The following is a 57671-nucleotide window of genomic DNA, read 5'->3' as shown; positions in this document are numbered from 1 at the left end:
GTGCCAGCGTATTCACCCTTGGCTCGATTGCCATGCCATTTTTGCTACGCAATGATGACAGCCCAAATTTGGCAACCATGTTGATGGTCGTGGGAGCGCTAATCAATATTGTACTCGACTACCTATTTATTGCTTGGCTAGGTTGGGAGCTGACTGGTGCGGCGATTGCGACTGGAATTGCTCAGATGGTTGTTACCTTATTGGGAGTAGGGTACTTCTTCTCACAAAGAGCCAAACTTCGCCTACGAATTCATGAGCTTAAACTTAAGTTAGCGCTAGTGCCTCAGATATTTTCCATCGGTACATCCAGCTTTTTTATGTACGCCTATGGTTCGGTGATGGTGGCGTTGCACAATAGCTTGTTTGCTCAATACGGTGATCAGCTCTTGATTGGTGCTTATGCTATTTTGGGCTATATCGTCACTGTGTATTACTTGACTGCTGAGGGTATCGCTAACGGTATGCAACCGCTGGTAAGTTATAATCATGGCGCACGTCATCAGGCTAATATTCGCAAATTACTCAAAGTGGCGATGGTCAGCTCGGTGGTCATCGGTATGGCGTTTGTTCTTTTGCTGAATATCTTCCCACGCGAATTTGTCTCTGTATTTAACTCAACGGATATTCAATTGGTCGATAATACGATTCTTGGTATTCGATTACACATGTTTGCACTTGCGTTGGATGGATTCCTTGTGGTTGCCGGAGCCTACTATCAGGCGATCAATAAAGGTAGCAAAGCCATGTTTGTTACCATAGGTAATATGCTGATTCAGCTACCTTTCTTGTTCATAATGCCTAAGCTGATGGGTGTGCCGGGCATTTGGATTGCTTACCCGCTGTCAAACATCGCGTTGAGTATTGTTGTGGCGATGATGCTATTAAAAGACATTCGACGTTATAACGTACAGCCACCAGAGCAAGCTTTGGCATAACATGTAAACATTACTTTAAATGGAATCCGGTATAGGTAAGGCTTGTACCGGATTTTTCTTATCTGGCATAGGTGCAATGTCTGAAATTGTTGCAGTAGAGCTTTAGCACTATGTCTCGTTTTGTGTCGAGAGATGCATACTCGTGCCGAATGTTGATCGCATTGTTGTTTGGTATTTATATAATTCACTGGCTAGTCTTAGTAATGAGACAGATTATCTTGCCGAGTCTCTATAATGTAACGGCTAAGTTTTGGTGCCTCTGGAGGCACAGCATTAAAATTTGAATCAATAGGGATACATTTCATGGCTAGTCAGTTCCGAATGGACTCCATTCCTGGTTCACTTATCGTTGTCGGTGGTACGTATGAGCCCTGGCTGTCGGTGTTAGAGCAAGTAGGATGGCGTTGTACTCAGTGTGCAGATTTACGCAAAGCGGACGCTTTGTTCAGCGAAACAGGGCCTTGCATTGGCATCGTCGACCTTAGTCATGACGAGTTCAGCCTCAATGGCATTGCGAATTTGGTGAGTAACCATAAGCAAGTTCGTTGGCTCGCATTTATCCGTGAATCGCAATTAAGCTCAGATACCATTTGCCAGTTTATCGTTAACTTTTGTATCGACTTTTTCACTGCGCCAATCCCGGATGCTCAGCTTCTCAGCACTATTGGCCACCAACTTGGTATGCTCAAGTTAGAGAAAAAAGTCTGGCCACACTATGGCAGTAATAATGACATGGGGCTGATCGGAGAGTCGATCCCAATGAAGCGTCTGCGCGATCAGATCAAACGTATCGGTCCAACTGACGTCAGCATTCTGATTTATGGTGAGAGTGGTACCGGTAAAGAAACCGTGGCTCGCGCTGTGCATAAAACCTCTTCTCGAGCGCAGAAAGAGTTCATTTCTGTCAATTGTCGCGCTATGTCGGAAAGGCGTCTTGAGAGCGATTTATTTGGTATTAACCGCGATGATGCCTCTGAGCCTTCGATTCTTGAAAAGGCGGATGGTGGCACCATACTGCTTAACGATATTCTTACTCTGCCTAAGTCTCAGCAGTTGAATTTGCTGCGATTCCTTCAGGAAGGCACTATCGAGACAGTGAATGGTCGGCAGGAAATCGACGTGCGTATTCTGGCAGCCAACTCTGCGGATATCGAAAAAGCGTTGATTGATGGTGATTTCAATGAAGAGCTTTACCACTACATCAATGTCTTGCGCATCAATGTGCCAAGCTTGAAAGAGCGTGCGGGGGATATCGCGATACTCGCGCGTCATTTCCTTCAGGAATATTCTAAGGAGTACAACGCTCAGGCTCGCAGTTACACGGAAGAGGCAACACGTGCTCTGACTCGTTATCACTGGCCGGGTAATGTCCGTGAGTTGATGAATCAGATCAAGCGTATTGTTCTGATGTCTGAGACAGTGATGTTGGATGAGGAACACCTCGATTTACCTAAGCGTAGCGATGGCAAACGCAGCTTGAAGAGTATCCGTGAGCGTAGTGAACGTGACGCGCTTCTATTGGTGCTTGAATCTCATTCTGGTCAGGTTTCGATGGCAGCGAAAGAGTTGGGTGTATCGCGTGCCACTATGTACCGATTACTTAACAAACATAACTTAATCAGTGATGCGACAGTGTAATTAGCTGTTTTATTTACATAAAGCCACACTCTCAGCAGTGTGGTTTTTTATTTTCATAGAGCATAAATCGTTGAAGCTTATATCACCTAGTGGAATATCTTATATTCCTGAGTTTGGTATGGTTATTTTTAGGTTAAAAAATTGTATTTTAATTTTATGCAACAAAGTGGTTGAAATATCATCGCCCATGCATAGAATTTAACCATGAGTACAAGCTCATACATCGAAACACTTTTCTATTTGGATTAATACATTGCTAGGAGGCGCACAATGAAAAATTTCAACGTCAATTCATTGATTACTGCGTCTTGCGATCAAGTATCGATCATGGCGGCTAAACAACATAGGCCCGCTTCATTTGATCGCCGATCTACCCAAGTAATGTAATTAGTCCGTATCCATTTATTTTTAATTGGCTGCGGGAAAGCAGCGAATTAAAAATGTCCTCATTTTATAAGTCTATTCGTTGATCTTTTCCCAGCTGTCTATCATCCAACTGGAGAATTATCATGAGTCATTCTGTATATCTAAAACTTGCTACGCTACTAGTAAAAGCTGATTTACGTCGTGAAGAGCGTGAATGGAAACGTCGGGTTCGCCGCAGCGCGTTTCAGATTCCTTGGGAAAATACCCACCTGCTACGCGATATTGGTTTAGAGCAAGATGGTCGCCCTGTCGGTCAAACTGAGCCAGATAGCGTCAAAGCCGAACGTCGTATTCGTCATCTTCGTCGAGTACTCAGTGCGCGAATACCTACGTAATAAAAAGGGCCAGTTTGCTTCACTGGCCCGAACCTTATCAACCAGCTACTGATGCAGTAGCTGGTTTTTCACTAAGGACAAGGATTGGAATAAGTCGTGCCAATTGCCTGAAGTCCCTGAAGCAATTCTTCACTTAATACGACATCAAGACTGTCAATGTTCGATTTAAGCTGCTCTAGATTCGTTGCTCCTATGATGTTGGAGCCAACGAAAGGGCGCTGATTGACAAACGCCAATGCCATTTGTGCCGGATCAAGCCCGTGCTCTCGAGCTAAGTTGACGTAGGCTTCAGTCGCTTGAATGCCTTGCGGCGTAAAGTAACGGACAAAGCGTTCGAATAGGGAACAGCGAGCGCCTTCTGGTCGAGCATTATTAAGGTATTTACCACTCAGGCAACCAAATGCCAACGGTGAATAGGCAAGCAACTGAACACCTTCATAGTGACTGATTTCAGACAAACCGATTTCAAAGCTGCGATTGAGCAGGTTATACGGATTCTGAATTGAAACAATACGCGGCAGTTCATGTTTTTCTGCTAGGCGCAGTAGCGTCATTACACCCCAAGGTGTTTCGTTAGAGACACCGATGTAGCGCACTTTGCCCGCTTTTATCAGGTCTGCCAGACTTTCGAGGGTTTCAATCAGCGTGACTTCTTCATTTTCGTCAGGGTAGGGATAGTTGAGTTGACCAAAGCAATTGGTCCGGCGCTGTGGCCAATGTAGTTGGTAAAGGTCGACATAGTCGGTTTGCAGGCGCTGTAAACTATCGTCAATCGCCTGATGAACATTGCGTCTATCCAGGCTCATGTTATCGCGAATGTAAGGGACATTTCTTGGGCCGGCAATTTTAGTCGCCAGTACGACTTTTTCTCTCTTACCTGATTTTTTCAGCCAGTTACCGATGTATTGCTCGGTGGAACCTTGGGTATCCGCTTTAGGGGGAACGGGGTACATTTCGGCAGTATCGATGAAGTTCACACCACGTTCGAGTGCATAATCCAGCTGACTGAAAGCGTCTTGTTCTGTGTTTTGTTCACCAAAGGTCATGGTGCCCAGACAGATTTTACTAATTTCAAGAGTGGAATGAGGTAACTTGTTGTATTGCATTGAACTTCCTTACTCAATTTCTCTTTGTTACCCCAATATAGGGCATCGTCACATTAGAAGAAATGGGATTCGATAACAATTTCGCAAAATTTGTATAGTTAACTAGAATTTAAAATTGGAGGTGAGCTATGCAAAAAAGCCAATTAGATAAATGGATTCATGGGCATCACAAAGACAGCTATCAGCCACCTAAGGTGTTTGTCATTGGTTGTTCGGATCTCTCACATTACCTTCTTGCAGTGGAGTACAAGCACAAACTGGAACCGATTAAACAAGATGATGAGCCGATTCATTTTGAGTCGCTTGACTCAGTCAAAGAAGAACTATTGCGTCTGGGAGTTGAACGGGCTTATCTAAGATTACACAACGCTTATGATGAATGTGGCGCTGGAGATGGCCCGCTTTATCATGATGTTGAACTGTCATTGACCACACATTAGATCAAACAAAATTGTGCTCAAGGATCTGAGCAGTAAACTGAGTTCGAAGGTAGAACCCTCGCGGCAACGTCATTATAGGCTTGCCGCTCGCTCCATACGCTTCCGTCAATACTCGGCTGTTTGCGGCTTTTGGTCGCAGTTGAAGCACTTCACCATGGCGAGCGGTAATTTGTTCCACTTGTCCCAGCACGATCAGTTCCATTAATTCTTCCCAATCCGTTTTGAGCTGTAACTCTTCGCTTGCACTTGGTGACCATATTAAAGGTGACCCTACTCGGCGCTCAGCTAGTGGGATCTCACGTTCCCCTTCGACAGGAACCCAAAGCACTCGTGATAGCTTGTTACGTACGTGACTGGTTTCCCAAGTCAGTCCTTGTACTCCCATCAATGGTGCGACACAGACAAAGGTGGTTTCCAAAGGTTTGCCCGTATAGCTGATCGGGATCGTTTTCAGCTCGATTCCGAGCTGCTCAAAATCTTGTTGGGGTTTGCTTCCCGCAATTGCGCCCAGATGCCACTCCAATAGTTGACCCACCCAGCCTTTATCTCTTCTGAGATCTGGTGGAACTGTTAGGTTCGCCTCATCCGCCAGTTCCTTAAAACTCACGCCAGCAATATCTCTCGCTCGATCGAGCAGTTCGGTTTCTGATTTAGGTTCGGGCTTCATGTGGATCATCGGGGTGGTCAAACGTGGCGGTTATTGTAACGGAAATCGATCCAAATGTGGCTGATTGAAAGTTGATCTTAGTGTCTAAAAGATCATCAGTTAAGGGGTTATCCACAGGTGTCGTCGAGATTAGGCAGCTTTTTATCAGGAGTGTATGAATAAACAGTGTTTTAGGGGTGATAATTTGCTTGAGTTTTTGGTCATAAGTTGCCTTGCTGAGCTGGTGGTGTGGATAAAAGTCTCGGTGGTGGATCTTTGACCGATCTGAGTGAGTGTCGTTTTATCGATCGGTATCTTGGCGATTACTTTGAGTGTTTTTGTTTATCTTTATGATTTTTATGTGTTTTGTTTCTGGTAGTTTAAAGCTTATATTAAGCCTGATGTGATCATGGATAAAGAATGATCACTTTCTCTAAGATTCTTCACATGGTTATACACAGAAAAGGTGAATAAATGTGGACTATGTCTCACCTTTGTGTGAATAACCGCGTTTCGGGTTAAAAGTTATCCATAAAGACTAAGTTACGCCATATTTTACGTATCAGTCACACTAGTAAGTTTGCTACATCTGGGGATATGTGGAAAAATCACTGTAATTAAGAATTTATTAGAGGTTGGCCAGTGATAGATGGCGATGGTTACCGCTTAAATGTGGGAATTGTAATCTGTAACAACCATGGTCAGGTCTTCTGGGCTAAACGATACGGGCAACATTCTTGGCAATTTCCTCAAGGGGGAATTGATGACGGCGAAACGCCTGAGCAGGCAATGTTTCGCGAGCTATATGAAGAGGTTGGTCTTACTAAAAAAGACGTAAAAATTGTGGCGACTAGCCGCCATTGGTTAAGGTACAAACTACCAAAGCGATTAGTGCGCTGGGATTCAAAACCTGTCTGTATCGGACAAAAACAGAAATGGTTCCTTCTTCGTCTGGATTGTGATGAATCACGAATTAATATGCAGCGAGGAAATTCCCCTGAATTTGATGGTTGGCGTTGGGTAAGTTATTGGTATCCAGTCAGGCAAGTGGTGTCTTTTAAGCGCGATGTATACCGTCGAGCGATGAAAGAATTCGCCTCTGTAGCGATGCCGTTTAAAGAGCGCAGAGCTAAGGGTAAGCGTAAACACAGAAGAGGATAGACATGCTTTCTCAACTAAGGGACATAGTTGAACAGGTATCTAAAGTCGAAGATGTGCATCAGGCATTGAAGGTTTTAGTTAAGCAAACATGCAGCGCGATGAGTACGGAGTGTTGCACCGTCTATCTTGCTAACGAAGAGATGCAGCGCCTTGAGTTGATGGCGACTCAAGGCTTGCGTTTCAAAGGCAACAAAATCCACATCAACTTTAGCGAAGGTTTGGTCGGTCTGGTCAAACGCAGCGCTGAGCCGCTCAATCTTGCCGAAGCCTCTCGGCATCCGAATTTCAAATACTTCTCCCAACTTGGCGAAGAGGTCTATCAGAGCTTTTTGGGCACCCCGATCATCTATCGTAAGCAGGTGCTCGGTGTACTGGTGGTCCAGCAAAAGCAACCGCGTCAGTTTGATGAGATGGAAGAGTCTTTTCTGGTCACATTAGCTGCTCAGCTAGCGGTGATCATTGCTCATGCTCAAACTCAGGGACATTGGCGCCTAGAGAAGAAACTGCATACCATCAAAGGTATCCCAGCATCTTCTGGTGTGGCTATCGGTGAGTTCTGGTGGGATGACACTCAACCAGATTTAGCGGATGTCTATCCGGCATCGACCTTGGACATTGACCGTGAACAAGAATGGCTGCTGCTAGCAATTGAAGATGCATTGAGCGATTTTCGCCGTATGCGTAAAAAGCTCGATAGCGAAATCAACAAAGATACCTTAGCGATATTTGATCTGTTTACGCACCTGCTGAATGATCCGATGTTACGCAAGGACCTCAAAACGCAAATCCAAAAAGGGGATCGGGCTGATTGGGCATTGAGGCAAGTGGTTGAGAGCTACTCTAACCGTTTTGCTCGCATGTCAGATGTGTATCTCAGAGAGCGTGCTCAGGACATAAAAGAGCTCGGTCAACGTTTACTGTTCTTCCTCCACAATACCGAGAAAGATCAGCCTTCTATTGAAAAGCCGGTCATATTGGTTGTGCGCGAGTTAACGGCAACCTTGCTTGCCTCTATTCCTAAGGAAAAGCTTCTCGCGGTGGTGTCTTTAGAAGGGGCTGCAAACTCTCACGCGGCCATTTTGTCTCGTGCGCTGGGCATTCCCGCTGTGATGGGGGTGACACTCAACCCTAAGCCGGTTAATGGCAAACGTGGCATTGTCGACGGATACAGTGGTAAGATTTTTGTCTCACCGAGTAAGCAGCTACTCAAAGAGTATCGCGAACTGGCGCATGAAGAGAGCGAGCTGGCGACCATGGTCAACCAGCGAATTCTTGAACCTGCATGCACCAGCGATGATGTGCGTATTGAAGTCATGCTCAACGCCGGTTTGAGCGCAGATGCGAACATTGCCGTGAACCAAGGGGTCGATGGGGTCGGCCTATATCGAACCGAAATTTCTTTTTTGCTTCAACATCGTTTTCCTTCTGAAGACGAACAAACTCTTCAGTATCAGTCAGTCCTAAATACATACCCCGACAAGCGCGTAGTCATGCGTACGCTTGATGTTGGTGGAGATAAAGCGCTGCCATACCTGCCAATTGAAGAAGACAACCCTTTCCTTGGTTGGCGCGGTATTCGTTTCACGCTTGATCATCCTGATATCTTCCTGATGCAAATTCGCGCCATGATGCGAGCCAGTGCGGAACACGATAATCTGAGCATCTTGCTGCCAATGGTATCAGGGGCTCAAGAACTGGATGATGCGATTGATCTGATTGAACGTGCCCATCAAGAAGTCGCAGAATTGGATGAGCGAGTTAAAATGCCAGCCATTGGCGTGATGATCGAAGTGCCATCAATGATTTACCTGTTGCCGCTGATTGCGGAAAAGGTGGACTTTGTTTCTATTGGTACGAACGATCTGACGCAATACTTACTTGCCGTGGATCGCAACAATGCGCGAGTCTCGGATGTGTATGAGTCGATGCATCCTGCTGTGATCATGGCACTGGATCATATCCAGCATACTTGTCAGCAACTTCAACTGCCCGTGTGTATTTGTGGTGAATTAGCGGGTGACCCTATCGGCGCGCTTCTCATGGTGGGGCTGGGTTACCGTAGCTTGAGTATGAACACGTCGAATGTTGCTAAGGTGAAGTACTTACTGCGTCATATTGATAGTACGGAATTACGCGAACTTGCTGACAAAGCTCTGATGCAGCCTTATGGCAATGACATTTATACTATGATGCAAACTTTCTTTGAGGAGAAAGGCTTCGCAGGCTTTATCCGTGCTGGTAAACGATAAGGAAAAACGTGAATATTGAATTTTTAGTCTTGCTGCTCCTTCTTGGTGGTATTGTTGGAGTGATGGCAGGACTGCTTGGCATCGGTGGTGGTTTGATTGTGGTGCCAGCGTTGCTCTTCTTGCTTCCTATGGCTGGGATTGATCCCGCGATTAGTATGCAAATCGCTTTGGCGACCTCTCTGGCTTCCATTATTGTCACTTCAGGTTCTTCGGCATTTAATCACTTCAAACTCGGTAATGTGGATATGTATGTGGTGAAATGGCTGATGCCCGGCGTGGTCGTGGGCGGTTTTCTCGGCGCGAATGTTGCGGAGTGGATTCCTTCCCAGTACCTACCGAAAGTGTTTGGCGTGATAGTGCTGTGCTTAGCGGTGCAAATGCTGTTTTCGATAAAGCGCAAGAGCCAGAAAACCATGCCTGGCAACAGTGCCACTGTAGCGATTGGCACTGGGATTGGTATGGTGTCGAGCCTTGCAGGCATCGGGGGTGGGTCGTTGTCTGTGCCATTTCTTAATCGACACGGCATTGAAATGCGCAAAGCGGTCGGTTCTTCTTCTGTGTGCGGTTGCTTTATCGCCATCTCAGGTATGATTGGTTTCATCTTGCATGGTTATCAGGCACAATCATTGCCAGCTTACAGTTTGGGATATGTTTATGTGCCAGCACTGATTGCCATAGCTTCGACATCCATGTTGACGACTCGCATCGGCGCTAAATTGGCGACATCCTTACCGACGGCAACGTTGAAAAAAATCTTTGCAGTCTTTTTAGTCTTTGTTGCCGGAACTATGTTGCTGTAATGGACTCTCATCTAATTATCTGAATACCAAAAGAGTAATTATTCTATGTCTCAGGGATACCTTGAATTTCCTAATATCGATCCTGTCCTGGTTTCGATTGGTCCACTGTCAATTCGCTGGTATGGGTTGATGTACCTGGTTGGTTTTGCGTTTGCGTTGTGGCTAGCTAATCGACGAGCAGATAAGCCAGACAGTGGATGGACGCGAGATCAAGTCTCCGATCTGCTGTTTGCTGGTTTCCTTGGGGTAGTGATTGGCGGGCGAGTCGGTTACGTTATTTTCTATAACTTTGATTTGTTCCTCCAAGACCCTCTGTACCTGTTCAAAGTGTGGACCGGAGGCATGTCATTCCACGGTGGACTGCTCGGGGTCATCACGGCAATGTTCTGGTATGCCAAGAAGAATGGTCGTACTTTCTTCGGCGTCGCTGACTTTATCGCGCCATTAGTACCGTTTGGCCTCGGAATGGGGCGCTTAGGTAACTTCATGAACAGCGAATTGTGGGGCCGAGTGACGGATGTGCCATGGGCGATTGTCTTCCCTAATGGCGGCCCTTTACCTCGCCACCCATCTCAACTGTATGAAATGCTTCTTGAAGGCGTTGTGTTGTTCTTCATCCTTAATTGGTTCATCAAAAAGCCACGCCCTCTCGGTGCGGTCTCAGGGCTATTTTTAGCTGGATATGGTACATTCCGTTTCCTTGTCGAATACGTTCGTGAGCCTGATGCCCATCTTGGTCTGTTCGGTGGATTTATCTCTATGGGACAGATCCTATCCCTACCTATGGTTATCGTTGGTATCCTGATGATGGTATGGGCTTACAAGCGTGGTCATTATAAAGATGAAATTCCACAACAAACGAAGTAAGGAACGGGTGTGAAACAGTATTTAGATCTCTGTCAGCGAATTGTTGAGCAAGGTGAGTGGATTGAAAACGAACGTACAGGCAAACGCTGCCTGACGGTTATCAACGCTGATCTGACTTATGATGTTGGCCACAACCAGTTCCCATTAGTGACAACGCGTAAAAGCTTTTGGAAAGCCGCGGTGGCTGAGCTACTCGGTTATATTCGTGGTTACGACAGTGCGGAAGATTTTCGCAAGCTCGGTACCAAAACTTGGGACGCTAATGCAAACCTAAACCAAGCTTGGCTCAATAACCCTTATCGAAAAGGTGAGGATGACATGGGCCGCGTTTATGGTGTTCAGGGGCGTGCTTGGGCTAAGCCTGACGGTGGTCACATAGACCAACTTCGTAAGATTGTTGATGATTTAACGCGTGGGGTTGATGACCGCGGCGAAATCCTCAACTTCTACAACCCAGGTGAGTTCCATATGGGGTGTTTACGCCCTTGCATGTATAGCCATCACTTCTCGTTGTTAGGTGATACGCTTTACCTCAATAGTACTCAGCGCTCATGTGATGTGCCTCTTGGGCTGAATTTCAACATGGTTCAGGTGTACGTGTTCTTGGCTATTATGGCTCAGATTACAGGTAAAAAACCGGGGCTGGCTTACCACAAGATAGTGAACGCTCACATCTATGAAGATCAGCTTGAGTTGATGCGTGACGTTCAGTTGAAGCGAGAGCCTTTGGCATCACCTACGTTCCATATCAACCCGGATATCAAGTCTCTAGAAGATTTGGAAACTTGGGTCACGCTGGATGATTTCTGGGTTGAGGGCTACGAGTACCATGATCCGATCCAATACCCATTCTCAGTGTAATCAGCACGAGTTGTTAAAGAGCCGCCTATCGCAGGGCGGCTTTTTTATGCGAGAAAGAACGGGCGGCACCTTATGGAGCGTTTTGGTACTGGAAAGTGGGATCGAGCGTCGCCTCGTTGAAAACTAGTATTGTTCACTTAACCACAACTTAGCTCTTTAGCTCATCCGCAGGATGAAACCCCGTTCCCTTCTTCATCAGCTAAGCGTAGACAAACAAAAAAGCCCGCAACCTAGGTTGCGGGCTTTGAATAAGCGATGGTTCTTCGAATTAAGCAGTCAGCGCTAGGATGCTACCTGGCAGTACAAGGAATACCGCAATAAGGTAACCAGCCACTACAGCTTTGTTCTTCACAGCCATATCAGAGATGATGTCAGCGGCTTTAACTGGTAGTTCACGTAGGAACGGAATACCAAAGATAAAGACTGTGGCTAGGATGTTGAACGCTAGGTGTACCAAAGCAATTTGTAGAGCGAATACCGCGAACTCACCTGATGCTGCTGTTGCCGCCAATAGTGCGGTAATACATGTACCGATGTTGGCACCTAGAGTGAATGGGTATACATCACGAACTTTCAGTACACCTGAGCCAACCAGTGGAACCATTAGGCTGGTTGTTGTTGATGAAGACTGAACCAGTACAGTAACCACAGAGCCAGAGAAAATACCGTGAATCGGGCCACGACCAATAGCGCTCTTTAGAATTTCACGAGCACGGCCAACCATTAGGCTCTTCATCAGTTTACCCATCACAGTGATAGCAACGAAGATGGTTGCGATACCAATAACGATAAGTAGTACGCCACCGACAGTATCACCAAATGTAGCAAGAGGCTCTTTCACTGCGCTTACAACAGGCTTAGTGATTGGCTTGATGAAGTTTAGGCCTTTCATACTCATGTCGCCAGTCGCTAGGAATGGTGACACTAACCAGTGAGAAATTTTCTCCAGAATGCCAAACATCATTTCCAATGGTAGGAAAATAGCAACGGCCAGAAGGTTAAAGAAGTCGTGAATTGTTGCACTTGCAAAAGCACGTTTGAACTCTTCTTTATCACGAATGTGACCAAGGGAAACCAATGTGTTGGTTACTGTAGTACCAATGTTTGCACCCATAATCATTGGGATTGCGGTTTCTACTGGAAGGCCGCCAGCCACTAGACCAACGATAATCGATGTCACTGTGCTAGAAGATTGAATAAGAGCTGTTGCGACAAGACCGATCATCAGGCCTGCTACTGGGTGAGATGCGAATTCGAACAAGACTTTAGCTTGATCGCCTGTTGCCCATTTAAAGCCACTGCCTACCATAGATACTGCTAGAAGCAGTAGATATAACATGAATGCCAAGTTAGCCCAGCGTAACCAGCGAGTAGTGCTCGATATAGGCGCCGCTGTAGTAGTAGCTTGGTTCATAATTTTTCTCCGTGGACCGTATTAAGTTTGTATTGGTCGGTTGTTGAAACTGTGGGCGATACTAGATGGGAAATATTTCATTAATATTACAGTTGTGTGTAATAGAAAATTATTTATCTGGACACGGGTTTAGTGCATGTATTTTTAAATTTACATGCATTTTAATGCTTTGATAAATAATGAAATTTTTGTTTGTTTTTGAAGTCTTAAGATTTGTGTTGAAAGAGGGCTTATTTCACAAAATCGCAATTTTTAGCCAGCGATTCTGACACAAGGCTGTCATATAACTTTTTTGTGTTTTCGGTAAAACTATCTACTTTCAAATAAAAGAAAGGTTTTTTCGAGTTATTGTTGTCATCTGAAGGTTCTGCTATAACCATAGCCATATGTAATACAGAGAGATTTTTCATGTCGCACTTAAATTACAACCATCTCTATTACTTTTGGATGGTATGTAAACAGGGTTCAGTGACCAAGGCGGCCGATGCTTTGTTCCTTACTCCTCAAACGGTAACAGGGCAAATTAAAGCTCTAGAAGAGCGCATGGATGGCAAACTGACCAAAAGAAATGGCAGAAGTATTGAGCCCACGGAGCTGGGACAGCTAGTGTTTAAATACGCTGATCGTATGTTCGGTCTGAGTTACGAGATGCTGGATATCGTCAACTATAGCCAACGCTCTAATATCCTGTTTGATGTGGGGGTGGCGGATGCCTTATCTAAACGATTGGTCAGTAAGATTTTAATGACTACAGTGCCACCCGATAACAGCATTCATCTGCGTTGTTTTGAATCAACGCATGAAATGCTGCTTGAGCAGCTTGCTCAGCACAAATTAGATATGATTTTGTCTGATTGCCCGGTCGACTCTAGTCAAAGCCCTGGTTTGTACAGCAAAAAACTGGGGGAGTGCAATATGAGCTTTTTTTCTAGTAGCACTGTGGATCAGGCGCGTTTCCCGGCAGTATTGGAGCAAAGAAAGCTGTTGATACCGGGTAGCCGCACGGCAATGGGACGTAAGGTCTTACAATGGTTTGATCGACAAGGTCTTCAGCCGAATATTCTGGGAGAGTTTGATGACGTTGCATTAATGAAGTCATTCGCTCGTTACCATCATGATGTCATCTTTCTTGCACCTTCTTTATATGTATCAGAGGTAGAAAGTGATTTACCTTTGCAGTTGATTGGACACATCGATGAACTCAAAGAGGAATATTACGTTATTTTTGCTGAGCGAATGATTCAACACCCAGCGGTGAAGAATGTCTGTGATGCAGACTTCACGAATCTCTTCCAGTGAGGTTCTTTTTCATTTCTACAAATAGATTACTGGATGTAAATAGATTAGTATCAGCTATAAATGTATCAATTTATAAATTGCAGGCTGAGATTTGTTGATGTTTTGTTGTTTCAAGGGGTACTAGCCGATGAATTTACAAGAAATGGAAAAGAATTCTGCCAAAGCGGTGGTACTACTGAAAGCGATGGCGAATGAGAGGCGCTTGCAGATTTTATGCTTATTGCATAACCAAGAATTGTCAGTTGGGGAATTGTGTAGCAAGCTTGAGCTGAGTCAGTCTGCGTTGTCGCAACATTTAGCCTGGCTGCGCCGTGATGGCTTAGTGAATACACGTAAAGAAGCACAAACTGTGTTTTATACATTGAGTAGCGAAGAAGTGAAGTCGATGATCCATCTATTGCACAGTTTATACTGCAGCGAAGCTATGGATTAGGTGTGACATGAGAGCTGGGCGGCTCAGTACTGAATTTGAGATATAAAAAAACCGGCGTTAGCCGGTTTTTTCTTCACTGGGGAATCAGAGTTCTATTAAAGAGCTTTGATTGCAGCAGCGAAACGAGACTTATGACGAGCTGCTTTATTCTTGTGAATAAGGCCTTTAGTTGCCATACGGTCTAGGATAGGTGTAACTACAGCGAATGCAGCAGTTGCAGCTTCTTTGTCGCCTGCTTCAATAGCAGCAACAGTTTTCTTCATGTAAGTGCGCATCATAGAACGACGGCTAGCGTTGTGCTGGCGACGTTTCTCAGCTTGGATAGCGCGCTTCTTAGCAGATTTACTATTTGCCAAGGGTCTAACTCCCAAAAACTTAAGTTCGGTGACAATTTAAGGGCGAGGAATATCCCTCATTTGCGCTTAAATGTCAAATGATTTGTGTAAAAACCAATCGGAGCCAAACAAATTTTGGATTAGATAGGTCTTCACGGTTAAGATGGCGGGGATTCTATCAGTATTTTTTTTTCATTGCTAATACTAATCTGCTCTAGCCCTGACATTCCTGTCATAGAGTGGAGCCTTATTGAAAGTATTGCAGGATTCCCGAGGTAGCTGTGAGTAAACGTCTGCTCAAGTCAGGCATGATTGTTAGTGCTATGACTTTGATTTCTCGTGTGCTTGGTTTAGTGCGCGATGTAGTAGTGGCGAATTTGATGGGGGCGGGCGCCAGTGCTGACGTCTTCTTCTTTGCCAATAAAATTCCGAATTTCTTACGCCGTTTGTTTGCTGAAGGGGCGTTTTCTCAGGCGTTTGTACCAGTATTGACGGAGTACCATGCCGCAGGCGATATGGACAAAACCCGCCAGTTGATTGCCAGAGCAGCGGGTACTTTAGGCGTGCTGGTCTCTATTGTTACAGTGCTAGGAGTTTTAGGTTCTGGTGTGGTTACGGCACTGTTTGGCTTTGGCTGGTTCCTTGATTGGATGAACGGTGGTCCATCGGCTGAAAAATTTGAGTTGGCGAGCTTTATTCTCAAAATCACCTTTCCTTATTTATGGTTCATTACTTTTGTCGCGTTATCTGGTGCGATTCTCAATACCATGGGTAAGTTCGCGGTGTCGTCTTTTACGCCAGTGTTTCTCAACGTCATGATCATCCTCTCTGCGTGGTTTATTTCGCCGAATATGGCGCAGCCTGAAATCGGTCTTGCTATTGGGGTGTTTCTTGGCGGCTTGGTTCAGTTCTTGTTCCAGATCCCTTTCCTTATTAAAGCAGGAGTCATGGTGAAGCCTCAATGGGGATGGCGTGATCCTGGAGTAGTGAAAATCCGCACTCTAATGATCCCTGCTTTATTTGGTGTATCGGTCAGTCAGATCAATTTGCTGTTTGATACCTTTATTGCCAGTTTCCTTCAGACAGGCTCTATCAGCTGGCTCTACTATTCTGATCGCCTGTTAGAATTCCCGCTTGGATTGTTTGGCATTGCCATCGCAACGGTCATTTTGCCGGCACTATCACGCAAGCATGTCGATTCCCACAGTGACGGTTTCTCACATACGATGGATTGGGGAGTCCGCATGGTGACACTGCTTGGTATTCCAGCGATGCTAGGTTTGATGGTATTAGCGAAACCTATGCTGATGGTGCTGTTTATGCGTGGTGAGTTCAGCCCTCAGGATGTTCAGTTTGCTTCGATGTCTCTGGTGGCCTATGCCTCTGGCTTGCTCAACTTTATGCTGATCAAAGTGCTAGCGCCGGGGTATTACTCTCGCCAAGACACTAAAACACCGGTCAAATATGGCATCATTGCTATGGTGACCAATATGGTCTTTAACGCCATTTTTGCTTGGTTCTATGGCTATGTTGGTTTGGCAATCGCAACGGCGTTGTCTGCGTTTGTTAACATGTCTCTATTGTATAGAGGTTTACACGTAGCGGGTGTTTACAAGCTGACGAGCCGCACGGTCGTTTTTGTTGCTAAGCTGGCTTTGGCTGGAGGGCTGATGGTTGCAGCGATTCTCTGGCAATTAGAAGACATGTCAGTGTGGCTGACGTGGAGCCTGTTTGAGCGAGTGATGTCACTGACCATTTTGATTGGATTAGGTGCGGGTGTTTACCTGGTATCGCTCCTCATAATGGGTGTGCGTTTAAAAGATTTAAAAGCAGCGACAGAATAAGTAGGATTAGTATATAATCCGTCAGTTTCACGCTTTGCTAATAATAAAAGAGACAGGAATTAGAAGCTTCCAATGGAATTGATCCGAGGTATTCACAATATCAAAGCACACCATTCTGGGTGTGTCCTGACGATAGGAAACTTCGACGGTGTGCATTTGGGTCACCAAGCAGTACTGCGTCAAGTATCTGAACAGGCAGCCAAATTAGGTTTACCTGCTACGGTCATGACTTTTGAACCTCAACCTTTGGAATTGTTTGCAAAAGAGAAAGCACCAGCACGATTAACTCGGCTGAGAGACAAATTTGTTCAACTGAGCAAATTGAACATAGAACGCTTACTTTGTGTGAATTTCAACAAGCGCTTTGCTAATCAGACTCCGGACGAGTTTATTAGCGACTTGTTGGTGAAGCGATTGGGTGTTAAGTTTCTCGTCGTTGGTGATGATTTCTGCTTTGGCAAAGGCCGCAAAGGCAACTTCAAGATGCTTAAAGAAGCTGGTGAAAAACACGGCTTTGAGGTGGTGAGTACCCAAAGTTTCTGTCTTGAGCAATTGCGTGTCAGCAGTACTGCGATACGCGAAGCATTGGCAAGCGATGAGTTGAACTCAGCAGCAGAAATGCTGGGTCGAGATTACAGCATCAGTGGTCGAGTATCACATGGTCGTAAGCTAGGAAGAACCATTGGTTTTCCTACCGCGAATATCCCACTGAAGCGTTGCGTGTCACCTGTATCGGGCGTTTATGTCGTTGAGGCCTTAGGCCTTGGAGGCAAACCGATTGGGGGCGTAGCAAATATTGGCAACCGTCCAACCGTGAACGGGGTTCGCCAGCAACTAGAAGTACATTTGTTTGACTTTCAAGCCAATTTATATGGCAAGCAGCTAGAAATCGTACTTTTACATAAGCTTCGCGATGAGCATAAATTTGACTCATTTGAAGCATTGAAACAACAAATTGAATTGGATGCTGAAGCAGCAAGGGTGTGGCTGCGTCAGCGTAATCGCTAAACGGTCTAGTCCACCGCTTGGCATAATGTCTAACATTCGCCCAACACAACGGAATTAAGAATCGATGAGTGAGTATAAAGATACCCTGAACCTACCTGAAACAGGGTTTCCGATGCGCGGCAATCTGGCGAACCGCGAGCCAGAAATGCTTAAGCGTTGGTATAAAGAAGACCTTTACGGTGAAATCCGTAAAGCGAAGAAAGGCAAAAAATCTTTCGTTCTACACGATGGCCCTCCATACGCCAACGGTGACATTCATATTGGTCACGCACTAAACAAGATTCTTAAAGACATTATTATTAAATCCAAAACACTTTCAGGTTTTGACGCTCCTTACATTCCTGGCTGGGACTGCCACGGTCTACCTATTGAATTAATGGTAGAGAAAAAGGTTGGTAAGCCAGGTCAAAAAGTGACAGCCGCTGAGTTCCGTCAGAAATGTCGTGACTATGCTGCTGGCCAGGTTGAAGGTCAAAAAGAGAGCTTCAAGCGCCTAGGTATCATGGGTGAGTGGGACAAGCCTTACCGCACTATGGATTTTGCTACTGAAGCAAACATCATCCGTGCACTTGGTAAGATTGCTGATAACGGCCACCTACTAAAAGGTTTCAAACCTGTTCACTGGTGTACAGACTGTGGCTCTGCGCTTGCCGAAGCAGAAGTCGAGTACAAAGATAAAGTATCGCCATCGATCGACGTACGCTTTAAAGCGGCAGATGAAGCAGCGCTTCTCTCTAAGTTCTCATTGAACGAAGGTCATGAAGGTGAAGGCGAGATCTCTATCGTTATCTGGACAACTACACCATGGACACTGCCAGCAAACCGCGCAGTCTGTCTACGTGATGATCTAGAGTACGTATTGATTCAAGTCGAAGGCGATTCTAAAGAGCGAATCATCGTTGCTTCTGAGCTAGCGAAAGACGTGATGGATCGTGCGGGTATCGAGCACTTCCATAACCTTGGTTTTGCCAAAGGTAGCGATCTTGAACTATCTCAGTTTAACCACCCGTTCTACGATTTCACCGTTCCTGCGATCCTTGGCGATCACGTAACAACGGATTCTGGTACTGGTGTGGTTCATACTGCACCTGGCCACGGCCAAGAAGACTTTGCAGTCGGTAACAAGTACAACCTAGAAGTCGCTAACCCAGTAGGTTCAAACGGCGTTTACCTGCCGGATACTGAGCTATTTGCTGGTCAACACGTGTTCAAAGCGAACGACGCAGTTGTTGAGACGCTAAAAGAGAAAGGCGCGCTTCTACATCATCACGCTTATGAGCACAGCTACCCACATTGTTGGAGACACAAAACGCCAATCATCTTCCGTGCAACACCACAGTGGTTCGTCTCTATGGACCAAGCGGGTCTACGTGCAAAAGCACTAGAGTCAATCAAAGGTGTTGAGTGGATGCCTGAGTGGGGTCAAAGCCGTATCGAAGGTATGATTGAAGGTCGCCCTGAGTGGTGTATCTCTCGTCAACGTACCTGGGGTGTGCCAATCGCTTTATTCGTTCATAAAGAAACGGCAGAGCTTCATCCAAATACGATCGAATTAGTAGAGAAAGTGGCTCTGCTGGTTGAAGAAAAAGGCATCCAAGCTTGGTGGGATCTAGAAATCTCTGACTTACTAGGTGAAGAAGCGGATAAGTACGAGAAAGTACTGGATACGCTAGACGTATGGTTTGATTCAGGTGTGACTCACTACTCAGTGGTTGATGCTCGTGAAGAGTACAACGGCGCGTCGGCAGACCTATATTTAGAAGGCTCTGACCAACACCGTGGTTGGTTCCAGTCTTCGCTCATTTCATCTATCGCGATGAAAGACGAAGCGCCATACAAGCAAGTGCTTACTCATGGCTTCGTGGTTGACGGTCAAGGCCGTAAAATGTCGAAATCTATCGGTAACGTGGTTGCGCCAAAAGATGTGACTAACAAGCTAGGTGCTGACATTCTGCGTCTATGGGTTGCTTCAACGGACTACACGGGTGAAGTTGCGGTTTCTGATGAAATCCTAAAACGCTCTGCAGATGCATACCGTCGTATTCGTAACACTGCGCGTTTTTTCCTTGCGAACCTAAGCGGCTTTAACCCAGCAACGGACCTTGTTCCTGCTGAAGAAATGGTGGCGCTAGACCGTTGGGCTGTAGGTCGTGCACTGGCTGCTCAAGAAGAGATCGTGAAAGCGTACGGTGAGTACAACACTCACGCAGTAACACAGCGTTTAATGCAGTTCTGTTCTATCGAAATGGGCTCATTCTACCTAGACGTAATTAAAGATCGTCAGTACACAGCGAAACTTGGCGGCCACGCTCAACGTAGCTGCCAGACTGCGCTTTACTACATCGTAGAAGCGCTTGTTCGTTGGATGGCGCCAATCATGTCGTTCACTGCAGACGAGATCTGGAACGAGATGCCGGGCGAACGCGATAAGTTTGTATTCACAGGCGAGTGGTACGAAGGTCTGTTTGGTCTAGCTGAAGGCGAAGAGCTTAACAACGAATTTTGGGCTGAAATCCAAGCGGTTCGTGGTGGTGTGAACAAACTGCTAGAAGATGCTCGTAAAGAGAAGACCATTGGTGGTTCTCTGCAAGCAGAAGTGACCCTTTATGCTGATGACGCACTAGCGGCGAAACTAAGCAAACTTGAAGATGAGCTGCGTTTTGCACTACTGACGTCAGCAGCGGTTGTTAAGCCTCTAAGCGAGAAGTCAGAAGCGGCACAAGCAACTGATGTTGAAGGCCTGTTTGTTGAAGTGAAAGCAACGGAAAACGAGAAGTGTGACCGTTGCTGGCACCACACTCCAGACGTAGGCACAATCGAAGGTCACGAGAAGATCTGTGGTCGTTGTGTGTCTAACGTTGATGGAGAAGGTGAAACACGTCGCTTCGCGTAATTTATAGCAACTAGAAGTTGAACTTTATTGAGATAATATAGCCCCAGTACTGACTGGGGCTACTTTTAGGAATTGTATGAGCGAACAAGCACTCACTTTAAAGCAATCTGGCGTGCGCTGGTTGTGGCTAGCATTGGTTATCTTTCTAGCGGATATTGGTATTAAGCTGTTTGTGATGGATAACATGGGTTATGGCTGGGCGAATCGCATTGAGGTGTTGCCTTTCTTTAATCTGCTTTACGTACATAACTACGGTGCTGCATTTAGCTTTCTGAGCGATCAGGCTGGCTGGCAACGTTGGTTGTTTACGGGGATCGCTTTTGCGGTAACCGCTATGCTGACTTACTGGATGAGTAAACTGCCAGCAAAAGAGAAATGGAACAATGTGGCTTATGCCATGATCATCGGTGGTGCGGTGGGTAACGTGTTTGATCGTGTGGTACACGGTTATGTTGTCGATTACCTAGACTTTTTCTGGGGTGACTACCACTGGCCAGCGTTTAATTTGGCAGACAGTACAATTTGTATTGGTGCTGCAATGATTATCCTTGATGGATTTCGTAAAAAAGACGCTGAAAAAAAAGCGTAAGCTGATAATGTTTGAATAACCCTAAGCGCTGTCTGTTGATTCAGAGAGCGCTTTTTACTATAACGAAGCCTCTATTGAATAGAAGCCAATATCTCCAATAACAAGGAAACAGTATTGTGACCACTATTGTCCAGGAATCCGCAGTAACGCTGCATTTTACTATCAAACTTAAAGATGGCTCGGTTGCGGATAGCACGCACAACATGGGTAAGCCTGCCAAGCTCGTGATCGGTGATGGCAGCCTAAGTGAAAACTTTGAGCAATGCTTGCTAGGACTTGAAGTGGGTGAGCAAAAGGCGATTGAACTGAAAGCGGAAGATGCCTTTGGTGCGCCGAATCCAGACAATGTACATCATATGGATCGTGCAAGATTTGTTGGTGATGCAGAAGTTGAAGTGGGCACAATCATGGCTTTCTCTGGCCCTGATGGCATGGAAATCCCTGGAATCATTACCGAAATTGCGGGTGACTCAGTGACGGTTGATTTCAACCACCCGCTAGCAGGGCAAGATGTGACTTTTGAAGTTGAAATTTTGTCAGTAGAATAGCGGCCTGAAGCGATAAAATAATCACTATGAGCAATGAAATGAAAATTCTTTTAGCCAACCCACGTGGCTTTTGTGCAGGTGTTGATCGCGCGATCAGCATTGTTGAGCGTGCATTAGAAATGTATCAACCACCGATTTATGTTCGTCATGAAGTCGTGCACAACCGATTTGTGGTCGAGGGTCTTAAGCAAAGAGGCGCTATCTTTGTAGAGGAGCTTCATGAAGTGCCAGATGACAATATTGTGATTTTCTCTGCTCATGGTGTGTCTCAGGCTGTTCGTAAAGAAGCGAAAGAGCGTGATCTGACCGTCTTTGATGCGACTTGCCCACTGGTAACCAAAGTTCATATGGAAGTGGCTCGTGCAAGCCGTCGTCATATGGAAGTGGTCTTGATCGGTCATGCTGGACACCCTGAAGTCGAAGGTACAATGGGCCAGTATGCCAGTGAACAAGGTGGCATGTACCTAGTAGAGACGCCAGCGGATGTGGCCGCTCTCAAAGCAAAAGTCAAAGATCAGAGTAATCTGCATTACGTAAGTCAGACGACACTGTCTGTAGATGAAACCGCTGATGTAATTATTGAGCTACGTCGCGTCTTCCCAGAGATTCAGGGGCCACGCAAAGACGATATCTGTTACGCTACACAGAATCGTCAGGATGCAGTACGAGAAATGGCAACAGACGTTGATGTCGTGATTGTTGTCGGTTCTAAAAACTCATCTAACTCGACTCGTCTCAAAGAGCTGGCTGAAAAGCTGGGCACTCCAGGGTATCTGACAGATTGCCCGGAAGACATCGAGCCCGAATGGTTTAACGATAAGGTGAAAGTGGGTGTTACGGCGGGGGCGTCAGCGCCAGAAGAGCTGGTTAATCAGATTCTGGAACGCATCAAAGAGCTTGTCGGCACACGTTCGGTAGAAGAAGTACTCGGCCGTGAAGAAAACATGTTCTTTGAAGTACCAAAAGAGCTACAGATTAAACAGGTCGACTAGAGACTTGAAAGGACAACAAGGCGGCATTAAGTCGCCTTTTTTACATCTGCTTTAAATGCAGAAAACTGATTTTAATCTGATTTTTCGCTAGCGTGAGCATTTTGCTCATCGACGTTTGTAAAGCAGTTTTCAGACACAAGAAAAGGCTCCCTAAGGAGCCTTAATCAATATGCCAGTCTATAGGCTTAAGCGGTTTCAGTCGCTACTTTTGGCTTGTCTTCATCCGCTAGGTCAGTTTCCCCTTTGCCTTTAGACTTTTTGATGACGTAGGCCGTTGTCACGAGTGAGAACAAGATACCAGCGATGGTAGAAACGTTCATTGGCAGACCAAACCCTAGCGTGCTGTTGTTTAGGATAAAGGTCACCACGACAGTCGTCATAAAGATTGCTGGAATCGTAGTGATCCAGTGCCGCTTGTTGTGACGAAGTAGGTAAGCTGAAGCCGTCCACAGCATCATGACTGCTGTCGTCTGGTTAGCGAAGCCAAAGTAACGCCAGATAACACCGAAGTCTACCTGAGTTAGGATGCCACCAATCACGAAAAGAGGGACAGCCATCAGTAGGCGGTTACGCAGCGTTTTCTGTTCCATGTTGAAGTACTCAGCCAAGATCAAACGGCTAGAGCGGAACGCAGTATCACCGGATGTAATTGGTAGAATCACGACACCTAAGAAGGCAATCACACCACCAAATACACCAAGCAGGCCAAACGAAGAACTGTATACTACGTTACCTGGGCCGCCGTCTTTCACGGCTTCAGAAAGCGCATCAAGGTTACCGAAGAAAGATAGAGCAATCGCACACCAGATAAGCGCAATCACACCTTCACCAATCATGGCGCCGTAGAAAACGAATCGACCGTTTTTCTCATTCTCCATACAACGAGCCATCAAAGGTGACTGAGTAGCGTGGAAACCAGAGATAGCACCACATGCGATGGTGATAAATAGCGCTGGCCATAGTGGCATGTCGTTCGGGTTCAGGTTAGTGAACATATCCGTTACCTGAAAATCACCCATTACGGTGTGCTCGCTAGATAGCGCAACCGCTGTCATTAGGCCAACCGACATAAAGATCAGCAGAGCACCAAACAGTGGGTAAAAGCGACCAATGATTTTGTCGACAGGAACGATAGTGGCGATGATGTAGTAAGCAAAAATAGCAATGACCATAGTCGTCATGCTGACAGACAGGCTGGTCTGATCGTTGATCAGGTTAGTGATCATCCCTGCTGGTGCTGAAACGAATACCACACCGACCAGAAGCAATAGGACAATGGCAAAGATATTCATAAAGTGTTTTGCACCATTGCCTAGATAGCGGCCTGTGATTGTTGGCACAGAAGCGCCACCGTTACGTACCGACAGCATGCCGGAGAAGTAGTCGTGCACGGCACCAGCGAAAATACAGCCAATGACAATCCACAGCATAGCAGCTGGGCCGTAAAGCGCGCCCATGATAGGACCGAAGATAGGGCCAACACCAGCGATGTTCAGAAGCTGAACCAGATAGACTTTCTTGGTCGACATTGGAACATAGTCGACGCCATCAGCTTGTGTGTGGGCTGGAGTTTGGCGTTTTTCATTGATGCCGAAAACTTTCTCAACAAATGCCCCATAGATGAAGTATCCACCTATCAAGGCTGCAACACAGGTTAAAAACCACAACATAGCACTCGTTCCTTAGTGATAATTTAATAAGTTCAGTCTGGATATTACGCTGACTCGAAACAATCCACATTGGGATCTCAATTGAGTGGTCGTATACCCAATTGAGTGGTATTTGGCACCATTAAGCGGTTTTTCCTCTTTGTGAGTGGCAATGTTGAGGATTTAGTGGTTTCATTAATAGAGTTTCTATAAAAACAAGGAAAAACAATGAGAAAACTCATTTTTCTGATGTTGGTATCGACCTTGATGGCTTGCGCTGCCAGTACTGAACAACTTGCCAAGGAAGGAGATTGGTATGAGATTGGGTACCAAGACGGCGTACGCGGTCAAGCTCAGCGTCCGTTTAAAGAACTGGCCAGCTTAGGCAGTGTCAAACAGGGCGACTATGACCAGGGTTACCTGAGCGGAATTAAAGAATACTGTAACCCGAATGTGGCCTATCAGATTGGTTTAACGGGGCAATATTATGAGGGCGTGTGTGAAGGCACGGCAGATGCGCAGAAGTTTCGAATGGAATGGAAGCGTGGTTGGGATGAACACGCTAACGAGTATTACTAAATAAAAAGGCTTGGTGTTTACCAAGCCTTTTTACGTTAATGATTGTGATTTTCTACTGCTCGTCTCAGGAAGCCTTCCTGATGTTGGAGCTGGTTTCTGGCACTGTCGACGTCCATTCCGGTCAGGATCATTAAGATGGCAAGCTTTACGTCATATTCCGTTTGCTCTAACACCGTGACTGCCTGCTGCTTATCACACTCAGTCGCCTGCATGACAATACGAGCGGCACGTGCGACCAGCTTCTTGTTGGTCGCTTTCACGTCAACCATTAAGTTTTGATAGCTTTTGCCCAGTCGAATCATGCTGGCTGTAGTCAGCATGTTGAGAACCAGCTTCTGCGCCGTTCCCGACTTTAATCGTGTTGAACCTGTTAACGCTTCAGGGCCTACTACTGGGCTAATCGCGATTTGTGCGACTTCTGCAATGATGGAATCCGGGTTACATGATAGAGCCACTGTAGTCGCTCCAAGGTCGTTGGCGTATTCCAGCGCACCAATAACGTAAGGCGTTCGGCCGCTAGCTGCAATTCCTACCACGACGTCTTTATCGCTGAACTCAATCGACTTCAAATCAGCAACGCCAAGCTCCGGCGAATCTTCCGCGCCTTCTTTGGCTTTGAGGATAGCATCTGGGCCGCCTGCAATCAGGCCGATGACCATTTGATCGGAGACGCCAAAAGTCGGAGGGCACTCCGAGGCATCAAGGATCCCCAAACGTCCGCTAGTACCAGCGCCCATATACACTAAGCGGCCACCCGACTTGAATGCTTGAGTGATTTTGTCCACCGCCTGAGCAATTTCAGGCAGCACTTTTTCTACTGCGAGTGGAACGAGTTTATCTTGCTGGTTAATTCTTTTAACGATTTCCAGAGAAGGCAGCAGGTCAATATCCATCGTTTCTGGGTTACGACCTTCAGAAACCAAATGGGAAAGCGCTGCGATTAGTGCATCGTTGGTCATAATCGTCCTTATTTAATCGGCAAAGTACATCACACCAAGAGAAGCAGGATGGCTCGCTCCGGTGACTTCTGGCAAATTGCTTGGCAGGTTGTGAATGCGGCGATAGGCAAGCCAAGCAAATGCCATCGCTTCCATATTCTGACTGTCGACACCTTGTGAGTCTGTAGAATCGACAGACCAAGCAGGTAGTAGCTCTTTCAGGCGATTCATCAACAGTGGATTACAGGCGCCACCGCCACAAACCAATAGTTGTGGCTGCTCTCCCAGCGAGTACTTTTCGACCTCGGAGCTGATGGTTTGTGCGGTGTATTCGCACAGTGTTCGCTGAACATCTTCAGCGCAGCAGTTATGGTTGCTCAGAATAGCCTCTAACCAAGGTAAGTTAAACAGCTCTCGCCCTGTGCTCTTGGGTGCTTGTTGCGCAAGGTAAGGCTCTTGAAGTAGGGTGTTGAGCAGTGCTGTATCGACATGACCTTTCTGTGCGAACAAGGCGTCTTTGTCGTAAGGCTGGCCTTGGTGCTGGTGACACCAAGCGTCCATCAACATGTTGCCCGGCCCGGTATCATAACCAATGACAGGGTGATCAGGGCGAAGCACGGAGATGTTGGCAATTCCGCCAATATTGAGCACGACTGTGCTCGATGTATTTGATTGAAACAGCGACTGATGGAAGGCTGGAACCAGTGGTGCGCCTTGCCCACCCAGAGCTATGTCTTTACGCCTGAAATCGGCAATTGTTGTAATGCCGGTCCGTGTTGCAATGATATTGGCATCACCGATCTGAGTCGTGAACGGCGCGTCACCTGTTGGCTGGTGGAAAACCGTCTGACCGTGGTTACCGATCGCAGTAATTTGATCTTTACCGTGACCTGTTTTTTCAAGTAAGGCTAACACTGCTTCGGCATACAAATGGCCTAATTGGTGATCCAGCGTGCCTACCTGTTTTAAATTGGTTTGTTGGCCGAGACAGATATCGAGCACTTGTTCTTTAACCGCCAAAGGTATTGGGTAATCGGCATAATCGATTAACTGAATGTGTCCGTCACTTACTTCAACTAGTGCGACATCAATACCGTCCAAGCTGGTGCCAGACATGATGCCAATATAAAGCTCTTTATCCATTGCGAATTTCCACCTGTTGTCTGGCTAACAGAGTTGCACCGTCCAGTGCGTCTCCTTTCGGGGTGATGAGGCGTGAGCGCCATTTATCACTGATATGTTGCTGATAGTATGCGCCCAAACTTCCTAAAAAAGCGATATCTAACTCATTATTTTCACAGCACTTTGTCACAAGCTCATCAATATGAATCTGCCCACGTCTAACAATCTCATGGCTTACTGGGCAGCCTTGATACGCGTGGTCCAAAAGGGCGGGGACCAATTGCGCGAAGCGCGAAGCATTCGCTGTGGTCAACCATTGTAAAATATCGCCGCGCTGGTTTCCCAGATGCTGAGATAGATAGTCGGTCAACGGGCTAGTAGTTTGCTGTTCAACGGCTTCAATTAATGCCTGTACGGCCTGTTGCCCTAGCCAAGCGCCACCACCTTGATCGCCAATTGGAAAGCCCCAGCCGCCATACATTTGAGTTGAGCCGTCGGCCTCTAGTCGGGTAGCGACACTGCCTGTACCAATGGCGAGGCAGTTCACGGCCTGACCTTGATTGACGCCCAACAAAGAAATATGTGCATCGGTTGTGACTAAGTAGTTAGGGTAGCTGAGTAGCGACCGCTCAAGTGCTTGTCTTGCATTGACGTTGCCAGCGCCGGCAACGCCAATGACAATGAATACCTGCTGAGGCGTCAGTTTTACTTGTGCTAGGCAAGTTTCAATTGCCTCCCGTATTTGATGGTGGGCCTGCTCTTTTTGTTGCGTCAGAGAAGACGGGCCAACAGTCAAGATGAAAGCTGGGTTAGTCGCTAGCGAGTCTAAAGCTGTCAGACGTAAGGCGGTTTTGGTTCCGCCTCCGTCGATTGCAAGTAAATGCGTAATCATAGTCGAGCCGTTTGCAGTTGCTCTTGTGGCTGTGCTTTACCACACAAGCAGACACCAAATGACACTAAGGTACCGATACAAAGCTGATAAGGGAACGCTAAGCTCAGCCCTGCCCAATCTGGATTGATGAGCCCGAGCGTGTTGTCCCAAACATAAGCCTGCAGCAACAGTGTGGTCAGGAAGCCTGCGACCAGTGCCATCGCAACCGAACGCTCACTGCCTCGGTCCGTAAACAGAGCGGTAAAATAGACACCAAGGAGACCCGTGTAGGCAAAGACCATCACACTGAGTGCGAACGCGAGCAGTGGCATATCTGTATATTGCTGCCAGTAGAAACACAAGATTCCCATGCTACCAAGTGCAACCGCCGCAATTGCCATTCCAAATCGACCGACTTTGACATAGTGCACGTCATCTTGCTGGCCATCACGAGCTTCTTTCCATGGCTTGTACAAGTCTTGAGTAGCAACGGAAGACATTGAATTAAGACCTGAGTTCAGTGTCGACAGCGCCGCAGCGACAACCCCTACCGTCACGAGGCCACGTAAGCCTGCTGGCATTTCGTTCAGTACGTAGTACATAAAGATAGTGACATTTTCGCCATTGAAGCTCTGTACGACATCTTGTCCTTCAACTCCCATCAGGTCAGGACGCTGGTAGAACACATACAATAGTAAGCCAATGGTCATAAAAATCAGAACAATCGGCAGTGAAAAGACAATCGAGTTCACCATCGCTTGTGAGCCTTGTTTGGCGTTCTTACAGGTTAAAACACGCTGAGTCATATCTTGGTCGAGGCCAAACGCACCGATATTCAGTAGCACGAAGCCAGTGATACAAGCCCAGAAGCTAAAGGTTCCTGCTGGTGAGAAATCAAGGCTAAAGTCGAGTAAGGTAAGTTTAGAAGCCTGATCTGGCCCTGGGTTCTCTAGGACGTGCATGATTTGGCTAAAGTCTGCTGGAATCTGACCGAGCAAATAAATGATAACGGCCAGCGCCGCGCCGACATAAACAATTAACTGGATCAGGTCACTCCAGATTACCGAGCGAATCCCACCCATGTAAGTGTAGGCAAGGCCAACAACGACCAAAATAACAACCGAAGCGATAACGCTGGTTGGGTTGATGTTGGTAAACAGAATCATCGAGACCGCAATCGCTGCCATATACAGTCGTGAACCAGAAGCAAAAACGCGTCCAACCAGATACATCAGCCCGGCACGTTGCTTGGTTTTCTCGCCAAAACGTACTTTGAGTAATTCATATACGGTCGACACTTTATTCTGGTAGAAGCGTGGGATCAGAATCCAAGCAACGAACAGAGCGCCGAGAATACCGCCTATATTGGTGGCTAGGTAAGTTAAGTCACCACGGTAACTGGAATCTGGGCCACCTAGAAATGTCGCCGCTGACTGAGATGTTGCCAGAACGGAAACGGCCACTACCCACATTGGCATACTATTCCCACCAAGGAAGTAATCCTTAGTGGAAGTAATTTTGACTCGGCTGAAATGCCAGCCAGTATAGGCAATGATCGCAAAGTATAAGGCGAACACAGCCCAGTCGAGAGAGGTAAATAAAGAATTCATCGCAGCTCCATAGCCTGAATCATGTAGGGAATCTATTTATCGTTTTTTAGCAGTATGCTGATATGAATAGTTCATTCCTAAGTCTATTCTTTGATGGAATAATGACCGCTTTGATTCTATGATCCTGTTCTCAGTTCACGCGTTAGTCTATTCCAAATTTATGCTTGGATTGGAATAACTATTCCCCAGCTTCACGTGGCTGAGTACACTGCATATCAAACAGAGGAGGGGAAGATGAAAGGTTTAGCTCGAATTCGTGCACTGTTACCTCAGCTTTCACCAGCAGATAACAAGATAGCCCGATATTTACTCGAATACCCTCAACAGGTAAAACAGTTCTCCTCTCCCGAACTGGCAAAAGCCATCGGTGTCAGCCAGTCGACAATTGTGAAATTTAGTCAGAAGATTGGTTACAGCGGCTTCTCCGATTTGAAAATTCGCTTATATGAGAGTGAATTGGCGTATCAACCCAGTTCAAAGAAAGCGATTCACGGCACCATCTCACGCAGCGATAACATGGCTCTGGTGATGGCTAAGTTATTATCGAGTAAACAGCAGTCACTTGACCGAACTGTAGCACTCAATGATGCAGACACGATTCAGCAAGCGGCAGGCTACCTGCACTTAGCCGGAAAAATTCAGATTGCGGGCGTTGGCGCTTCTTCGCTGGTCGCCAAAGATTTGAGCTACAAGCTGACCAAAATTGGCCATGCGGTGCACTGCGAGTACGATGCACATATTCAGATAGCCAACGCCGCAGCGCTGAGTGAGAACGATGTGCTGGTTGCGTTGTCGTATTCCGGGCGAAGTCGAGAGGTGCTGAGCATTGCTCAACTGGCACGCAGTAAAGGCGCTAAGGTGATCATCATCAGTCAGCTGGCTCCGACACCATTGGATAGATACGCCGACATCAAACTGATGACGGCGGCAGATGAGGAGCAGATAAGAAGCTCTTCCATTACAGCACGAGACAGTCAGCTGCTGATGACAGACTTGCTCTTCATTGCGTTAACTCAGCAGGAAGAGAGCGCTGACCAATTAATTGAACAAAGTAAATCCGCTGTTGCGGTTTTAAAACAGTAAGGAATGATTATGGGACCTTTATGGGTTGATGTAGAAGGTTGCGAACTGACCGCAGAAGACAGAGAAATTCTTGAGCACCCAACCGTCGGTGGCGTCATTCTGTTTGCCCGCAACTATCACGATAATGAGCAGTTGCTGGCCCTGAACAAGTCGATTCGTCAGGCTGCGAAACGTCCGATTCTTATTGGCGTTGATCAGGAAGGCGGCCGAGTTCAACGTTTCAAGGAAGGCTTTTCCCTTATCCCTGCGGCGGAATCCTATGCCAAGCAAGCGAATGGCGAAAAGCTGGCTGAACAAGGCGGTTGGTTAATGGCGGCAGAACTGATTGCTCATGACATCGATCTAAGCTTTGCTCCGGTACTGGATAAAGGTCATGAGTGTAAGGCGATTGGTAGCCGCTCATTTGGTGAAGATGTCGATACCATCATCCGCCACAGCAATGCTTACATGCGCGGCATGAAAGCGGTGGGCATGGCAACGACAGGCAAACACTTTCCCGGCCACGGCGGTGTGATTGCGGACTCGCATCTGGAAACCCCTTATGATCAGCGAGATACCATTCTCGAACAGGATATGGCGATTTTTAAAGCTCAGATTGAGGCGGGGCTATTGGATGCGATGATGCCTGCGCATGTGGTGTTCCCTCATTATGACGACCAGCCTGCCAGTGGCTCTGAGTTCTGGCTCAAGAATGTGCTGAGAAAACAATTGGGCTTCAATGGCATTATTTTCTCTGATGATCTGACGATGGAAGGCGCATCTGTAATGGGTGGCCCAGCTGAGCGTGCTCATCAGTCTCTGGCATCGGGCTGCGACATGGTGTTGGTGTGCAATAAGCGTGATGCGCAGATTGAGGTGTTGGATAACCTGCCTGTAATGGAAACGCCACAAGCAACTGAGCTATTGAAGAAACAATCTTTCACTTTGTCTGAGCTGCGTAGCAGTGATGAGTGGAAGCTAGCATCCGAAGCCATGAAACGCGTTATTGGATAAGTTAAAAGTAACGAGCGAACAAGAGCCGCAATAGCGGCTCTTTTTAGTGGAAGCCGAGCATTTCTTTTAGCGTTTTCAGGTAGCGACGGCTGACGGGAATCGGGTGATCACTGACTGTGATGATCTCTGCCAATCCGTTTTCCAGCAATTTGATTTCTTTGATCGCTTTGATGTTAACCAGAAACTGGCGGTGGCAGCGCACCAGAGGTGTTTTCTCTTCGAGCACTTTGAGCGTCAGCTGTGAGGTGGCTTTTTGTTCTTCTGTCTGGACATGAACACCACTTATATCGCTGTAAGCAAACTCCACATCTTGCGTCGGAATGATGACAATCCGATTCAGGCCAATACAAGGCACCTGATCTAGGCTAGATGGGGTGATCGCTGAGACTTGTTCCTGAGTATTACTGCTGACTGACCTAAGAAGGCGTTTAATGGTTTTGTCCAACCGACAGGTATCTACCGGTTTCAATAAGTAATCGAACGCGTTGTCTTCAAACGCCTGAATAGCGAACTCATCGTAGGCGGTGACAAACACAACTTTTGGCATGGTTTCAGGATCAAGCATCCCAAGTAGCTCAATGCCCGTGATTTGCGGCATCTGAATATCGAGAAAGACCACATCGGGTTTAAGCTGGTTAATCTTTTTCAGACCTTCGATCGCATTGCTGGCCTGATCAATGACAGTGATTTGGCCCGATTCTTCAAGCAGCTCAGTCAGCTCTTCACGCGCAAACAGTTCATCATCTATGACTAAAGCAGAAAGCATATCCGTGTCCTAATCCATTTTCTTTTCGGGAATGAGGAAGCTCATTCTCGTCAGTTGGTGTGGCGTTACATCAATATTGAGTGATGCCGTCTGACCAAATTTGTTGGTCAAACGCTTATCGACGATTTGCATCCCGAGCCCCTGATGATTGTCGGCTGGTGGTGTGTAACTGCCTGCATTGTCTTCCACACACAGCTGATAACCCTGCGCAAGTTTCTGGCTGTAAATGCGGATCTTTCCTCCTTCCAGTAGATTCGATATGCCATGCTTAATGGCGTTCTCTACCAAAGGTTGCAGGGTAAAGGTCGGCAGTTTTCGCTCCAGCAATGCGGAATCAATATCAATATCCACTTCTAATCGGTCGGTAAAACGCGCTTTTTCGATGGTGAGATAAGCGTTAACGTGCGCCAATTCTTCTTTAAGAGTAACCGTTTCTACATCTTGTTTGAGGTTACTGCGGAAGAAATGTGACAAGTGCTGAATCAACTCACGAGCTTTAGGAGGGTCGCGACGAATGACGGCACTGATGGTGTTTAGCGCGTTAAACAAAAAGTGTGGGTTTACTTGCGCATGCAGCAATTTTATCTCTGCTTGAGAGAGTAAAGTGCGTTTCTGTTGGTAGTCACCAAATAGGATCTGACTGGAAAGCAACTGTGCTATCCCTTCGGCCATCGACATATTGATGGTCGAAAACAGCTTACGTTTCGGCTCGTACAGCTTAATGGTGCCAATTACTTTATCTCCTGAGTGCAGAGGAATAATCAGCGCAGAGCCCAGTTTGCAACTTTTAGAGATTGAACACTGATATGGCTTGTCTTTGCCATCGAGGTAGATGATGTCGTTACGTGAGATTGCATCGAGTGTACTTTGCGAAGAGATCGGCGTTTCTGGTTTATGGTGATCGTCACCAATGCCCACAAACGCGAGGATCTTCTCATTGTCAGTGATCGACACGGCGCCCACATTGGTTTCTTCGTAAACGATTCGAGCAATCTTTTCCGCATTTTTCGTGTTGAAACCAGAAGCGAGAATACCAACCGACCGTTCGGCGATATTCAATGCCCGGCGCGAGAAGGTGGCGGAGTACTCTTCAAAGATAGTTTTTCGATCCTGCAGTATGCTCATAAATAGCGCTGCGCCGACTGAGTTTGCGATGATCATTGGGGCGGCAATCGCAGAGACTAATGAATATGCCTGATCAAATGGTTTGGCGACGATCAAAATGATCGCCATTTGGGCGATCTCTGCCACTAAGGTGACCGCAAACACCACGCTTGGGTTAAACAGTTGGGCACCTTTGCCCCGCCTGAGCAGGTAGGTGTGTAACAAGCCACCAATCAAACCTTCCGCGGTGGTCGAGATAGCACAAGCAAGGTCGGTAAACCCGCCAAGCGAGTAACGATGCAAACCGCCAGTTAACCCGACAAAAAAACCAACCACTGGCCCACCAAACAAACCACCCATCACGGCTCCTATCGCTCGGGTATTGGCAATCGCATCATTGATCTGTAAGCCAAAGTACGTCCCCATGACACAAAACAGGGAGAACAGTACGTAGATGCTGAGTTTGTGCGTCAGGCGATTAGAGATACTCAGCAGTGGCAGGAAAATGGGGGTTTTACTTAGCATATAAGCAAGGACTAAGTAGACACACATTTGCTGAAGTAAGGAAAGAATGAGATCCATGAGTGAAATAATATGCTGGGCTATAGGCATATTTTAGAAAAGATAAGTTGAAGAAAACATGCATGAGTCGAAGTTTTTCAACTAACTAGCTCAAATTATAGATATGTAAATTAATATTTACATTGTGTTTTTTTATGTGTACACCTTGAAATTTGTTTTTAGGCTGTTATTTTATGCTTAATCCAGCCCAATAGAGATGCTTTAAATTGGGTGTAAAAAAATATATACAGGTTTGAGTTATGCAAAAAAGTGAATTGAGCAACATTAATATTAGTGAAGAACAAGTTCTGATTACACCTGAAGAGCTGAAAGCCAAGATACCACTGAGTGATAACGCTCGTCGCTTTATTCAGGAGTCTCGTCAGACTATCGCTAACATTATTCATAAGAAAGATCATCGACTACTGGTAGTATGTGGCCCTTGTTCAATTCACGATCTGGACGCTGCGAAAGAGTACGCTAAGCGTCTTAAAGCATTGTCTGAGCAGCTTAGCGACCAACTGTACATTGTTATGCGCGTTTACTTTGAAAAACCACGCACCACAGTGGGCTGGAAAGGTTTGATTAATGACCCGCATCTAGATGGTACTTTCGATATCGAGCACGGTCTGCACGTAGGTCGCAAACTGCTAGTTGAACTAGCAGAGATGGAGATTCCACTGGCGACCGAAGCGCTGGATCCGATCAGCCCTCAATACCTCGCGGACACATTCAGCTGGGCAGCAATTGGTGCACGTACGACTGAATCTCAGACTCACCGTGAGATGGCGAGTGGTCTATCTATGCCAATCGGCTTCAAGAACGGTACTGATGGCAGCTTGGCAACAGCTATCAATGCGATGCAGGCTGCGTCTTCAAGCCACCGCTTCATGGGTATCAGCCGTGAAGGTCAGGTTGCGTTACTGACAACTCAAGGTAACCCAAATGGTCATGTGATTCTGCGTGGTGGTAAACAAACCAACTACGATTCAGTGTCAGTCACTGAGTGTGAGCAGGATATGGCGAAAGCGGGCCTGGATGCCTCCCTGATGGTGGATTGTAGCCATGCTAACTCGCGTAAAGATTTCCGTCGCCAGCCTTTGGTTGCTGAAGATGTGATTCACCAAATTCGAGAAGGAAACAAATCGATTATTGGCCTGATGATTGAGAGTCATATTAATGAAGGTAATCAGTCATCTGATATTCCTCTCAACGAAATGCAATATGGCGTTTCAATTACCGATGCCTGTATCAATTGGGATACAACTGAGGCACTATTGCGTCATGCACACACAGAACTGGTCCCATTCTTGGAAGATCGTCTGAAAGGTTAAGAGAAGAATAACAAGGAACATCATGGCCGTTGAATTGAATGAATTGCGTGATCAAATTGACGCAGTAGACAAACAAATTCTGGATTTATTGGCACAGCGACTGTCTCTGGTAGAGAAGGTCGGTGAAGTGAAAAGCGAACACGGTCTGCCGATTTATGCGCCAGATCGTGAAGCGGCCATGTTAGCTTCACGTCGCGAAGAAGCGGAAAAGAAAGGCGTACCGCCTCAGCTGATTGAAGACATTCTTCGCCGCACCATGCGTGAGTCTTACGCGAGTGAGAAAGACTCTGGTTTTAAGTGTTTGAATCCAGAATTGCGCTCTGTGGTGATTGTCGGTGGTAACGGCCAACTGGGTGGTCTGTTTGGTCGCATGTTCAAGCTGTCTGGTTATGATGTCAAAGTACTTGGCAGCAAAGACTGGGATAAAGCGGATGAAATGCTGGTGGATGCTGGCCTAGTGGTAGTTACTGTACCGATTCATCTGACCCAAGGCGTGATTGAGAAGCTAGGCAAACTGCCAAAAGATTGCATCTTGTGTGACTTAACCTCGATAAAGTCTAAACCGCTGCAAGGTATGCTCAATGTTCATCAAGGTCCCGTTGTTGGATTGCACCCAATGTTTGGCCCTGATGTTCCGAGCTTAGCTAAGCAGGTGATCGTGTACTGTGATGGTCGTGGTGAAGAACACTACCAGTGGTTACTGAAACAGTTCTCTATCTGGGGCGCGAGTTTATGTCAGATTGATGCCTCAGAGCACGATCATGGTATGACTTTGATTCAGGCGTTGCGTCACTTTACGTCTTTTGCCTACGGCCTACACTTGAGCCGTGAAAACCCGAACATTGATAAGTTGTTGAAGTTAAGCTCACCAATCTACCGCTTGGAGCTAGCGATGGTTGGGCGCCTTTTCGGTCAGGATCCAAACCTATACGGCGATATTATCCTTTCTTCAGACGAAAACATCGAGATGATCAAACGCTTCCATCAATGCTTTGGTGAAGCACTGAAAGTGTTGGATGGCAAAGATAAGCAGGCGTTTGTGACAAGCTTCAATAAAGTAAGCGAGTGGTTTGGTGATTACTCTCAGCAGTTTATGCATGAGAGCCAGAATCTACTGAAGCAAGCGAATGATTCCATTCATCGTGGTTAACCTATAACTCCTAACCAGATACCGTAAGAGCTGCCCTAGGCAGCTCTTTTTTATTGTATGGTGAGAGTATTGGCTGGGTTTTCGTCACGTTTTACCGTATTTACCGGGGCATCCTGATAAGGATGGTTAGTGAGGTTGACCTGTAATCTGACCGTATTGTCTATCAACTCAACCAGCGGTGCCCATTTCACTTTCTTCTCCTTTTCAAACAGATAGTTAAAGTTTTCTGGCGTCCAATCCATGGTGTATTGAGGGTTCAGCGCTCGGCCAAGAAAACGGATCTCATAATGCAGGTGAGGGCCGGTCGAGTTTCCTGAATTACCACACGTCGCAATCAACTCTCCCTTGCTCACAAACTGACCACTGCGCACTTTAAATTTGGCGAGATGGGCGTAGGAGCTCATAAAGCCAAACGAATGCCTCAGTGTCAGGAAGTTTCCAAAGCCTTTTGAGCTTGGTCGAACCGTTTCCACCACACCATCGGCTGGAGCGTAGATCGCCTCGCCACGTTTACAGGTCAGATCGATCCCCGTATGAGTATGACGTTTGCCCGTGATTGGGTTAATGCGTCGGCCATAAGAAGAAGATATGCGCAGATAGTCCATCGGAGTATCGTTTGGGATCATGCGGAACATGGTGGCGCGTACGGCAGAATCGACTGCTGCAGCGTCAATACGATTCGCCAAGTTGTACTCTTCAGCCTGCGTATCGTCAGCAAGGCCAAGAACTGACTCCACATCATAAACTCGCTTGCCTAGGGTATGGATTTGATCGCGCTTTTCTTCCAGTTCTTGAGACAAAGTATGAGTTTCATTGACCTGCTGTTGGTATTGTTGCTCGGCTTGCTCAAGTTGGTTGCGCAGTTGAACGACTTGAGATTGAGAAGAATTCTGCTGCTGCCAGCTGTAATAGGCGACAGTCGCGCTGAAGGCAATCGCACTGATTGAACCAGCAATAGTCAGAAGAAGGGCTTTTCTTGAAACGTGAAAGTGTTGCTCCCCAGATGAAGAGGGGATAGAGATTATTATCTTTTTGGACATACTGCTTAGTTAGGTGTATTCACCTAAATCTGACAGGTGCTCAATGTCTCTGTGTAGGAGTTCATCGTCACCGACATTCAATTCAATTAACCGCTTCAGATGTCCGATACTTTCAATGTCAATATGATCAATACTCAGACGGATCACATTGTTATTGAGGCCCACAATTTTGCCGACCAGCTCAATCGTGATATCGCTGTCTTGAAGCGAAAACTCTACATCTACCATACTGTCGACATCAAGCGAGTCTGCGTCATCTGACGTCAGCAGCAGTCCATGCAGGGATAAATCACACAAAGAGGATTTCACCACTTTGTTTTCTTGAGATAGCAACGCTTGTGTCTGGTAAACAATGCGCGAAAAGCGACGGCGTTCGATCATAGTTGTCTCTCTTAATGGTATCCAGTAAGGCTATCAAATCAGAAGTGACTGCTATACGCGTCGGTTCGCATTATTGATTCAAAACACGGTAACAACCGTAAGTATTGTGAACCAATATACAATAAAGGCCGCTAATATTAGCGGCCTTTGCACAAATTTCAAGCAAGATTACTTAGTAATACGCTTGTATTTGATTCGGTGCGGTTCCGCTGCTTCTGGACCTAAGGTCTTCTTCAGCCACTCCATATACTCAGTATAGTTACCTTCGTAGAAGTTCACCTGACCTTCATCACGGTAGTCGATGATGTGCGTTGCGATACGGTCTAGGAACCAACGGTCGTGCGAGATAACCATGGCACAACCAGGGAACTCCAGTAGTGCTTCTTCTAGTGCACGCAACGTTTCAACATCAAGGTCGTTGGTTGGTTCATCGAGTAGCAGTACGTTGCCGCCAGCTTTAAGCAGTTTAGCAAGGTGCACACGGTTGCGTTCACCACCTGATAGTTCACCGATGATCTTTTGCTGGTCTGAGCCTTTGAAGTTAAAGCGAGAACAGTATGCACGTGCAGGAATTTCAAAGTTGTTGATCTTGATGATATCTGCGCCTTCAGAGATTTCCTGGAAGACAGTCTTGCTGTCATCCATGCTGTCACGGAACTGGTCGACAGACGCCAGTTTGACCGTATCACCCATCTCAATGGAGCCCGAATCTGGCTGTTCTGTGCCACTCAGCATCTTGAAGAGGGTAGATTTACCTGCACCGTTGGCACCAATGATACCGACGATGGCGCCTTTTGGCATACTGAATGAAAGATCATCAATAAGAACACGGCCGTCGAACGATTTAGTCAGGTTATTCACTTCAATAACCTTATCGCCTAGACGCTCACCTGGCGGAATGAACAGCTCGTTAGTCTCATTACGTTTCTGGTGATCACCGCTTTGAAGTTCTTCAAAACGTGCCATACGTGCTTTTGATTTCGCCTGACGACCTTTCGGATTCTGGCGAACCCATTCCAGTTCTTTCTCAATGGTTTTCTGGCGAGCTTTTTCCTGAGACGCTTCTTGTTGCAGACGCGCGTCTTTTTGCTCTAGCCATGAGGTGTAGTTACCTTGCCATGGGATACCTTCACCACGGTCAAGTTCTAGAATCCAACCTGCAGCATTGTCTAGGAAGTAACGGTCGTGCGTGATAGCAACGACAGTACCAGTATAGTCAACCAGGAATCGCTCAAGCCAAGCGACTGATTCCGCATCCAAGTGGTTGGTTGGCTCGTCGAGAAGCAACATATCTGGCTTCTCAAGTAGTAGACGACAGATAGCTACACGGCGACGCTCACCACCAGACAGGTGCTCGATCTTTTGATCCCACTCAGGAAGACGTAGTGCATCCGCCGCACGCTCAAGCGCGTTATCTAGATTGTGGCCGTCTTTGGCTTGAATCAGTGCTTCCAGCTCGCCTTGCTCTTTTGCGAGCGCATCGAAATCAGCATCTGGTTCTGCGTACGCAGCATATACTTCGTCAAGACGCTTCATTGCACCCGCGACATCGGATACCGCTTCTTCAACGATTTCACGTACGGTCTTAGACTCGTCTAATACTGGCTCCTGCGGTAGGTAACCGACATTCAGGCCTGGTTGTGGACGTGCTTCACCATCGATATCAGTGTCAATACCCGCCATGATACGCAGTAGGGTCGATTTACCCGCACCGTTCAGACCAAGAACACCGATCTTGGCACCAGGGAAAAAGCTTAGCGAGATGTCTTTCAGAATTTGACGCTTAGGTGGCACGATTTTGCTCACCCGCGACATGGTATATACGTATTCAGCCATTGCCGATCGTTCCTAAAATTTCAATTCACGTAGAGAGGCATTTTATACCAAGATGGGGGGCTTTGTTACCTTCGAAATGAGGATGATGAGGAACTAATTAGTGTTATTGATGGATAAGTGAACAATTCATTTATGGCGATGCCACTTATGTCACAGTTGTGTGAATTTATTATTATTTACATCTATACGCTTTACATGGCTGCTTACAATAAGCATAAATTAATAACCACAATAATTATTCTCAACAGGACGAGAATTTATGATGCTGACGTTTTCAAAGTCGCTGCATCGCATTCCTTCATCGATTCTGACCTGGATCTCGATGGTTTGCAGCGCAAGCTTAGCCACTTCAGCAATGGCGAGTGATCTCCAGCAACAACGGAAAATTTATGACCAGGCGCAAGAATACCTCGACAATAATCAGGTAACTCAATACCAAAGAATCCGTAATAAAATCAAAGATTACCCTCTAACACCGTATACGGATTACCGTGCTTTTTTAGTTGATATCGGGCAACGCTCACCGGCGGAGGTGGAAGCGTTTATTGATACTTATAGTACGCTGCCATTTTCAGCTCGCATTCGAGCGCCATACATCGACAGCCTTGCCAGACAAAAACAATGGCAAAAGCTGGCAGAATTTCAGACCGTAGAACCACGCGGTGAAACGTATCAATGTCACTACTACCACGCGCTTTATCAAACGGGTCATAAAGACCAAGCTTTTGAAGGCGCAGAGAAACTTTGGCACTCTGGGCAGAGTATCGCTGATGCCTGTGATCCTCTATTTGAGGTTTGGGACAAAGCAGGGTTAAGAACCGATCAACAAATCCTTGAGCGTATGCTGCTGGCGTTTGAAGCACGTAATGGCTCGTTAATGAACTACCTCAAAAAGCAGCTCAACTCCGATAAAATGCGCAAGCAAGCCTCTGATATGAAGGCGTTGTTTAACCGACCAGAAAATGTCGTTAACTTTGCTCGTCAGCACAGCGATAGCGATTTTAACCGTTCTCAGACAGGGCTTGCGTTGAAAAAGCTGGCGCGAAAAGACGTTAGGATGGCGCAGCGAGCATTTGATCAAGCCACCTCTGCACAGAAAATGCCCCAAGACGAGGCGCAGAAGCTGGCTGATTATATTGCCTTCCGATTGATTAACACCGATTCCGAGTCTTTGGCGCAATGGCGCGATAAGAAGATAGAAACCTCCAGTAATAATGATTTGATTGAGCGCAGGGTGCGCTTAGCGATTCAAGAAGCAGACTGGCATGGTGTGGAAGATTGGATAGGACACCTGCCAGAGAAAAAGCAGCAAAGCCTGCGCTGGCAATATTGGTTAGGACGCAGTGAAGTCGCGTTGGGGGATATCACCAAAGGCAGCCAGCGTCTTGAAAATCTGGTGGGTCAGCGAAACTTCTATAGCGTTGCGGCAGCGAAAGAGATCAAGCGATCGATCAATTACCCAGTTTCCACCATCTCTTTTGAGCAGCAAGCGGTCAAACCGTTTATGACAGCCTTAGTGCGCATCGAAGAGCTGATTGAACGGGATAAAATTGCCGCAGCGAAAAGCGAATGGCGTTGGTTGCTCAATCGAGCTAATGCTGAGCAAAAAGAGATGCTAGCGGCGTACGCCTCCTATAAAGACTGGTCTCATTTGACCGTTACGGCGAGTATCAAAGCCAAAATGTGGGACAACCTAGAGCTGCGTTTCCCGGTGGCTCATCGCTGGTGGTTTAACTTCTATGGCGAAAAGCACAGCATTGATCCAATCACTCTGATGTCATTGGCGAGACAAGAGAGTGGTTTGGATGTTGAAGCGCGTTCTCCTGTTGGTGCGCGCGGTATCATGCAAATTATGCCATCAACGGCTAAGTACACTGCGCGTAAATATCAGCTGTCGTATCGCAGTAGCAATGACTTATATGAGGTTGGCAAAAACATAGAGATAGGCAGTCACTACCTGAAAGGCTTGCTCGAGCGATACGATAATAATCGAATTTTCGCGCTTGCTGCGTATAATGCTGGACCACACCGAGTGAAAACCTGGCGTGAACGTACCCAAGGCAAACTGGATGCTTACGCATTTATTGAAGCCATTCCATTTAAGGAAACCCGTGGTTATGTGCAGAACATTCTGATGTTTGAAACATACTACCGTAACCTGTTGGGGGTCGATGGGGCGTTTCTCAATCAGAATGAGATTGATACCAGGTACTAGTTTTATGACGTTCTAGGCAGCGAGAGCAAATGGCAACACAACCTGAGTACACCGACTGGCAACAGATCTTAGATTTGATTAAAACGAGCAGCGAATCCGATCAACACGAGATGTTGCTGACCATGCTGCTCACACCCGATGAGCGCGAATCTTTAATCGCAAGGGTCAATATATGTCGCGAATTGCTTAAAGGTGAATTGTCTCAGCGCCAAATCAGTCAGATGCTAGGGGTGGGTGTCGCCACTATTACTCGCGGCTCCAATGAGCTGAAGTCGAAGAGCGAAGCAGAAAAGGCTGAAATCTCAGCCTTACTTGAACCCAAATAAAGGTGCCCTCGGCACCTTTATTTTTATTAGGGTCTGTTGACCTTTTGAGCTGATTTTTGCAGCAGTTTGTGGGTTCTTTATACAAGGCAGAGGGTTTGAAACGTAGTTGCCCTACCTGATAAGCCGATAACGCAGTAGAAAGGAACCACAAACGCTGCCCAGAGGGTTCGGCTAAAAGCGTTTTACTCTTTGTTGAGAGGTGCTTTGCTTAGGTCACTAGGCGACAAACCTCTCGCCGCGACTAAAACGCTTTTATCTCGAACGAAATTTAACCGCAAAAGGTCAACAGACCCTAGAGATTAGCGGGGAAGTGCTCTGGATTGGTAAATGGAATTAATGCCAATATCAACGCCTGATGATACACACTGCTACGCGTCAATTGGTCTTGCGTCAGTAGGCTAATGGCGCCACCTTTCTGTTTAATGTTGTCAGTGCCAAACACTTCGTCCATCACATCACCCAGTTCATTAGCCTTAGCCAGTTTTTCAATCACAACCGGTGGTAGCATCAAGCTAGCAGAGCGAGACTCGCCACGATGTGTTTCTGATTCAATCACCATCCATGCAAAGGTCACATTACCTTCAATACCAGCCTCGAGGCCAACATAATAGTCGCCATTGGGTTGAGACATTTTAGCGTTGCGGACTCGGTTGAGCGCACCTGTGTGCGTTTCTTCATTGCTCATTGGTTGATCGGCCACTTCACTAGCGACACTCACACCGACAAACTCAAACGTTTGTGAGTCAAAAGCTGCCTGAAATGCGCTTTTGACCGCGTTAATTTTGGCTGGGTTAAGCGAAGCGACAATAACTTTCTTCACCGGCATGATGGTTTCCTTGTGTGGATGAGTCGAGGAATTTCAGCTCAGACAATGAAACAGGGGGAGAAAGGAAATACCCTTGCATGTAATCACACTGATTCTCCGCCAGCCATTGGTGCATTTCCTGTGATTCGATGCCTTCAGCGGTCACTATCATTGACTGTGAATGGCACAAATCCACCAGTGGCTTCACCACCTTCTGATTATTGGTTTTGATCAGAGCGGTGAGAAATTCGCGGTCGAGCTTAATTTTCTGTACCGGGTATTCTACAAGTTGAGTGATAGATGTATAGCCGGAACCAAAATCATCAATCGCTAACTTAAAGCCCATTAATGACAGCTCATGTAGCAAGGAGTAGCTCTGGGAATCTGTGGCAAAAGTTTCAGTGATCTCAAAATCCACTAAACCAGGGATCACATTGTACTGCTTGGCTGCGTGCTGTATGTCTCGTGCGAGCTGTAAGGAGTCTAGTTCTGCAGAAGATAGATTAATTGACAGCTGAATTGGATGGTCAAAACAGTTTTGCAGGGCGACAAAATCTTTAAACGCCTGAAGTATGACCCAGCGATCAATCTTACCAAATAACCCCGTTTTCTCTGAGATAGGGATAAACTCGCCCGGGTTTACCTTACCCATTTTTGGCGATTCCCAACGCAACAGAGCTTCCACGCCGACAATGGTCTTACCCGAGCGATCAAAATAAGGCTGATACATCAAATGGAACTCATCATCGAACTCGCCATTTCTCAAGGCGCGCTCAATCTGAGTTCGGCGACGCACAATCTGATCCAGCTCTTCTGAATAACGCGCGACCTGATTCTTCCCTGCACGTTTGGCCTGATACATTGCAGTGTCTGCATTAGACAGCAGTTTGGCTAAATCCTGTCCGTCTTGAGGGTAGCTCGCCACCCCGATACTAGCGGTAATAGGAAAGCTACCTAGAGGCGAGCTCTGAGGGTTTTGAATTGGCTCTAAAACCGCTTGGGCCACCTTATCTGGGTAACTGTTCTCGTGTGCAGAAGCGATGAAAATGGCAAATTCGTCACCAGATAACCTTGAAGCGATGCATTTGACGCCATAAGACAGTTCATACTGATGACAGATCTCACGAATATGGTCGGCAAAGTTCACCAGCAACGAGTCACCCAGATGGTGGCCATATTTGTCATTGACGTACTTAAAGTTGTCCAAATCGATATAAAGAATCCAAGCGTGGGTATGGAGCAGTTTATTGGCAATCGTACGCTCGACATAGACTTGAAACTGGTAGCGATTGGCCAGTTGCGTCAGATGGTCGTTCTCCGCCATTGCTTTGGTTTTCTGATAACTTGAATTGAGCTCTTTGTACATATCATAAAAACGAACCGACAAACGGCCGATTTCATCATCGCTGCTGAGCCGTTCAATGTTATGGCGCTTACGTTGTTCGACTTCTTGCAGCTGATGTTCAAGACGGGTAATTGGGCTGATGACGCGGCGATGGAGCAGAAACAGTAGGATCAGGATCGTTGCCGCAGTAGAGGCGCCAAAGAACAACAGCAGTCTTTGTTCGATCTTATGGAGCTTTTCAGCCAGTAGGTATTGCGCAGGATCTAACACCGCATAAAGGTTGGGCTTAAGCTCGACCGACTGAGTCAACCCTGATTTTATGACTGGTTGGTCAGCGAAGAATATGCTGCTGTCATTATCAAATTCGATGATGTGTTTAAGTTGATCAAACTTATCCAATGACAGATAAACAACGATAAAAAATACCTGCTCGGTATTGTAACTAAGCGGAGAAATTAGCGTATTGGTATCGAGGACGTCGTAGCGTACTAAAATGCTCTGCCCTTGGTGGTTTTGTGTGAAGCCTGTGTAGGATGTGTTACCCGTGCGGCGGTATGTTCGATCCACAAAGCGGAACACATTCTGATCGAGCTTAGAAAAAGGGTCGGACTGATTATCCGCATAGAACTGCGGGGCGCGATTATGATTCAGAATCGCGACGGCAATATCGTTTTGCTTATTGGCCTGCAGATTCTCTATCGTCGTCTGAAGGTTATCGATCAGCTCCATCTCCCGATATGGATTATCCTGCTGGCCAAAGTAATGACGGATAATGTCACTCTTGGTTAAGGTCAGGGAATAGCTGTTTAGCAGTGCCACTGATTGGCGAAAGTGACCTGCGAGCTTTTCCATCGTTAACTGGAGATAACTGTTTTCGCGTTTAATTAACGCATCTTTTTGGTTGTTGTATATGCCGTAGCTAGAAAACGCAGCACTGATTAGGATGACTGGGGAAACTAGCAACAGAACTCTAGTACTGAGCTTCATGACGTTTCAGAATGCGATTTATTATTTTTGCTCGTAAGCTGATATTTGATGCCGAGAGTTCGCTATCTACGCGCCCTTGCTCGACTCGCTGTTGTTCTGGAAACAATGATGCATCATCTAGATACCAATCCGGCATCTGTTTTAACGCCGTTAAGTTTGGCGTTGCAGCTTTGATGTCTGTTGCATTTGTTGCAGCAATAATGGGATCCATAAGGTACTCAAGGAAGGCTTTAGCCCTCTCCTTATTGGTTGAGTGGCTACTGACGGCCAGACAATCAACCCATAAAAACAACTCACCTTCAGGAACGGTGAAATCCCACTGATTACCAGTGTAGTAGCGATTTAATGAGTATTGGTCACCACTGTAAGCCAGAGCCATTGCCAGCTTTGCAGCATTTCTGTTACTACGGATGTAGCTGAGAATGTATTCGTAGGTGAGGACTTTATCGCTGAAAGATTGCAATTCGGGGTAGGCTTGCTGGAAGAGCGACTCTTGCTCTTCTGTTGGAGAGATCCCCAAGCTGTAAAATACTGGTAGAAAGCTTTCGACGCTGTCATTGATCATGCCAATCCGCCCCTCCAGAGCTTTCGGTGGATGGACAAATTCTTGCCAGCTGGTTGGAGGCTTTTTCACTATGTCTTTTCGATAAGCTATTCCCACTGTTCCCCAGAAGTAAGGGACGGCGTATTCACCGCAGGCTTGGAGCCATTTGTCATCGTTGTGTTGACGATTTTTCAGTTGGGTAAGATCTTCAAACGATCCTAAACGGCCATATATTTGAGCCGAAACATTATCTAAAACCACGAGGTCAAAAGGTAACTGAATACCTTTCATCATCAAAAGGCTACGTTCATCATCATTATCAAAATGGGACAGCTTCAAAGGCGTTCCTGTACTCGATTGCCAGCTTTCGATGACATTCGGTGAGAGGGTGTCTTCCCACATGTAGACGTTGAGTGGAGGGTTTGCTTGAGTAGAAAAACTGGGCACGGAAAGTGCGACAGCAAGTAGAAATAGTGATCTCATATCAGCTAGGAAATGGCCTTCTGACCCATGAATGGATAACGCCTATCAGAGTGATATGTTGAAAGGACTGACACACACCTAATATGCAACTAAGAAGCGGAATATTAGGTTCATTTATGAATAGTGTCAGTCCTTGTAAGTAATTTATTTGATCTGCATTGTTTAATTACTGAAGTTTCACTGTCGTTGGCTTGACATTCTCACTTGGGTAACAACCCAAAACTTTTAAATGTTTAGTCAGTTGCGTTAGCTCATTCAGAGCTTGCTGCATCTCGTCAGATTCAAGGTGAGATTCGAGGTCAACATAAAACATTTCTTCCCAAGGGTTCCCCATAATTGGACGTGATTCCAATTTGTTCATGTTGATTCCGTACTTTTGTAGTACCAGTAAGGTTGCGACCAATGAGCCCGCATCTTGGGAGGTTGACATGATGAGTGTCGTCTTTGCTGGGATCTGGCTGGAAACTTCGACAGGTTTACGTGCCACTATGATGAAACGGGTATGGTTCTCCGTTTGGTTGGCAATGTTAGCCTGGATCGATTGTAGGCCATAGAGTTTGCCGCTTGAAGCATTACCAATAGCAGCAACATCACTGCGGCCCATTTCTTTAACCTTCTGCATCGCATCGGCGGTGCTAGCACAGGACTCCAGCGTGACACCTTTCATTCGGCTCAGGAACTCACTGCATTGCTGATGAGGCTGCGGGTGTGAGTAGAGCGTTTTGATCTCTTCTAAACGAATGTCTGATGTTGCAACTAGGCAATGTTCAATCGGCAGGGTCATTTCACCGACGATATACAGCGTTGTATGTTGCAGCAGGTCGTAAACTTCATTGATGGATCCGGAACTGGTGTTTTCAATCGGCAGCACACCATAGTCGGCATGACCAGACTCCACCGTCTGTGTCACTTCTTTAAAGTGTTCACAATTGAGCTCTATCAGTTCTGTATTTTTACGGCTGAAATACTCACGGCTAGCAAGGTGGGAGTACGAGCCTTTAGAGCCAAGAAACGCCACACGAGCCAGCGGTTTACGGCTCAATTCAGGGTTGGCTAGATTCTGCAGGTAAGATTGTTGCAGTAAAACGGAATCTTCAATGATGGTGTGGAACAGCTTAGTAATGTACTGAGCATCAAGTTCGTACTTGTCACGACCTGCGTTGATCAGTTTCACCAATAGCTGCTGCTCTCGGCTTGCGTCACGAACCGGTTTAGATGTCTGAACTTTACTCTTAGCCACCTCAATGCTCATCTTTCTTCGTTCAGATAAGAGCTTCAACAGTTCGTCATCCAGCTCATTTAAACGTAAGCGAATTTCATCGAGTGAGTATTTTTGTTCGGTCATCCTGCATTCCTTCATAAAAAAAGCCTCCCGTTTGGGAGGCTTCCTGTTCGTTTTTGACTTTTCTTTCGAAAACGAGAGAGCCTCCAAGCTTAGTGGAGAAAAAAGAAGTCAAAAAAGAACAGGGTGTTGTGAGTCATAAATTATTACTTTTGTTGTGATGCTGCCAACACAATAAGCAACCGCTTAGTGAGCGTCAAGCAAAAAAATAGCGCCTTTCGGCGCTATTTTTTAAATCCTCCGTAACTCATCAATATGAGTTAACAATTATTCGCTTTCTATCTCTTCAAGCTCTGGTTTCTCTGCGCGTCGCGCTTCAGGCTTGTGACGAAGTTTGTTGAGCTGACGTTCCAGTTTTTGTTCTACCTCATTGATAGCAACGTACAGATCTTCGTTGGTTGCAGACGCAACAAGCTGGCCTTTAGGGACGGTAATGACAGCTTCAAATTTCTTCTGTTTATTCGGCTCCTCACTGAAGCTTGCCTGACATCCGATGATGTCTACTTGCCATTTTTCCAGCTTTTTAAATTTGCTCTCGATATGAGCTCGGATTGCAGAGGTGGTTTCGATGTTTTTACCAGTGATGTTTACTTTCATAGATGTTTTCCTCTGTAGCATCCCTTATGGGTTAACTTCAGATTACTCGCCTAAGCTTAAAATAATGTGACTCAAATCACCTTTTGGTTGGTGTGTTTTTAGATTGAAATTAAACGTGATCTATCTCAAATACTTGGTTTGTTTGACGCTGAAAAAGCTTGTGCCCCAAAAAAATATCGCTAGATTGGAGAAGGTAACATACTAAAAATCATCCGCTTTTTAGGGCTCTAATTCGACCTGATAAAAATGGCTGGTTAATTGTTGCTCAACTACCAATGTGACTCTCTTCGCATTCTCTTCTGTAGTTTCCTTTCCCTCTTTTTGATGTACTTTCCCGGTCAGCGCTACTGATCGATATTAGGAACGAAGAGATCTGGTGTGCCTGCACTGCTAGATTGGTGCTGACGCTGCTCTTTCAGGGCATTGAGCTGCTTGTAAATGACAAAATAGCGATTGATGTTGGATACATAGTGAACCGGTTCACGGCCAATATTCCGTCTCGCCATGATCTCCACATGCCGAAACCATCGATTGGGATCATATCCATTCTGCTTGGCCAAACTGCGCATCTTACGAATATTGGCAGGCCCAGCGTTGTATGCTGCCAAGGAAAAATAAACCTGATTATCGGGCGTGATGTCATCATCACTAAAATAGCGATCTTTGAGAAAGCGCATGTATTTCACGCCAGCATGGATATTGCTATCAACTTGATAGATGTCAGGAATGGCGACATTGGGATCTCTAGCAGTGCTGGGTAATACCTGCATGACGCCTACTGCGCCTTTGTGTGACACCTTGCTCTGATCTAAACCGGACTCCTGAAACCCTTGGGCTGAGATCATCAATGGGTCAAAGTCATATTGTTCGGAGTAGTTGGCGAAGATGCCTGATAACGAGTCTAGGCGAGTAATATGATCAGGGTTTAGAATACGTTTCAGCCAGCCTGTTTTATCAAGATATTTGCCGTAAATGACGTTACCTAACAAGGTGCCTGAACGGGTTTTCTTTAGATATTGGTTAACGAACGACTGTAAATCGGGGCTATTTTTGCGCATCGCCCAAGCAATCTTGCCATCAACTCTGAGAGGAGCTTGGTCGTGCACCTCAATGTTTTCCATGACCTTCAGCCAAAGCTCAGTTTTGTGGCTGTCCAAAACCGTAGCATCGATGTGGCCTTGATTAACCAATTCAATAATTTCAATATCTTGTAGCGTTTCTTCTACAAAGCGAATTGTGACGGGTTGCAAGTCATGCTCATCGAGCAATTGATTCACTTTTTGTAAGCTTTCGAAGTAGCTGGAGCTGGCTCGAACCCAAATCTCTTTACCACTGAGTTGCGTCAAGTCAGTAATTGGTGGGGTGGTACTACGAGTGACGAGCAGCTCACTGACGCCTTGTAAAACTGGAATGCTAAAATCGATATGTTTTGAGCGATAGGAAGTGATAGTCAGGTTTGCAACGATCAGATCGCCATAACCTTTTTCTAATGAAGGTAGTAACTCGTCTCTTTGTACCGGAATAATCTGCAGATTGAAGTAAGAGGAACGTTGTCTGAGTTCTTTCTCAAAGTGATACAGCAGCTCAGCAAGAATGCCTTTAGGTTTGCCCCCTTCAATATAATAAAAGCCGAGATCGGCAGAAACCAATACACGTATAGCCCCTTTCTTTTCGAGCTCAGTCAGGTCGCCAAAGTAAGGATCTTTTTGTAATGGTGACAAAGAAAGCGCTGCCGCTTGATGGGAGATGGCGGCGAATAAAACTAGAGTTAAGACAATTCGACTCATGAAGTACCCCCGATAGATCATCTATTAAAGGTAGTTCTTAACAAGTCACTCAGCAAAATAGGCAATAAAAAACCGCCTCAGTGTGGAGGCGGTTTTCTTTAACTTCTAAGTAGTTACTGAGGGTTTAGCTCGATAAGTTGCCTGGTGCGCTTAGCGGCATCTTCTAGCCCAAGTTTTTCATAGGCTTCTAGTTGGATCTCGAGTGACTTACGAGCCGCTTCTGTATCCGGGTAAGTCTTTTGCAACTCTTGTGCTCGGTTAATGGCGGCGATCCAAGCTTCACGACGCAGGTAGAAGTCTGCCGTTGCCAGATCGTATTCCGCTAAACGATTTTTCAGGGCAAACATACGTTTTTGAGCGTCTTCTGCATAAGGGCTATTTGGATAACGTTCTAGCAGCTTTTTGAAATCAGCAAAGGCTTTTTTCACTGGTTCAGGGTCTCGATCACTACGGTCAACATTAAATAGATCGTGCATAAAGTTACGATCCTGTGCCATGTGAGTTAGACCACGCATGTACAAAACCCAATCAAGTTTTTCGTGAGTTGGATTGAGACGAGAGAAACGCTCAATCGTCGCAAGACCAAGCGCTAAATCGTCGTTTTTGTAGTAGGCATAAATTAGATCCAGCTGAACCTGCTCGGAGTATGCGCCAAACGGGTAGCGAGAATCCAGCGCTTCCAGTTTGTCGATGGCTGTTAACCAGTTGCCACTTTGCAGCGATATCTGTGCTTCTGAGTAAAGTTCCGATGGCGGTATATCCGGGACGATTTCTTCGCTGCTAGAACAGCCAACCAAAACGGATAATGCCAATAAGCCAGATAAAGTATGCTTTTTCATGTCAGGATTCGATTCCTTGAGATAAATATTTCTTGCGCTTCCGTTACTTTCTTGCCGGTAGCAGATACAATGGAGCGATATTCTTCCACACTAGTGACAATTAGTCTCACAGTTTTTAAAAAAGTTCGATATGGCTCAGCAGATTGAATTAACGCATACAGTAAAAGATAGTCAATTAGGTCAACGTCTTGACCAGGCGATCGCAGAATTATTCGCCGACTTTTCCCGCTCCCGCCTGAAAGAATGGTTGGTCGACGGCAAAGTTCAGGTCAATGGTGAGGTGGTTACCAAACCCCGCACGAAAGTGATGGGCGGTGAAACCATTACGCTACAGGCCGAACTGGAAGACGAAGAGCGCTGGGAAGCGCAAGATATCCCATTGGATATCGTTTATGAAGATGACGATATTATGGTCATCAATAAGCCAAGAGATTTTGTTGTTCACCCTGGTGCCGGTACTCCTGATGGGACGGTATTAAATGCTCTGCTGCATCATTACCCTGATATTGCCGAAGTGCCTCGAGCGGGTATTGTTCACCGTCTTGATAAGGACACTACAGGTTTGATGGTGGTAGCGAAAACAGTACCAGCACAGACTCGTCTCGTTCGAGCACTGCAAAAGCGTAACATTACTCGTGAGTATGAAGCGATTGCGATTGGCCGTATGACTGCGGGCGGACGAGTAGAGCAGCCGATTGGTCGTCACTCAACGAAGCGTACTTTGATGGCGGTTAGCCCAATGGGTAAGCCAGCGGTTACGCACTATCGAGTCGCAGAACATTTCCGTGAGCACACCCGTATTCGCTTACGCCTTGAAACTGGTAGAACTCACCAGATCCGTGTGCATATGTCTTACCTTCAGCATCCGTTGCTGGGTGACTCTGCTTACGGTGGCCGTGCGCGAATTCCTTCCGGTGCTTCAGAAGAACTGGCGGAAATGATCCGTAAGTTTGATCGTCAAGCGCTCCATGCTGTGATGCTAAAGTTTGATCATCCAGTGACTGGAGAAGAGCTGGAGTTCCACGCTCCAGTACCAGACGACATGGTCGAAATGGCTGAAGCGCTTCGCCAAGATACGCAGCACCACGGCTTAGAAGACGAATTCTAAGATGGACATGATCATCCCTAACTGGCCTGTGCCGAGCAATGTTAAAGCTTTTGCCTCGACTCGACAGCAAGGCTTTTCTTCTGGTGTTTATCAGGGGTTAAACCTTGGCGCTCATGTTGGGGATGAACTTGCGATTGTTGAAAAGAACCGCCGATGGTTAGCGCAGCAATCTCAGATGCCGACGGCACCAATCTGGCTTAATCAGACGCACTCTACGGTTGTATTGGAAGCTGACAAACCAACACAAAATGTGCTGGATGCTGACGGCCTCTTTACCCAACAGACAGGCGTAGTGTGTTCTGCTATGACCGCTGATTGCTTACCCGTTTTGTTGACGAATACTGCTGGTACGCAAGTGGCTGCGGTTCATGCAGGCTGGCGTGGTTTGGCTGATGGGATTGTTGAAAATGCTGTTTCGAAATTTGACGGGCAGGTGATGGCCTGGATTGGTCCGGCAATCGGCGCTTCGGCGTTTGAGGTCGGTCAGGACGTATTGGATGCATTTGTCTCATTCGACTCTGCGGCTAAAAAGGCATTTGTACCACGAGAGAAGCCGGGGAAATGGCTGGCAGATATGAACATGCTTGTTACTCAACGCTTGAATAAAGTGGGTGTGACTGACGTTTATTACAGCGAACTGTGTACTTATCTCGATCAGGAGCGCTTCTTTTCTTATCGCCGAGATGGTTCCACTGGAAGGCAAGCAACATTTATCTGGCTGGAAAAGTAACTCTCAGAATTGCTAAGGAAACTTAGCTCTCTCCCCTTGAAAATCGATTCTTGCGTATCCATCTTTCATACTGTCTATAAGAGTATTCTCCGTTAAGGTTAGGAAGGTAGGTATGCGTCTCGACAGATTCACAAGCAAATTTCAAATCGCGATATCTGACGCACAATCGCTCGCGCTGGGGCGCGATCACCAGTACATAGAACCAGTGCACTTAATGGTCGCGTTGATGGATCAGAATGGCAGCCCTATTCGCCCATTACTGACTATGCTCGATGTCGATGTAACCCATTTACGCTCTAAGCTGAGTGAGATCCTTGATCGTTTACCTAAAGTAAGCGGTATCGGTGGGGATGTTCAGTTATCCAGTGCGATGGGCACGCTTTTCAATTTGTGTGACAAAGTCGCGCAAAAGCGTCAGGACGCCTACATTTCCTCAGAAGTTTTCCTCCTTGCTGCCATTGAAGATCGCGGACCACTCGGTGAGCTTTTAAAAGAGTTAGGTTTAACTGAAGCCAAGTTGAGTGATGCCATTGATAAGGTACGCGGTGGGCAAAAAGTTAATGATCAGAATGCTGAAGACCTACGCCAAGCCTTAGAAAAGTTCACCATTGATCTCACCGAACGAGCTGAGCAAGGCAAATTGGACCCGGTCATTGGTCGTGATGATGAGATTCGCCGTACGATTCAAGTACTACAACGTCGAACCAAAAATAACCCAGTGATTATCGGTGAACCGGGTGTCGGTAAAACCGCGATTGTTGAAGGGCTAGCACAGCGCATCATCAATAATGAAGTCCCAGAAGGGTTACGTAACAAGCGAGTTCTGTCGCTTGATATGGGCGCTTTAGTTGCTGGCGCGAAATATCGTGGTGAATTTGAAGAGCGTTTGAAGTCGGTTCTTAATGAGCTGTCTAAAGAGGAGGGCAATGTCATCCTCTTTATTGATGAGATTCATACCATGGTTGGAGCTGGTAAAGGTGAAGGCTCTATGGATGCCGGCAACATGCTCAAACCTGCTTTAGCACGTGGAGAACTTCACTGTGTTGGTGCCACTACATTAGATGAATATCGCCAATATATTGAAAAAGATCCGGCATTAGAGCGCCGTTTCCAAAAAGTGCTGGTGGATGAGCCTTCGGTTGAAGATACGGTGGCTATTTTACGTGGACTGAAAGAGCGCTACGAGCTGCATCACCATGTAGAGATTACCGATCCTGCGATTGTTGCTGCGGCGAGTTTATCTCATCGCTACGTTTCCGATCGTCAATTGCCTGATAAAGCGATTGACTTGATTGATGAGGCTGCATCAAGCATCCGCATGCAGATCGACTCCAAGCCTGAATCACTCGATAAGCTGGAGCGTAAAATTATCCAGCTTAAAATTGAACAGCAGGCGTTGACCAATGAACATGACGAAGCAAGTGAAAAGCGCTTAAGTAACCTCAACGAAGAATTGGAAGACAAAGAGCGTGCATTTGCTGAGCTTGAAGAAGTGTGGAATGCAGAGAAAGCGGCATTATCAGGGACGCAACATATCAAGAGCGAATTAGAGCAGGCTCGAATGGATATGGAATTTGCTCGTAGAGCGGGTGATCTCAATCGAATGTCTGAACTTCAATATGGTCGTATTCCTGAATTAGAGAAGCAACTGGATCTTGCGACTCAAGCAGAGATGCAGGAAATGACCTTGTTACGTAATAAAGTCACAGACAACGAGATTGCTGACGTATTGTCGAAGCAGACTGGTATTCCTGTCTCCAAAATGTTGGAAGCAGAAAAAGAAAAGCTTCTGCGTATGGAAGAGGTATTACACGCTCGTGTCATTGGCCAAAGCGAAGCCGTAGAAGTGGTTTCAAATGCAATTCGCCGTAGCAGAGCAGGGTTGTCGGATCCAAATAAACCGATAGGCTCCTTCTTATTCTTAGGTCCGACAGGTGTTGGTAAAACAGAATTATGCAAAACGCTGGCAAGCTTTATGTTCGACAGTGAAGATGCCATGGTTCGAATTGATATGTCGGAGTTTATGGAGAAACACTCGGTTGCTCGCCTAGTGGGTGCACCTCCTGGATATGTTGGCTATGAAGAGGGTGGTTACCTGACGGAAGCCGTACGTAGAAAACCTTATTCAGTGATTCTGTTAGATGAAGTTGAAAAAGCGCATCCAGATGTGTTCAACATTTTATTGCAAGTGCTTGACGATGGCCGTTTAACTGATGGACAAGGTCGCACCGTCGATTTCCGCAATACGGTTGTCATCATGACATCCAACTTAGGTTCGGCGAGAATCCAGGAAAACTTTGGTTCTTTGGATTATCAAGGCATGAAAGAACAGGTGATGGAAGTCGTCAACAAACATTTCCGTCCAGAATTTCTCAACCGTGTCGATGAGAGTGTTGTTTTCCATCCACTTGGTCAGGAGCATATTAAGTCGATTGCGTCTATTCAATTGCAGAGACTGTCCAAACGTATGGAAGAAAGAGGTTATGCGTTAGAGGTTTCAGATAAAGCGTTGGATCTTATTGCCCAAGTTGGTTTTGATCCGGTATATGGTGCTCGACCTCTGAAAAGGGCAATTCAGCAAAGTGTTGAAAACCCACTGGCTAAAGCAATACTGGCTGGAAAAGTCGTGCCAGATAAACCAGTTAAGCTACTGGTCAGTAAAGATCAGATTATTGCCCATCAATGATGAGGTGTATAGAAAAGGGCTCTTGGGAGCCCTTTTTGCTTTCATTTACGCCGCTTTGATTAAATTGCGAGCGAACGAAGTAAAAACTACAAGTTTTTTCAATTTCCCTCTTGTACTGTCGAGTGAACTCCCTATAATGCGCCCTCGTTGTCACGGGATGCTAAACAAATCCCGCCGATGATTAGACGGCTTGAAGTTAATCATTTAACTTTAAGAGAAATAACAAAAAAAGTGTTTGACACTATGAGTTATCTCGCTAAAATGGCCGTCCGTTTTGAGCAAAGCTTAAAACAAAGTTCTTTAACAATATAAACCTATCAATCTGTGTGGGCACTCGTTGATGATAATCCAATTAGAAACTTTGGTTTCAAATTAGGTTTCAATGATACGAAGTGACCATTGAATCTTCGGATTCAGCACAGTCAATTCAAACATTACTTATGTAATGTTCAGTATTCATTGAGCCGACAAAATCTTAAATTGAAGAGTTTGATCATGGCTCAGATTGAACGCTGGCGGCAGGCCTAACACATGCAAGTCGAGCGGAAACGAGTTGTCTGAACCTTCGGGGAACGTTAACGGCGTCGAGCGGCGGACGGGTGAGTAATGCCTGGGAAATTGCCCTGATGTGGGGGATAACCATTGGAAACGATGGCTAATACCGCATAATAGCTTCGGCTCAAAGAGGGGGACCTTCGGGCCTCTCGCGTCAGGATATGCCCAGGTGGGATTAGCTAGTTGGTGAGGTAATGGCTCACCAAGGCGACGATCCCTAGCTGGTCTGAGAGGATGATCAGCCACACTGGAACTGAGACACGGTCCAGACTCCTACGGGAGGCAGCAGTGGGGAATATTGCACAATGGGCGCAAGCCTGATGCAGCCATGCCGCGTGTATGAAGAAGGCCTTCGGGTTGTAAAGTACTTTCAGCAGTGAGGAAGGTGGTAGTGTTAATAGCACTATCATTTGACGTTAGCTGCAGAAGAAGCACCGGCTAACTCCGTGCCAGCAGCCGCGGTAATACGGAGGGTGCGAGCGTTAATCGGAATTACTGGGCGTAAAGCGCATGCAGGTGGTTTGTTAAGTCAGATGTGAAAGCCCGGGGCTCAACCTCGGAATAGCATTTGAAACTGGCAGACTAGAGTACTGTAGAGGGGGGTAGAATTTCAGGTGTAGCGGTGAAATGCGTAGAGATCTGAAGGAATACCGGTGGCGAAGGCGGCCCCCTGGACAGATACTGACACTCAGATGCGAAAGCGTGGGGAGCAAACAGGATTAGATACCCTGGTAGTCCACGCCGTAAACGATGTCTACTTGGAGGTTGTGGCCTTGAGCCGTGGCTTTCGGAGCTAACGCGTTAAGTAGACCGCCTGGGGAGTACGGTCGCAAGATTAAAACTCAAATGAATTGACGGGGGCCCGCACAAGCGGTGGAGCATGTGGTTTAATTCGATGCAACGCGAAGAACCTTACCTACTCTTGACATCCTCAGAAGAGACTGGAGACAGTCTTGTGCCTTCGGGAACTGAGAGACAGGTGCTGCATGGCTGTCGTCAGCTCGTGTTGTGAAATGTTGGGTTAAGTCCCGCAACGAGCGCAACCCTTATCCTTGTTTGCCAGCGAGTAATGTCGGGAACTCCAGGGAGACTGCCGGTGATAAACCGGAGGAAGGTGGGGACGACGTCAAGTCATCATGGCCCTTACGAGTAGGGCTACACACGTGCTACAATGGCGCATACAGAGGGCGGCCAACTTGCGAAAGTGAGCGAATCCCAAAAAGTGCGTCGTAGTCCGGATTGGAGTCTGCAACTCGACTCCATGAAGTCGGAATCGCTAGTAATCGTAGATCAGAATGCTACGGTGAATACGTTCCCGGGCCTTGTACACACCGCCCGTCACACCATGGGAGTGGGCTGCAAAAGAAGTGGGTAGTTTAACCTTCGGGGGGACGCTCACCACTTTGTGGTTCATGACTGGGGTGAAGTCGTAACAAGGTAGCGCTAGGGGAACCTGGCGCTGGATCACCTCCTTATACGATGATTA

General features: G+C 46.5%; 48 protein-coding genes, 1 rRNA gene and 1 other annotated feature (1 of these 50 running past the window's edge). Of the genes, 28 read left to right on the top strand and 21 right to left on the bottom strand.

Annotated features, from left to right (window positions below; genetic code table 11):
* The 3 genes from QMA41_RS21215 to QMA41_RS21205 all read left to right on the top strand — a co-directional run.
* Positions 1 to 935, top strand: the 3' portion of a protein-coding gene (locus QMA41_RS21215) for an MATE family efflux transporter (RefSeq protein ID WP_281630553.1). 403 nt of this gene lie to the left of the window's left edge; the window shows 935 of its 1338 coding nt (coding positions 404-1338); its start codon lies off the left edge, out of view; its stop codon occupies positions 933 to 935.
* A 303-nt stretch (positions 936 to 1238) separates the two neighbouring features.
* Positions 1239 to 2573, top strand: coding sequence for a cyclic-di-GMP-binding transcriptional regulator VpsR (gene vpsR, locus QMA41_RS21210; RefSeq protein ID WP_019275505.1), 1335 nt, complete (start codon positions 1239 to 1241; stop codon positions 2571 to 2573).
* Between the two features lie 509 nt (positions 2574 to 3082).
* The gene (locus tag QMA41_RS21205) at positions 3083 to 3334 is read left to right on the top strand and encodes a hypothetical protein (protein WP_038163689.1); all 252 of its coding nucleotides are present in this window, start codon (positions 3083 to 3085) and stop codon (positions 3332 to 3334) included.
* A gap of 71 nt (positions 3335 to 3405) precedes the next feature.
* Here QMA41_RS21205 and QMA41_RS21200 read toward each other — a convergent pair whose 3' ends face one another.
* Positions 3406 to 4440, bottom strand: coding sequence for an NADP(H)-dependent aldo-keto reductase (locus QMA41_RS21200; RefSeq protein WP_038163692.1), 1035 nt, complete (start codon positions 4438 to 4440; stop codon positions 3406 to 3408).
* Between the two features lie 128 nt (positions 4441 to 4568).
* Between QMA41_RS21200 and QMA41_RS21195 the strand changes: the two genes are divergently transcribed.
* A complete protein-coding gene (locus QMA41_RS21195; protein ID WP_006957738.1) occupies positions 4569 to 4880 on the top strand; it encodes a DUF6482 family protein in 312 nt (103 codons plus the stop codon).
* Position 4881: 1 nt separating this feature from the next.
* Here the strand turns inward: QMA41_RS21195 and mutH are convergent, their stop codons facing one another.
* The gene (gene mutH, locus QMA41_RS21190; RefSeq protein ID WP_095573180.1) at positions 4882 to 5547 is read right to left on the bottom strand and encodes a DNA mismatch repair endonuclease MutH; all 666 of its coding nucleotides are present in this window, start codon (positions 5545 to 5547) and stop codon (positions 4882 to 4884) included.
* 621 nt (positions 5548 to 6168) lie between these two features.
* Between mutH and rppH the strand changes: the two genes are divergently transcribed.
* From rppH to QMA41_RS21165, 5 genes are read left to right on the top strand one after another with little or no spacing between them, the layout of a single operon-like run.
* Positions 6169 to 6687, top strand: coding sequence for an RNA pyrophosphohydrolase (rppH, locus tag QMA41_RS21185; protein WP_006957734.1), 519 nt, complete (start codon positions 6169 to 6171; stop codon positions 6685 to 6687).
* 2 nt (positions 6688 to 6689) lie between these two features.
* Complete coding sequence (gene ptsP / locus QMA41_RS21180) at positions 6690 to 8936, top strand: phosphoenolpyruvate--protein phosphotransferase (protein ID WP_281630552.1); 2247 nt, start codon at positions 6690 to 6692, stop codon at positions 8934 to 8936.
* Positions 8937 to 8944: 8 nt separating this feature from the next.
* Positions 8945 to 9736 (top strand): sulfite exporter TauE/SafE family protein, encoded by a 792-nt coding sequence (locus QMA41_RS21175; RefSeq protein ID WP_095561994.1) that lies wholly within the window; start codon positions 8945 to 8947, stop codon positions 9734 to 9736.
* Positions 9737 to 9781: 45 nt separating this feature from the next.
* Complete coding sequence (lgt, locus tag QMA41_RS21170; protein ID WP_095573166.1) at positions 9782 to 10603, top strand: prolipoprotein diacylglyceryl transferase; 822 nt, start codon at positions 9782 to 9784, stop codon at positions 10601 to 10603.
* Positions 10604 to 10612: 9 nt separating this feature from the next.
* On the top strand, positions 10613 to 11464 hold the full coding sequence (locus tag QMA41_RS21165; RefSeq protein WP_038163705.1) for a thymidylate synthase: 852 nt from the start codon (positions 10613 to 10615) through the stop codon (positions 11462 to 11464).
* A gap of 268 nt (positions 11465 to 11732) precedes the next feature.
* Here the strand turns inward: QMA41_RS21165 and QMA41_RS21160 are convergent, their stop codons facing one another.
* Entirely contained in the window at positions 11733 to 12881 is a 1149-nt protein-coding gene (locus QMA41_RS21160; protein WP_327196145.1) for a Na/Pi symporter, read from the bottom strand.
* 405 nt (positions 12882 to 13286) lie between these two features.
* On the opposite strand from QMA41_RS21160, the gene nhaR reads away from it, so the two are divergent.
* A complete protein-coding gene (gene nhaR, locus QMA41_RS21155) occupies positions 13287 to 14177 on the top strand; it encodes a transcriptional activator NhaR (protein WP_019275515.1) in 891 nt (296 codons plus the stop codon).
* A 127-nt stretch (positions 14178 to 14304) separates the two neighbouring features.
* Positions 14305 to 14610, top strand: coding sequence for a metalloregulator ArsR/SmtB family transcription factor (locus tag QMA41_RS21150; protein WP_006957719.1), 306 nt, complete (start codon positions 14305 to 14307; stop codon positions 14608 to 14610).
* A 95-nt stretch (positions 14611 to 14705) separates the two neighbouring features.
* On the opposite strand, the gene rpsT is transcribed toward QMA41_RS21150, so the two are convergent.
* A complete protein-coding gene (gene rpsT, locus QMA41_RS21145; RefSeq protein WP_006957718.1) occupies positions 14706 to 14966 on the bottom strand; it encodes a 30S ribosomal protein S20 in 261 nt (86 codons plus the stop codon).
* Positions 14967 to 15226: 260 nt separating this feature from the next.
* Here rpsT and murJ point away from each other — a divergent pair, with 260 nt between their 5' ends.
* From murJ to ispH, 6 genes are all read left to right on the top strand, one after another.
* Positions 15227 to 16789, top strand: a complete 1563-nt coding sequence (gene murJ, locus QMA41_RS21140; RefSeq protein WP_065740717.1) for a murein biosynthesis integral membrane protein MurJ — start codon at positions 15227 to 15229, stop codon at positions 16787 to 16789.
* 72 nt (positions 16790 to 16861) lie between these two features.
* The gene (gene ribF / locus QMA41_RS21135) at positions 16862 to 17797 is read left to right on the top strand and encodes a bifunctional riboflavin kinase/FAD synthetase (protein WP_043006911.1); all 936 of its coding nucleotides are present in this window, start codon (positions 16862 to 16864) and stop codon (positions 17795 to 17797) included.
* Positions 17798 to 17861: 64 nt separating this feature from the next.
* On the top strand, positions 17862 to 20690 hold the full coding sequence (gene ileS / locus QMA41_RS21130; RefSeq protein WP_038164760.1) for an isoleucine--tRNA ligase: 2829 nt from the start codon (positions 17862 to 17864) through the stop codon (positions 20688 to 20690).
* Between the two features lie 76 nt (positions 20691 to 20766).
* The gene (lspA, locus tag QMA41_RS21125; RefSeq protein WP_006957711.1) at positions 20767 to 21279 is read left to right on the top strand and encodes a signal peptidase II; all 513 of its coding nucleotides are present in this window, start codon (positions 20767 to 20769) and stop codon (positions 21277 to 21279) included.
* 116 nt (positions 21280 to 21395) lie between these two features.
* Positions 21396 to 21827 (top strand): FKBP-type peptidyl-prolyl cis-trans isomerase, encoded by a 432-nt coding sequence (fkpB, locus tag QMA41_RS21120; RefSeq protein WP_006957709.1) that lies wholly within the window; start codon positions 21396 to 21398, stop codon positions 21825 to 21827.
* A 26-nt stretch (positions 21828 to 21853) separates the two neighbouring features.
* Positions 21854 to 22819, top strand: coding sequence for a 4-hydroxy-3-methylbut-2-enyl diphosphate reductase (gene ispH / locus QMA41_RS21115; protein WP_281630551.1), 966 nt, complete (start codon positions 21854 to 21856; stop codon positions 22817 to 22819).
* A 185-nt stretch (positions 22820 to 23004) separates the two neighbouring features.
* Here ispH and QMA41_RS21110 read toward each other — a convergent pair whose 3' ends face one another.
* Complete coding sequence (locus QMA41_RS21110; RefSeq protein ID WP_281630550.1) at positions 23005 to 24489, bottom strand: carbon starvation protein A; 1485 nt, start codon at positions 24487 to 24489, stop codon at positions 23005 to 23007.
* A gap of 207 nt (positions 24490 to 24696) precedes the next feature.
* Between QMA41_RS21110 and QMA41_RS21105 the strand changes: the two genes are divergently transcribed.
* A complete protein-coding gene (locus QMA41_RS21105) occupies positions 24697 to 25047 on the top strand; it encodes a DUF2799 domain-containing protein (RefSeq protein WP_006957703.1) in 351 nt (116 codons plus the stop codon).
* A gap of 35 nt (positions 25048 to 25082) precedes the next feature.
* Here the strand turns inward: QMA41_RS21105 and murQ are convergent, their stop codons facing one another.
* Genes murQ through QMA41_RS21085 form a run of 4 tightly spaced genes read right to left on the bottom strand, consistent with a single transcriptional unit; the run spans position 25083 to position 29588 of the window.
* Entirely contained in the window at positions 25083 to 26006 is a 924-nt protein-coding gene (gene murQ, locus QMA41_RS21100) for an N-acetylmuramic acid 6-phosphate etherase (protein WP_006957700.1), read from the bottom strand.
* A 12-nt stretch (positions 26007 to 26018) separates the two neighbouring features.
* Positions 26019 to 27128, bottom strand: a complete 1110-nt coding sequence (locus tag QMA41_RS21095) for an anhydro-N-acetylmuramic acid kinase (protein ID WP_281630549.1) — start codon at positions 27126 to 27128, stop codon at positions 26019 to 26021.
* Positions 27121 to 27999: a BadF/BadG/BcrA/BcrD ATPase family protein gene (locus QMA41_RS21090; protein ID WP_281630548.1), complete on the bottom strand. Its 879-nt coding sequence runs from the start codon at positions 27997 to 27999 to the stop codon at positions 27121 to 27123. Before QMA41_RS21090 ends, QMA41_RS21095 begins: the two co-directional genes overlap by 8 nt.
* Positions 27996 to 29588: a sodium:solute symporter gene (locus tag QMA41_RS21085; protein WP_281630547.1), complete on the bottom strand. Its 1593-nt coding sequence runs from the start codon at positions 29586 to 29588 to the stop codon at positions 27996 to 27998. The genes QMA41_RS21090 and QMA41_RS21085 overlap by 4 nt, the downstream gene beginning before the upstream one ends.
* A 234-nt stretch (positions 29589 to 29822) precedes the next feature.
* Between QMA41_RS21085 and QMA41_RS21080 the strand changes: the two genes are divergently transcribed.
* The gene (locus QMA41_RS21080; RefSeq protein WP_006957693.1) at positions 29823 to 30671 is read left to right on the top strand and encodes a MurR/RpiR family transcriptional regulator; all 849 of its coding nucleotides are present in this window, start codon (positions 29823 to 29825) and stop codon (positions 30669 to 30671) included.
* A 9-nt stretch (positions 30672 to 30680) separates the two neighbouring features.
* Positions 30681 to 31664 carry a beta-N-acetylhexosaminidase gene (nagZ, locus tag QMA41_RS21075; RefSeq protein ID WP_038164740.1) on the top strand — a complete coding sequence of 328 codons (984 nt, stop codon included), beginning with the start codon at positions 30681 to 30683 and terminating at the stop codon, positions 31662 to 31664.
* Between the two features lie 43 nt (positions 31665 to 31707).
* Here nagZ and btsR read toward each other — a convergent pair whose 3' ends face one another.
* Positions 31708 to 32430 (bottom strand): two-component system response regulator BtsR, encoded by a 723-nt coding sequence (gene btsR, locus QMA41_RS21070; protein WP_006957689.1) that lies wholly within the window; start codon positions 32428 to 32430, stop codon positions 31708 to 31710.
* 9 nt (positions 32431 to 32439) lie between these two features.
* Positions 32440 to 34116: a sensor histidine kinase gene (locus tag QMA41_RS21065; RefSeq protein ID WP_281630546.1), complete on the bottom strand. Its 1677-nt coding sequence runs from the start codon at positions 34114 to 34116 to the stop codon at positions 32440 to 32442.
* A gap of 239 nt (positions 34117 to 34355) precedes the next feature.
* Between QMA41_RS21065 and QMA41_RS21060 the strand changes: the two genes are divergently transcribed.
* On the top strand, positions 34356 to 35429 hold the full coding sequence (locus tag QMA41_RS21060; protein ID WP_021456376.1) for a 3-deoxy-7-phosphoheptulonate synthase: 1074 nt from the start codon (positions 34356 to 34358) through the stop codon (positions 35427 to 35429).
* Between the two features lie 22 nt (positions 35430 to 35451).
* Entirely contained in the window at positions 35452 to 36579 is a 1128-nt protein-coding gene (gene tyrA / locus QMA41_RS21055) for a bifunctional chorismate mutase/prephenate dehydrogenase (protein ID WP_006957684.1), read from the top strand.
* 50 nt (positions 36580 to 36629) lie between these two features.
* Here the strand turns inward: tyrA and QMA41_RS21050 are convergent, their stop codons facing one another.
* The 3 genes from QMA41_RS21050 to ettA form a co-directional block, all read right to left on the bottom strand.
* On the bottom strand, positions 36630 to 37619 hold the full coding sequence (locus QMA41_RS21050; protein ID WP_281630545.1) for a M23 family metallopeptidase: 990 nt from the start codon (positions 37617 to 37619) through the stop codon (positions 36630 to 36632).
* Between the two features lie 9 nt (positions 37620 to 37628).
* Complete coding sequence (locus QMA41_RS21045; protein WP_006957680.1) at positions 37629 to 38000, bottom strand: PilZ domain-containing protein; 372 nt, start codon at positions 37998 to 38000, stop codon at positions 37629 to 37631.
* A gap of 168 nt (positions 38001 to 38168) precedes the next feature.
* Positions 38169 to 39836 (bottom strand): energy-dependent translational throttle protein EttA, encoded by a 1668-nt coding sequence (gene ettA, locus QMA41_RS21040; protein WP_038164731.1) that lies wholly within the window; start codon positions 39834 to 39836, stop codon positions 38169 to 38171.
* A 259-nt stretch (positions 39837 to 40095) separates the two neighbouring features.
* On the opposite strand from ettA, the gene sltY reads away from it, so the two are divergent.
* Entirely contained in the window at positions 40096 to 42051 is a 1956-nt protein-coding gene (gene sltY, locus QMA41_RS21035; protein WP_281630544.1) for a murein transglycosylase, read from the top strand.
* Between the two features lie 29 nt (positions 42052 to 42080).
* Positions 42081 to 42377, top strand: a complete 297-nt coding sequence (gene trpR / locus QMA41_RS21030; RefSeq protein ID WP_006957674.1) for a trp operon repressor — start codon at positions 42081 to 42083, stop codon at positions 42375 to 42377.
* Positions 42378 to 42669: 292 nt separating this feature from the next.
* On the opposite strand, the gene yjjX is transcribed toward trpR, so the two are convergent.
* From yjjX to QMA41_RS20995, 7 genes are all read right to left on the bottom strand, one after another.
* A complete protein-coding gene (yjjX, locus tag QMA41_RS21025) occupies positions 42670 to 43203 on the bottom strand; it encodes an inosine/xanthosine triphosphatase (protein WP_281630543.1) in 534 nt (177 codons plus the stop codon).
* Positions 43169 to 45514 carry an EAL domain-containing protein gene (locus QMA41_RS21020; protein ID WP_281630542.1) on the bottom strand — a complete coding sequence of 782 codons (2346 nt, stop codon included), beginning with the start codon at positions 45512 to 45514 and terminating at the stop codon, positions 43169 to 43171. The genes yjjX and QMA41_RS21020 overlap by 35 nt, the downstream gene beginning before the upstream one ends.
* Entirely contained in the window at positions 45498 to 46541 is a 1044-nt protein-coding gene (locus tag QMA41_RS21015; RefSeq protein WP_281630541.1) for a spermidine/putrescine ABC transporter substrate-binding protein, read from the bottom strand. The genes QMA41_RS21020 and QMA41_RS21015 overlap by 17 nt, the downstream gene beginning before the upstream one ends.
* 166 nt (positions 46542 to 46707) lie before the next feature.
* A complete protein-coding gene (gene pheA / locus QMA41_RS21010) occupies positions 46708 to 47886 on the bottom strand; it encodes a prephenate dehydratase (RefSeq protein ID WP_065740699.1) in 1179 nt (392 codons plus the stop codon).
* A 13-nt stretch (positions 47887 to 47899) separates the two neighbouring features.
* Positions 47900 to 48021: a sequence feature (Phe leader region), on the bottom strand.
* A 129-nt stretch (positions 48022 to 48150) separates the two neighbouring features.
* On the bottom strand, positions 48151 to 48480 hold the full coding sequence (raiA, locus tag QMA41_RS21005; RefSeq protein WP_006957664.1) for a ribosome-associated translation inhibitor RaiA: 330 nt from the start codon (positions 48478 to 48480) through the stop codon (positions 48151 to 48153).
* Between the two features lie 344 nt (positions 48481 to 48824).
* The gene (locus QMA41_RS21000; RefSeq protein ID WP_281630540.1) at positions 48825 to 50267 is read right to left on the bottom strand and encodes a lytic transglycosylase F; all 1443 of its coding nucleotides are present in this window, start codon (positions 50265 to 50267) and stop codon (positions 48825 to 48827) included.
* A 113-nt stretch (positions 50268 to 50380) separates the two neighbouring features.
* Entirely contained in the window at positions 50381 to 51106 is a 726-nt protein-coding gene (locus tag QMA41_RS20995) for an outer membrane protein assembly factor BamD (RefSeq protein WP_281630539.1), read from the bottom strand.
* 130 nt (positions 51107 to 51236) lie between these two features.
* Between QMA41_RS20995 and rluD the strand changes: the two genes are divergently transcribed.
* The 4 genes from rluD to QMA41_RS20975 all read left to right on the top strand — a co-directional run bounded on the left by rluD (position 51237) and on the right by QMA41_RS20975 (position 57660).
* The gene (gene rluD, locus QMA41_RS20990; protein ID WP_281630538.1) at positions 51237 to 52214 is read left to right on the top strand and encodes a 23S rRNA pseudouridine(1911/1915/1917) synthase RluD; all 978 of its coding nucleotides are present in this window, start codon (positions 51237 to 51239) and stop codon (positions 52212 to 52214) included.
* Between the two features lies 1 nt (position 52215).
* On the top strand, positions 52216 to 52944 hold the full coding sequence (gene pgeF / locus QMA41_RS20985) for a peptidoglycan editing factor PgeF (RefSeq protein WP_281630537.1): 729 nt from the start codon (positions 52216 to 52218) through the stop codon (positions 52942 to 52944).
* A gap of 112 nt (positions 52945 to 53056) precedes the next feature.
* Positions 53057 to 55630, top strand: coding sequence for an ATP-dependent chaperone ClpB (gene clpB, locus QMA41_RS20980; protein ID WP_038513387.1), 2574 nt, complete (start codon positions 53057 to 53059; stop codon positions 55628 to 55630).
* A gap of 477 nt (positions 55631 to 56107) precedes the next feature.
* Positions 56108 to 57660, top strand: a 16S ribosomal RNA gene (locus tag QMA41_RS20975).
* Positions 57661 to 57671 lie beyond the last annotated feature (11 nt).

It is taken from the genome of Vibrio sp. St2 (assembly GCF_947311885.1).
Lineage (GTDB): Bacteria > Pseudomonadota > Gammaproteobacteria > Enterobacterales > Vibrionaceae > Vibrio > Vibrio coralliilyticus.
Note: the sequence above shows the minus strand (reverse complement) of the source record. Positions and strands in the feature narration are given on the sequence as shown.

What these genes read in the sequence shown, in the direction of transcription:
- sltY (WP_281630544.1), top strand. Translation starts at nt 40,096, where the DNA reads ATGATGCTGACGTTTTCAAAGTCGCTGCATCGCATTCCTTCATCGATT.
- QMA41_RS21200 (WP_038163692.1), bottom strand. Translation starts at nt 4,440, where the DNA reads ATGCAATACAACAAGTTACCTCATTCCACTCTTGAAATTAGTAAAATC.
- QMA41_RS21195 (WP_006957738.1), top strand. Translation starts at nt 4,569, where the DNA reads ATGCAAAAAAGCCAATTAGATAAATGGATTCATGGGCATCACAAAGAC.
- QMA41_RS21150 (WP_006957719.1), top strand. Translation starts at nt 14,305, where the DNA reads ATGAATTTACAAGAAATGGAAAAGAATTCTGCCAAAGCGGTGGTACTA.
- nagZ (WP_038164740.1), top strand. Translation starts at nt 30,681, where the DNA reads ATGGGACCTTTATGGGTTGATGTAGAAGGTTGCGAACTGACCGCAGAA.
- ileS (WP_038164760.1), top strand. Translation starts at nt 17,862, where the DNA reads ATGAGTGAGTATAAAGATACCCTGAACCTACCTGAAACAGGGTTTCCG.
- murQ (WP_006957700.1), bottom strand. Translation starts at nt 26,006, where the DNA reads ATGACCAACGATGCACTAATCGCAGCGCTTTCCCATTTGGTTTCTGAA.
- pheA (WP_065740699.1), bottom strand. Translation starts at nt 47,886, where the DNA reads ATGACCGAACAAAAATACTCACTCGATGAAATTCGCTTACGTTTAAAT.
- nhaR (WP_019275515.1), top strand. Translation starts at nt 13,287, where the DNA reads ATGTCGCACTTAAATTACAACCATCTCTATTACTTTTGGATGGTATGT.
- pgeF (WP_281630537.1), top strand. Translation starts at nt 52,216, where the DNA reads ATGGACATGATCATCCCTAACTGGCCTGTGCCGAGCAATGTTAAAGCT.
- QMA41_RS21090 (WP_281630548.1), bottom strand. Translation starts at nt 27,999, where the DNA reads ATGATTACGCATTTACTTGCAATCGACGGAGGCGGAACCAAAACCGCC.
- QMA41_RS20995 (WP_281630539.1), bottom strand. Translation starts at nt 51,106, where the DNA reads ATGAAAAAGCATACTTTATCTGGCTTATTGGCATTATCCGTTTTGGTT.
- raiA (WP_006957664.1), bottom strand. Translation starts at nt 48,480, where the DNA reads ATGAAAGTAAACATCACTGGTAAAAACATCGAAACCACCTCTGCAATC.
- QMA41_RS21015 (WP_281630541.1), bottom strand. Translation starts at nt 46,541, where the DNA reads ATGAGATCACTATTTCTACTTGCTGTCGCACTTTCCGTGCCCAGTTTT.
- tyrA (WP_006957684.1), top strand. Translation starts at nt 35,452, where the DNA reads ATGGCCGTTGAATTGAATGAATTGCGTGATCAAATTGACGCAGTAGAC.
- QMA41_RS21085 (WP_281630547.1), bottom strand. Translation starts at nt 29,588, where the DNA reads ATGAATTCTTTATTTACCTCTCTCGACTGGGCTGTGTTCGCCTTATAC.
- lspA (WP_006957711.1), top strand. Translation starts at nt 20,767, where the DNA reads ATGAGCGAACAAGCACTCACTTTAAAGCAATCTGGCGTGCGCTGGTTG.
- yjjX (WP_281630543.1), bottom strand. Translation starts at nt 43,203, where the DNA reads ATGCCGGTGAAGAAAGTTATTGTCGCTTCGCTTAACCCAGCCAAAATT.
- QMA41_RS21080 (WP_006957693.1), top strand. Translation starts at nt 29,823, where the DNA reads ATGAAAGGTTTAGCTCGAATTCGTGCACTGTTACCTCAGCTTTCACCA.
- ettA (WP_038164731.1), bottom strand. Translation starts at nt 39,836, where the DNA reads ATGGCTGAATACGTATATACCATGTCGCGGGTGAGCAAAATCGTGCCA.
- QMA41_RS21095 (WP_281630549.1), bottom strand. Translation starts at nt 27,128, where the DNA reads ATGGATAAAGAGCTTTATATTGGCATCATGTCTGGCACCAGCTTGGAC.
- QMA41_RS21205 (WP_038163689.1), top strand. Translation starts at nt 3,083, where the DNA reads ATGAGTCATTCTGTATATCTAAAACTTGCTACGCTACTAGTAAAAGCT.
- QMA41_RS21045 (WP_006957680.1), bottom strand. Translation starts at nt 38,000, where the DNA reads ATGATCGAACGCCGTCGCTTTTCGCGCATTGTTTACCAGACACAAGCG.
- QMA41_RS21065 (WP_281630546.1), bottom strand. Translation starts at nt 34,116, where the DNA reads ATGGATCTCATTCTTTCCTTACTTCAGCAAATGTGTGTCTACTTAGTC.
- QMA41_RS21060 (WP_021456376.1), top strand. Translation starts at nt 34,356, where the DNA reads ATGCAAAAAAGTGAATTGAGCAACATTAATATTAGTGAAGAACAAGTT.
- QMA41_RS21105 (WP_006957703.1), top strand. Translation starts at nt 24,697, where the DNA reads ATGAGAAAACTCATTTTTCTGATGTTGGTATCGACCTTGATGGCTTGC.
- rluD (WP_281630538.1), top strand. Translation starts at nt 51,237, where the DNA reads ATGGCTCAGCAGATTGAATTAACGCATACAGTAAAAGATAGTCAATTA.
- QMA41_RS21000 (WP_281630540.1), bottom strand. Translation starts at nt 50,267, where the DNA reads ATGAGTCGAATTGTCTTAACTCTAGTTTTATTCGCCGCCATCTCCCAT.
- btsR (WP_006957689.1), bottom strand. Translation starts at nt 32,430, where the DNA reads ATGCTTTCTGCTTTAGTCATAGATGATGAACTGTTTGCGCGTGAAGAG.
- trpR (WP_006957674.1), top strand. Translation starts at nt 42,081, where the DNA reads ATGGCAACACAACCTGAGTACACCGACTGGCAACAGATCTTAGATTTG.
- QMA41_RS21050 (WP_281630545.1), bottom strand. Translation starts at nt 37,619, where the DNA reads ATGTCCAAAAAGATAATAATCTCTATCCCCTCTTCATCTGGGGAGCAA.
- ispH (WP_281630551.1), top strand. Translation starts at nt 21,854, where the DNA reads ATGAGCAATGAAATGAAAATTCTTTTAGCCAACCCACGTGGCTTTTGT.
- ptsP (WP_281630552.1), top strand. Translation starts at nt 6,690, where the DNA reads ATGCTTTCTCAACTAAGGGACATAGTTGAACAGGTATCTAAAGTCGAA.
- clpB (WP_038513387.1), top strand. Translation starts at nt 53,057, where the DNA reads ATGCGTCTCGACAGATTCACAAGCAAATTTCAAATCGCGATATCTGAC.
- mutH (WP_095573180.1), bottom strand. Translation starts at nt 5,547, where the DNA reads ATGAAGCCCGAACCTAAATCAGAAACCGAACTGCTCGATCGAGCGAGA.
- ribF (WP_043006911.1), top strand. Translation starts at nt 16,862, where the DNA reads ATGGAATTGATCCGAGGTATTCACAATATCAAAGCACACCATTCTGGG.
- QMA41_RS21110 (WP_281630550.1), bottom strand. Translation starts at nt 24,489, where the DNA reads ATGTTGTGGTTTTTAACCTGTGTTGCAGCCTTGATAGGTGGATACTTC.
- vpsR (WP_019275505.1), top strand. Translation starts at nt 1,239, where the DNA reads ATGGCTAGTCAGTTCCGAATGGACTCCATTCCTGGTTCACTTATCGTT.
- lgt (WP_095573166.1), top strand. Translation starts at nt 9,782, where the DNA reads ATGTCTCAGGGATACCTTGAATTTCCTAATATCGATCCTGTCCTGGTT.
- QMA41_RS21020 (WP_281630542.1), bottom strand. Translation starts at nt 45,514, where the DNA reads ATGAAGCTCAGTACTAGAGTTCTGTTGCTAGTTTCCCCAGTCATCCTA.